Origin of the sequence: Lederbergia citrisecunda, from assembly GCF_018343695.1 — a bacterium.
Taxonomy (GTDB): domain Bacteria; phylum Bacillota; class Bacilli; order Bacillales; family Bacillaceae_C; genus Lederbergia; species Lederbergia citrisecunda.
On the sequence record NZ_JAGYPJ010000001.1, the window covers coordinates 115,344 to 173,014 of the forward strand.

General features: G+C 36.2%; 55 protein-coding genes and 1 pseudogene (2 of these 56 cut by a window edge). 44 read left to right on the forward strand and 12 right to left on the reverse strand.

All coding sequences use genetic code 11. The features are described from left to right. Positions 1 to 2,062, forward strand: partial view of a phosphoenolpyruvate synthase gene (ppsA, locus tag KHA93_RS00540; protein WP_213108933.1) — the 3' portion only. Its footprint begins 599 nt before the window's first position; only the last 2,062 of its 2,661 coding nucleotides appear in the window; the start codon falls outside the window, past its left edge; the stop codon is at positions 2,060 to 2,062. Positions 2,063 to 2,243: 181 nt separating this feature from the next. Here ppsA and KHA93_RS00545 read toward each other — a convergent pair. After that, positions 2,244 to 2,371 (reverse strand): annotated as a pseudogene (locus tag KHA93_RS00545) (QacE family quaternary ammonium compound efflux SMR transporter); the annotation flags it as partial. Between the two features lie 341 nt (positions 2,372 to 2,712). Between KHA93_RS00545 and KHA93_RS00550 the strand changes: the two are divergent. The 22 genes from KHA93_RS00550 (at position 2,713) to KHA93_RS00655 (ending at position 23,652) form a co-directional block, all read left to right on the forward strand. Continuing rightward, entirely contained in the window at positions 2,713 to 3,486 is a 774-nt protein-coding gene (locus tag KHA93_RS00550; RefSeq protein ID WP_213108934.1) for a class I SAM-dependent methyltransferase, read from the forward strand. Positions 3,487 to 3,570: 84 nt separating this feature from the next. Further along, on the forward strand, positions 3,571 to 4,461 hold the full coding sequence (locus KHA93_RS00555) for a GNAT family N-acetyltransferase (RefSeq protein WP_213108935.1): 891 nt from the start codon (positions 3,571 to 3,573) through the stop codon (positions 4,459 to 4,461). Between the two features lie 127 nt (positions 4,462 to 4,588). Continuing rightward, on the forward strand, positions 4,589 to 5,071 hold the full coding sequence (locus KHA93_RS00560) for a GNAT family N-acetyltransferase (RefSeq protein ID WP_213108936.1): 483 nt from the start codon (positions 4,589 to 4,591) through the stop codon (positions 5,069 to 5,071). Between the two features lie 157 nt (positions 5,072 to 5,228). Beyond that, complete coding sequence (locus KHA93_RS00565) at positions 5,229 to 6,002, forward strand: Cof-type HAD-IIB family hydrolase (RefSeq protein ID WP_213108937.1); 774 nt, start codon at positions 5,229 to 5,231, stop codon at positions 6,000 to 6,002. Positions 6,003 to 6,200: 198 nt separating this feature from the next. Beyond that, positions 6,201 to 6,950 (forward strand): GNAT family N-acetyltransferase, encoded by a 750-nt coding sequence (locus KHA93_RS00570; protein ID WP_233711001.1) that lies wholly within the window; start codon positions 6,201 to 6,203, stop codon positions 6,948 to 6,950. A 617-nt stretch (positions 6,951 to 7,567) separates the two neighbouring features. Continuing rightward, on the forward strand, positions 7,568 to 8,596 hold the full coding sequence (gene iolG / locus KHA93_RS00575; protein WP_213108938.1) for an inositol 2-dehydrogenase: 1,029 nt from the start codon (positions 7,568 to 7,570) through the stop codon (positions 8,594 to 8,596). Then, entirely contained in the window at positions 8,589 to 9,392 is an 804-nt protein-coding gene (gene iolB, locus KHA93_RS00580; protein ID WP_213108939.1) for a 5-deoxy-glucuronate isomerase, read from the forward strand. The genes iolG and iolB overlap by 8 nt, the downstream gene beginning before the upstream one ends. Positions 9,393 to 9,410: 18 nt before the next feature. Further along, entirely contained in the window at positions 9,411 to 10,409 is a 999-nt protein-coding gene (gene iolC / locus KHA93_RS00585) for a 5-dehydro-2-deoxygluconokinase (protein WP_213108940.1), read from the forward strand. A 20-nt stretch (positions 10,410 to 10,429) separates the two neighbouring features. After that, positions 10,430 to 11,887 carry a CoA-acylating methylmalonate-semialdehyde dehydrogenase gene (locus KHA93_RS00590; protein ID WP_213108941.1) on the forward strand — a complete coding sequence of 486 codons (1,458 nt, stop codon included), beginning with the start codon at positions 10,430 to 10,432 and terminating at the stop codon, positions 11,885 to 11,887. Positions 11,888 to 12,399: 512 nt separating this feature from the next. After that, entirely contained in the window at positions 12,400 to 14,334 is a 1,935-nt protein-coding gene (gene iolD, locus KHA93_RS00595) for a 3D-(3,5/4)-trihydroxycyclohexane-1,2-dione acylhydrolase (decyclizing) (protein ID WP_213108942.1), read from the forward strand. A 15-nt stretch (positions 14,335 to 14,349) separates the two neighbouring features. Next, a complete protein-coding gene (iolE, locus tag KHA93_RS00600) occupies positions 14,350 to 15,246 on the forward strand; it encodes a myo-inosose-2 dehydratase (RefSeq protein WP_213108943.1) in 897 nt (298 codons plus the stop codon). A 6-nt stretch (positions 15,247 to 15,252) separates the two neighbouring features. Next, complete coding sequence (locus tag KHA93_RS00605; RefSeq protein WP_213108944.1) at positions 15,253 to 16,293, forward strand: Gfo/Idh/MocA family protein; 1,041 nt, start codon at positions 15,253 to 15,255, stop codon at positions 16,291 to 16,293. A gap of 75 nt (positions 16,294 to 16,368) precedes the next feature. After that, positions 16,369 to 17,370 (forward strand): LacI family DNA-binding transcriptional regulator, encoded by a 1,002-nt coding sequence (locus KHA93_RS00610; protein ID WP_213108945.1) that lies wholly within the window; start codon positions 16,369 to 16,371, stop codon positions 17,368 to 17,370. Between the two features lie 7 nt (positions 17,371 to 17,377). Then, positions 17,378 to 17,971 (forward strand): metallophosphoesterase family protein, encoded by a 594-nt coding sequence (locus tag KHA93_RS00615; protein WP_213108946.1) that lies wholly within the window; start codon positions 17,378 to 17,380, stop codon positions 17,969 to 17,971. Then, the gene (locus KHA93_RS00620) at positions 17,952 to 18,143 is read left to right on the forward strand and encodes a hypothetical protein (RefSeq protein ID WP_213108947.1); all 192 of its coding nucleotides are present in this window, start codon (positions 17,952 to 17,954) and stop codon (positions 18,141 to 18,143) included. Before KHA93_RS00615 ends, KHA93_RS00620 begins: the two co-directional genes overlap by 20 nt. Positions 18,144 to 18,332: 189 nt before the next feature. After that, positions 18,333 to 18,992, forward strand: a complete 660-nt coding sequence (locus tag KHA93_RS00625) for a hypothetical protein (RefSeq protein ID WP_213108948.1) — start codon at positions 18,333 to 18,335, stop codon at positions 18,990 to 18,992. A gap of 192 nt (positions 18,993 to 19,184) precedes the next feature. Then, complete coding sequence (locus KHA93_RS00630) at positions 19,185 to 19,388, forward strand: ADP-ribosylglycohydrolase family protein (protein ID WP_490710550.1); 204 nt, start codon at positions 19,185 to 19,187, stop codon at positions 19,386 to 19,388. An 87-nt stretch (positions 19,389 to 19,475) separates the two neighbouring features. Beyond that, positions 19,476 to 20,846 carry an aldehyde dehydrogenase gene (locus KHA93_RS00635; protein ID WP_213108950.1) on the forward strand — a complete coding sequence of 457 codons (1,371 nt, stop codon included), beginning with the start codon at positions 19,476 to 19,478 and terminating at the stop codon, positions 20,844 to 20,846. Between the two features lie 123 nt (positions 20,847 to 20,969). After that, positions 20,970 to 21,317 (forward strand): PadR family transcriptional regulator, encoded by a 348-nt coding sequence (locus KHA93_RS00640; RefSeq protein ID WP_213108951.1) that lies wholly within the window; start codon positions 20,970 to 20,972, stop codon positions 21,315 to 21,317. Beyond that, a complete protein-coding gene (locus KHA93_RS00645) occupies positions 21,298 to 21,936 on the forward strand; it encodes a DUF1700 domain-containing protein (RefSeq protein ID WP_213108952.1) in 639 nt (212 codons plus the stop codon). The genes KHA93_RS00640 and KHA93_RS00645 overlap by 20 nt, the downstream gene beginning before the upstream one ends. A gap of 57 nt (positions 21,937 to 21,993) precedes the next feature. After that, positions 21,994 to 23,448, forward strand: a complete 1,455-nt coding sequence (locus tag KHA93_RS00650; RefSeq protein ID WP_213108953.1) for a DUF4153 domain-containing protein — start codon at positions 21,994 to 21,996, stop codon at positions 23,446 to 23,448. Between the two features lie 15 nt (positions 23,449 to 23,463). After that, complete coding sequence (locus tag KHA93_RS00655) at positions 23,464 to 23,652, forward strand: hypothetical protein (RefSeq protein WP_213108954.1); 189 nt, start codon at positions 23,464 to 23,466, stop codon at positions 23,650 to 23,652. A gap of 305 nt (positions 23,653 to 23,957) precedes the next feature. On the opposite strand, the gene KHA93_RS00660 is transcribed toward KHA93_RS00655, so the two are convergent. The 3 genes from KHA93_RS00660 to KHA93_RS00670 are packed head-to-tail and all read right to left on the reverse strand — an operon-like array spanning position 23,958 to position 27,445. Beyond that, entirely contained in the window at positions 23,958 to 25,691 is a 1,734-nt protein-coding gene (locus KHA93_RS00660; RefSeq protein ID WP_213108955.1) for an ABC transporter ATP-binding protein, read from the reverse strand. 12 nt (positions 25,692 to 25,703) lie between these two features. Further along, positions 25,704 to 26,774: a sensor histidine kinase gene (locus KHA93_RS00665; protein ID WP_213108956.1), complete on the reverse strand. Its 1,071-nt coding sequence runs from the start codon at positions 26,772 to 26,774 to the stop codon at positions 25,704 to 25,706. Further along, entirely contained in the window at positions 26,771 to 27,445 is a 675-nt protein-coding gene (locus KHA93_RS00670) for a response regulator transcription factor (protein WP_213108957.1), read from the reverse strand. The genes KHA93_RS00665 and KHA93_RS00670 overlap by 4 nt, the downstream gene beginning before the upstream one ends. 208 nt (positions 27,446 to 27,653) lie before the next feature. Here KHA93_RS00670 and KHA93_RS00675 point away from each other — a divergent pair, with 208 nt between their 5' ends. The 5 genes from KHA93_RS00675 to glsA all read left to right on the forward strand — a co-directional run bounded on the left by KHA93_RS00675 (position 27,654) and on the right by glsA (position 35,181). Then, positions 27,654 to 28,391: a polysaccharide deacetylase family protein gene (locus KHA93_RS00675; RefSeq protein WP_213108958.1), complete on the forward strand. Its 738-nt coding sequence runs from the start codon at positions 27,654 to 27,656 to the stop codon at positions 28,389 to 28,391. 145 nt (positions 28,392 to 28,536) lie between these two features. Continuing rightward, positions 28,537 to 29,508: a phosphotransferase enzyme family protein gene (locus KHA93_RS00680; RefSeq protein ID WP_213108959.1), complete on the forward strand. Its 972-nt coding sequence runs from the start codon at positions 28,537 to 28,539 to the stop codon at positions 29,506 to 29,508. A gap of 326 nt (positions 29,509 to 29,834) precedes the next feature. Continuing rightward, the gene (locus tag KHA93_RS00685) at positions 29,835 to 32,438 is read left to right on the forward strand and encodes a putative bifunctional diguanylate cyclase/phosphodiesterase (RefSeq protein WP_213108960.1); all 2,604 of its coding nucleotides are present in this window, start codon (positions 29,835 to 29,837) and stop codon (positions 32,436 to 32,438) included. Between the two features lie 266 nt (positions 32,439 to 32,704). Beyond that, entirely contained in the window at positions 32,705 to 34,078 is a 1,374-nt protein-coding gene (locus tag KHA93_RS00690) for an MDR family MFS transporter (protein ID WP_213108961.1), read from the forward strand. 173 nt (positions 34,079 to 34,251) lie between these two features. Then, a complete protein-coding gene (gene glsA, locus KHA93_RS00695) occupies positions 34,252 to 35,181 on the forward strand; it encodes a glutaminase A (protein WP_213112709.1) in 930 nt (309 codons plus the stop codon). A 69-nt stretch (positions 35,182 to 35,250) separates the two neighbouring features. Here glsA and KHA93_RS00700 read toward each other — a convergent pair whose 3' ends face one another. Continuing rightward, on the reverse strand, positions 35,251 to 35,430 hold the full coding sequence (locus tag KHA93_RS00700) for a PspC domain-containing protein (protein ID WP_213108962.1): 180 nt from the start codon (positions 35,428 to 35,430) through the stop codon (positions 35,251 to 35,253). 567 nt (positions 35,431 to 35,997) lie between these two features. On the opposite strand from KHA93_RS00700, the gene speD reads away from it, so the two are divergent. Further along, entirely contained in the window at positions 35,998 to 36,810 is an 813-nt protein-coding gene (gene speD / locus KHA93_RS00705; RefSeq protein ID WP_213108963.1) for an adenosylmethionine decarboxylase, read from the forward strand. 127 nt (positions 36,811 to 36,937) lie between these two features. Further along, positions 36,938 to 37,120 (forward strand): hypothetical protein, encoded by a 183-nt coding sequence (locus KHA93_RS00710; protein WP_213108964.1) that lies wholly within the window; start codon positions 36,938 to 36,940, stop codon positions 37,118 to 37,120. A gap of 296 nt (positions 37,121 to 37,416) precedes the next feature. On the opposite strand, the gene KHA93_RS00715 is transcribed toward KHA93_RS00710, so the two are convergent. Beyond that, on the reverse strand, positions 37,417 to 37,839 hold the full coding sequence (locus KHA93_RS00715; protein ID WP_233711003.1) for a cupin domain-containing protein: 423 nt from the start codon (positions 37,837 to 37,839) through the stop codon (positions 37,417 to 37,419). 329 nt (positions 37,840 to 38,168) lie between these two features. Between KHA93_RS00715 and KHA93_RS00720 the strand changes: the two genes are divergently transcribed. Next, complete coding sequence (locus tag KHA93_RS00720; RefSeq protein WP_213108965.1) at positions 38,169 to 38,864, forward strand: RluA family pseudouridine synthase; 696 nt, start codon at positions 38,169 to 38,171, stop codon at positions 38,862 to 38,864. 56 nt (positions 38,865 to 38,920) lie between these two features. Here KHA93_RS00720 and KHA93_RS00725 read toward each other — a convergent pair whose 3' ends face one another. After that, positions 38,921 to 39,325, reverse strand: coding sequence for a hypothetical protein (locus KHA93_RS00725; RefSeq protein ID WP_233711004.1), 405 nt, complete (start codon positions 39,323 to 39,325; stop codon positions 38,921 to 38,923). Positions 39,326 to 39,623: 298 nt separating this feature from the next. Between KHA93_RS00725 and KHA93_RS00730 the strand changes: the two genes are divergently transcribed. Further along, positions 39,624 to 40,103 carry a hypothetical protein gene (locus KHA93_RS00730; RefSeq protein WP_213108966.1) on the forward strand — a complete coding sequence of 160 codons (480 nt, stop codon included), beginning with the start codon at positions 39,624 to 39,626 and terminating at the stop codon, positions 40,101 to 40,103. 148 nt (positions 40,104 to 40,251) lie between these two features. On the opposite strand, the gene KHA93_RS00735 is transcribed toward KHA93_RS00730, so the two are convergent. Then, entirely contained in the window at positions 40,252 to 41,277 is a 1,026-nt protein-coding gene (locus tag KHA93_RS00735; RefSeq protein ID WP_213108967.1) for a mechanosensitive ion channel family protein, read from the reverse strand. A gap of 69 nt (positions 41,278 to 41,346) precedes the next feature. Here KHA93_RS00735 and KHA93_RS00740 point away from each other — a divergent pair, with 69 nt between their 5' ends. After that, positions 41,347 to 41,964 carry an SAM-dependent methyltransferase gene (locus KHA93_RS00740; RefSeq protein ID WP_213108968.1) on the forward strand — a complete coding sequence of 206 codons (618 nt, stop codon included), beginning with the start codon at positions 41,347 to 41,349 and terminating at the stop codon, positions 41,962 to 41,964. Between the two features lie 33 nt (positions 41,965 to 41,997). Further along, positions 41,998 to 42,309 carry a DUF3892 domain-containing protein gene (locus KHA93_RS00745; RefSeq protein WP_213108969.1) on the forward strand — a complete coding sequence of 104 codons (312 nt, stop codon included), beginning with the start codon at positions 41,998 to 42,000 and terminating at the stop codon, positions 42,307 to 42,309. A 185-nt stretch (positions 42,310 to 42,494) separates the two neighbouring features. Here the strand turns inward: KHA93_RS00745 and KHA93_RS23030 are convergent, their stop codons facing one another. Next, positions 42,495 to 42,884, reverse strand: coding sequence for a YuzC family spore coat inner layer protein (locus KHA93_RS23030; RefSeq protein WP_233711005.1), 390 nt, complete (start codon positions 42,882 to 42,884; stop codon positions 42,495 to 42,497). Between the two features lie 299 nt (positions 42,885 to 43,183). Between KHA93_RS23030 and KHA93_RS00755 the strand changes: the two genes are divergently transcribed. Continuing rightward, complete coding sequence (locus KHA93_RS00755; RefSeq protein ID WP_213108970.1) at positions 43,184 to 44,368, forward strand: MFS transporter; 1,185 nt, start codon at positions 43,184 to 43,186, stop codon at positions 44,366 to 44,368. Positions 44,369 to 44,408: 40 nt separating this feature from the next. On the opposite strand, the gene KHA93_RS00760 is transcribed toward KHA93_RS00755, so the two are convergent. Further along, positions 44,409 to 45,881, reverse strand: a complete 1,473-nt coding sequence (locus KHA93_RS00760; protein ID WP_213108971.1) for a cellulase family glycosylhydrolase — start codon at positions 45,879 to 45,881, stop codon at positions 44,409 to 44,411. A 131-nt stretch (positions 45,882 to 46,012) separates the two neighbouring features. Here KHA93_RS00760 and KHA93_RS00765 point away from each other — a divergent pair, with 131 nt between their 5' ends. Then, positions 46,013 to 46,834: an ABC transporter ATP-binding protein gene (locus KHA93_RS00765; protein WP_213112713.1), complete on the forward strand. Its 822-nt coding sequence runs from the start codon at positions 46,013 to 46,015 to the stop codon at positions 46,832 to 46,834. Between the two features lie 262 nt (positions 46,835 to 47,096). Here the strand turns inward: KHA93_RS00765 and KHA93_RS00770 are convergent, their stop codons facing one another. Then, on the reverse strand, positions 47,097 to 47,714 hold the full coding sequence (locus tag KHA93_RS00770; protein ID WP_213108972.1) for a YktB family protein: 618 nt from the start codon (positions 47,712 to 47,714) through the stop codon (positions 47,097 to 47,099). Positions 47,715 to 47,807: 93 nt separating this feature from the next. Continuing rightward, entirely contained in the window at positions 47,808 to 47,972 is a 165-nt protein-coding gene (locus tag KHA93_RS00775; RefSeq protein ID WP_213108973.1) for a hypothetical protein, read from the reverse strand. 115 nt (positions 47,973 to 48,087) lie between these two features. On the opposite strand from KHA93_RS00775, the gene KHA93_RS00780 reads away from it, so the two are divergent. From KHA93_RS00780 to KHA93_RS00815, 8 genes are all read left to right on the forward strand, one after another. Then, complete coding sequence (locus KHA93_RS00780; protein WP_432806334.1) at positions 48,088 to 49,068, forward strand: 2-hydroxyacid dehydrogenase; 981 nt, start codon at positions 48,088 to 48,090, stop codon at positions 49,066 to 49,068. Between the two features lie 553 nt (positions 49,069 to 49,621). Continuing rightward, positions 49,622 to 50,353, forward strand: a complete 732-nt coding sequence (locus KHA93_RS00785) for a GntR family transcriptional regulator (RefSeq protein ID WP_213108975.1) — start codon at positions 49,622 to 49,624, stop codon at positions 50,351 to 50,353. 83 nt (positions 50,354 to 50,436) lie between these two features. After that, positions 50,437 to 51,714 carry an ABC transporter substrate-binding protein gene (locus KHA93_RS00790; protein ID WP_213108976.1) on the forward strand — a complete coding sequence of 426 codons (1,278 nt, stop codon included), beginning with the start codon at positions 50,437 to 50,439 and terminating at the stop codon, positions 51,712 to 51,714. 79 nt (positions 51,715 to 51,793) lie between these two features. Then, the gene (locus KHA93_RS00795) at positions 51,794 to 52,738 is read left to right on the forward strand and encodes a carbohydrate ABC transporter permease (protein WP_213108977.1); all 945 of its coding nucleotides are present in this window, start codon (positions 51,794 to 51,796) and stop codon (positions 52,736 to 52,738) included. Between the two features lie 13 nt (positions 52,739 to 52,751). Then, the gene (locus KHA93_RS00800; protein ID WP_213108978.1) at positions 52,752 to 53,591 is read left to right on the forward strand and encodes a carbohydrate ABC transporter permease; all 840 of its coding nucleotides are present in this window, start codon (positions 52,752 to 52,754) and stop codon (positions 53,589 to 53,591) included. Between the two features lie 45 nt (positions 53,592 to 53,636). Then, positions 53,637 to 54,800 (forward strand): N-acetylglucosamine-6-phosphate deacetylase, encoded by a 1,164-nt coding sequence (nagA, locus tag KHA93_RS00805; RefSeq protein ID WP_213108979.1) that lies wholly within the window; start codon positions 53,637 to 53,639, stop codon positions 54,798 to 54,800. A gap of 35 nt (positions 54,801 to 54,835) precedes the next feature. Continuing rightward, positions 54,836 to 56,098 carry a Gfo/Idh/MocA family protein gene (locus KHA93_RS00810; RefSeq protein WP_213108980.1) on the forward strand — a complete coding sequence of 421 codons (1,263 nt, stop codon included), beginning with the start codon at positions 54,836 to 54,838 and terminating at the stop codon, positions 56,096 to 56,098. A gap of 115 nt (positions 56,099 to 56,213) precedes the next feature. Further along, positions 56,214 to 57,671 carry the beginning of a DUF4832 domain-containing protein gene (locus tag KHA93_RS00815; protein WP_213108981.1) on the forward strand. The gene runs 1,905 nt beyond the window's last position, so the window shows 1,458 of its 3,363 coding nt (coding positions 1-1,458); its start codon is at positions 56,214 to 56,216; its stop codon lies off the right edge, out of view.

Consider the following 57,671-nt stretch of genomic DNA (forward strand, 5'->3'; position numbering starts at 1 on the left):
TTCCAATCGAAAGCTATTATCTATCGATGCTAGCTTTGGACTAGGAGAGGCCCTTGTCTCGGGCTTGGTATCTGCCGATTGCTATAAAGTACAGGCAGAGGAAATCGTCGATAAGATGATAGCAGCTAAAAAATTGGCTATATATGGACTAAAAGAAGGTGGAACAGAGACCCAGCAGATCGATCCCGATCAGCAAAAGACACAAACACTAACTGATCAACAAATTTTACAACTAGCACGCATCGGAAGACAGATCGAAGCTTATTTTGGTTCCCCGCAAGATATTGAATGGTGTTTAGTTGATGATACATTTTATATCGTCCAGAGTCGTCCAATCACTACTTTATACCCCATCCCTGAAGCAGGTGAGACCCACGAAAATCGCGTCTATGTATCTGTTGGTCATCAACAAATGATGACCGACCCCATGAAACCATTGGGATTGTCTTTTTTCCTTTTAACGACTCCTGCACCTATGCGTAAAGCTGGTGGAAGGTTGTTTGTTGATGTTACCCCTATGCTGACTTCAGCTGTTAGCAGAGAAACTTTATTGAAAAACATGGGACAACACGATCCGCTCATCAAAGACGCACTTACGACTATCATAGAACGAGGAGACTTTACCCAATCGTTACCAAATGATAAAAAAGAACAGAATCCCGGTAAAAGCAAGAAAGGTATGTCATCTGCAGGTTTTCAAGCACAAATCGCAAACGATTCGACAATTGTTTCTGATTTGATTAAGAGTAGTCAAACATCGATAGAAGAGTTAAAACAAAACATCCAGACGAAATCAGGATTAGATTTATTTGATTTTATTCTAGAAGATATCCAGCAATTAAAGAAGATTTTATTTGACCCACAAAGTTTGGGTTTGATTATGGCTGCTATGGATGCTTCAACATGGATCAATGAAAAAATGAACAAGTGGTTAGGTGAAAAAAACGTAGCAGATACGCTTTCTCAATCTGTACCAAACAATATTACTTCGGAAATGGGGCTGGCGCTATTGGATGTAGCAGATGTGATTCGCCCTTATCCAGAAGTAATTGATTATTTACAGCATGTAAAAGATGATAACTTTTTGGAGAAAATAGGTAAGTTTGAGGGTGGACTGGAAAGCCAAGATGCTATCAATGCTTATCTCAGCAAATATGGAATGCGATGTACCGGAGAAATCGATATTACTAAAACTCGTTGGAGCGAAAAACCTACTACACTTGTCCCCCTGATTCTTAGTAATATCAAAAACTTTGAGCCTAATGCTAGCAAGCGAAAATTTGAGCAAGGGCGACAGGAAGCTTTGAAAAAAGAACAAGAGTTATTAGGGCGATTGAAGCAATTACCGGAGGGTGAACAAAAAGCCAAAGAAACAAAACGAATGATCGACCTAATCCGGAATTTCAGCGGCTTTAGGGAATATCCAAAATACGGCATGGTTAATCGCTACTTCGTTTATAAGCAAGCTTTACTGAAAGAAGCCGAACAACTCGTACAAGCGGGCGTTATTCATGAAAAAGAAGATATATACTATCTCACTTTTGAAGAACTTCACGAAGTCGTATGCACAAATAAATTAGATTACCCAGGTTGCTTGGTCGAGCAGCAAGCAGAGCTTGCGACCAGACAGATCATCAGCAAACGAAAAGACGAGTACAAATTATATGAAAAACTAACTCCTCCACGTGTTATTACGTCTGATGGTGAAATCATTGTAGGTGAGTACAAACGAGAAAATCTCCCAGCCGAAGCTATTGTAGGTCTACCTGTTTCTTCCGGAGTAATAGAGGGACGCGCTCGTGTCATCTTAACCATGGATGATGCTGATTTAGAAGATGGAGATATATTAGTCACTGCCTTTACTGACCCTAGCTGGACACCATTGTTTGTATCTATAAAAGGACTCGTCACCGAAGTTGGTGGATTGATGACACATGGAGCGGTTATTGCACGTGAATATGGCTTGCCAGCAGTTGTAGGTGTGGAGAATGCTACCAAACTGATAAAAGACGGGCAACGAATTCGCGTGCATGGAACAGAAGGGTATATCGAAATATTATAATTGCTGAATACCTTACAGTATGAAAGATGTTATATTGAAATGTTTATCTTTTGTTATTGAATAATTATTTTTATGTTTTAAGGTTTTTTGTTCAACTAAAGGGGGCGTTAATCGAAGGATTAACGCTTTTTTTGTTGAAGTTATTAAGAGAAACGTGGCAGTTAAGTGGAATAGTAGCGAATAAATAGAAACTTATGATGATGGAAATAACTGTTCCAGCCCAAGTCCAAAAATCATCAGCGTGTTTCAATCCTATTACCCAAAATACTTCAAAAAAAGCAGCCACAATTTAATCCAGTTTTTGTTCATCTATATGACACCTCCGGTTTTATTTTTCTCCAAAAAGTCAAAAAAGCCTGAGAGAAAACTGTAAAACCATTTCTCCCATGCTTTTATCCTTCCGTGACACAGTAAAGCTGGGAGTTTTCACTCGGACCAGACCAACTTTAAGTTCGGAACTTTAGAAAACAATAATAGTATTCCATAGTAGGGACTAATTTTGTGAAAAACGCAGGAAATATGTAACTGGTACCGAATTAATCATTATACTCGGAACAATAGGTGCAGAAGGTTTATTTTGATATTTGTTAGTACTAATTGCACTTGCTTAGTTTTTGAATAGTTCCTTACAGACAAACCGGAGGTGCATAGTGAAAGAATCGGTGATGAAGTTTTATGATGACCTTTCAGAAGATTACCACCTTATTTATTCCGATTGGGACTGTGCCATAGTACGTCAAAGTAAGATTTTGGATCAGTTGATAAAAGATAATCTACCTCATTTAAAAAACAGTTCAATCTCACTCCTAGACTGCTCCTGTGGTATAGGTACACAAGCAATAGGATTAGCAAAAATGGGGTATAGAGTTACAGCAACGGACTTAAGCCCTGCTTCAATTAAGAGGGCCGAAAGAGAGTCTGAGTCACGCGGGGTCGAAATTACCTTTGGTGTTGCGGATTTTCGTTCCTTGACGGAGGATGTTTCCGGAGAATTTGATGTAGTTATATCAGTTGATAACGCGATTCCCCATCTTCAATCAGATGATGATCTACAATTAGCTGGCCATAATATGTATTCAAAATTACGTCAAGACGGCTTATTGCTTATTTCAATAAGGGACTATGATGCACTCTTACACGATAAACCAAGAGCCACTCAGCCAAATGTCTTTGATAACGGGAAACTGATTACTTTTCAAGTGTGGGATTGGCATGATGATTCAAAAACGTATACTGTAAATCAATTTATGATTCAAGACAATAATGATCGGTGGGAGACAAAACATTTTTCAACAAATTATCGTGCTCTTAAACGCCAAGAGCTTAGCACAATTCTAATATCCTGTGGATTTACTGATGTCAGGTGGCACATGCCTGAGGAATCAGGTTTTTATCAGCCGATGGTTACTGCGCGTAAACAGTGAATATCAAAAGGTGACTTATATTCGTTGTAGTACAACAATAACGGAATAACAGACGTATATAATGATCAACTTAAGGGGGTTATTATGTTATTAAAATTGGACAATGAATTTAGCCTAACACAAGCTAATTCAAATGATTTTGCAATACATTACACAACTTATAGAGAAAATGTATTTTTTAGACAAAGTTGGGAAAGACGTGTAGCTATTTTTGGAGATGATATCCCTTGTTATTGGTTGTTACATAATGGGGGGCGTATTGGTGGTGTATGCTTACAACCTAATATGCTATGGTCTTTTTTCTTAGAACCACCATTTACAGATATTTATAGTGTATTAGTATGGTTGAAAAAGTACTTGATAAAGATATCAGACTCAGCCATGCCTATTGAAGTAATAGGAATATTGCCTTATCAGGCTGAACATTTTTTGCGATTAGGGTTTAAACCGATTGAAACAAGACGCATTATGATTAGACCTACTGAGAAATTTGGAATGGTTGACTTTGGAAATGAATTTTTAATAAAGACTCCAACTTTAGAAAATTTAGAAGTAATAGCACAGCTTTCATACAAAAGTTTTTTAGGGGCCGACAGTATTGGCTACCCAACAAAAAATACAATCGAACAACAAAGATCAGACTTAAAGTACTATTTCAAGCATACCACTGAAGATTTGTTACGAAAGTCTTCTTGCCTTGTTTTCGATAAAGAAAATAATCAATTAGTTGGAGCTTGTTTAATATCTATGTGGGAAGATCTACCGTTAATATCAAACATTGTCGTTGACAAAAAATACCGAGGGAGAGGTATAGCTTCAAATTTATTAAGACATTCTTTATCTAATTTGAAAGAAAAACATGATGTTATTCGTCTCTTTGTAACTGTAGGAAATTCAGCCGAGTCATTGTACTATAATTTAGGATTTTTACCAGGAATGGAACAAATTACATACATTTTACCTTGTAAAGAATAATTCGCGTTATTTATCAATTGGATGCTTTACTCCAGAAGGACTAAAGCATTTTTTTGTGAACTTCTTATTGGGTTAATGGGGCAGTTAATAAAATTATTACTTAGTATTGAAAGAGAGTGCATTGCTTATGAATATCACAATTGAACAAGTAAATTATGATAAAAAAACTGTTTTGAGACATCTTATTGAATTGTACAATTATGACTTTAGTGAATTTACGAATGATGATGTTAATGAGATTGGTTTATATGACTATAAGTACCTAGATAACTATTGGAATGAAGCAAGCAGATTTCCATTTTTTATTAAAGTTGATGGTAAATACGCTGGATTTGCTTTAATAAGAAAGATTAAAACTGATACGGGTATTAATAATTCAATGGCTGAGTTTTTTGTAATGAAAAAGTATAGAAAAATGGGAGTAGGTAGAGTAGCTTCTTTAAATCTATTTGACAAATATAAAGAAAACTGGCAAGTGTCCATTATAAAGGAAAATAACATAGCTAAAGAGTTTTGGAAAAAAATCATTTGTAATTATACAAATGGTAATTATAGAGAAAACATAAACGGAGAGGGCGACACTGTATTTTCTTTCAAAGGATTTAATTAGTATCTTTAACGAACAGGTTCCGGTTGTCCAATAAGGGCAATCGTTTCTTGCGCTAAGCAAGCAGATTAGCTTAAGAAGGGATTTAAGACTTCTTAGGAGAAATCAATTAGAAATAAGGAGATCCTTTCCTGCAAATATAATCACCAAGGGGATTTTTATGGATTATAAAATTGTGTTTTTCGATATTGATGGAACCATTACACATCATAGGGATGGCAGTATTTCAAGTAAAACCAAAGATGCAATAAAATCCTTAAAAAGCAAAGGGATAAAGGTTGTGGCTGCAACTGGAAGACCGTTGTCTATGTGCAAGGAAATCGAGGAAATGGGAATAGATACGTTTATTACAGCAAACGGAGGCTATGTTAAGCATAAGCAAATGGTCATACATAAAATAACTATGGATAAAACAATTGTCCAAGAAGTGGTTGAATTTTCAAAAGTAGAGAATCACGCTCTTTCATACTATAACGAACAATTTAGTATGAATGGTGTAAAACAAGAGGAAGTATTACTAGCCTTGAAGGAAACTTTATCATTAGATGTTTACCCTACAATAAATCCACACATTTATCATGAAGAGGTATATTTAATGTGCCTATTTGTGACTGACGATGCTCTTGAAAAATACATTCATAAGTTTCCACATTTAACATTTAAAAGATGGCACCCTTACGTATTAAATGTTTTACAAGAAGAAGTGTCTAAATCCTTAGCTATATTAAAGGTTCTACAGTATTTTGGCATTGATAAATCTGAAGCTATTGCCTTTGGCGACGGTGAAAATGACATAGATATGTTGGAATTAGTTGGGCTTGGAATAGCTATGGGGAACGGGAATGAAAAATTAAAAAAAGTTGCAGACTTCGTAACAAAAAAATCTGGAGAAGATGGTATTGAATTCGCGTTAAAAAAATATAGAATCATTTAAATAAGAAAATGTTAAACGAGTAAAGTTCAATCCCAACTACCATTGGAGGCAGCTTATATTCTTATTATGCTAACTAAGCAGATTAGTTTATTTTTTAAAATATCCCGTAGCTATGACTATATAATCTAGTCCCGGACGTACGGATTTCATTTCGTATTGTGCCGTAAGGGCAGCGAAAGGTATGAGAAACGAATGATTATGACACAAAAAGAAATGTTGCACATTGTGCAATCGCAACTTGCAATTGACCTGAATTGCACGATCGATGACTTGAATGGCGAAAATGACAGTATTATTTTTGTGGAAGCTAAAGAAAATCCCGGATGCCGGCCATTTCGGAGGAATGAGCGTTATTTTGAAATTGTGTCTATGGGGAAATCGATTGTTGTATCGGCTACGCCAGAACGGTTGTTAATTGCCAAAGCGCAGATGCAAGGTAAAGACAGGGATACCGTATTTTCCTTGCCATTTATCAGAGGTCTTTACTTGCACTATCTGCCTGACCTGAAAAGAATAAAGCCCGTCTTGCCACCGGAAAATTTTTCATTTGTACTGATTGAGCAAGATGAAGCCATCAATTTACTTGATGTTACAGGATTCAATAATGCAATTATCTATGATACGGATCACCCCTGGCAGACTAATTTGGCTGTGCTTGCAAAGAAAGGTGGGAAAATTGTTGGTGTGGCGGGTGCAAGCAAAACTTGCGCAAAACTGTGGCAAATTGGCATAGACGTATTACCTGAATATCGTAATTTTGGATTAGCGAGTTATCTAGTAAACACGTTGACTTTTAAAATATTGGAACTTGGAGATGTACCGAGTTATGACGTAATTGCCAGTAACCTTGCTTCACAAAAAGTGGCTCAACGATCAGGGTACTTTCCCGGGTGGGTGTCAGATTGGAAATGCGATTTTAAAGGATTAGAAACTTTACCGTCTAATTAACTGTCTTGTGCTGCTATCTCAAGAATACAAAAAATCGAAGCTGGCCAACGGTCAATCGCTTGAACTGCATTTTCAAATCAATTATGCTTAATCATTAAATTTGGATCATCTCCATTAAATCGAAAAGTGGAATAAGGAATATTCTATTATAAAAAAACATAACTCATAGTATATGGCTTTTTTACTCAATATTATGGCTATTTGTTGAATCAACATATTGATGTTCTTTACCTAAGGAGGAAATTATATGGATTGGTATATATGGTTTGCAGTAATTACCGCTATTGTTATTATTATTGGGAAAAAACCATTGAAAAAGAAATAATCCTGGTTGAACTAACTTGGAGTTTTCCTTAAATGATCTGGCTGCTAAAAAATGCAGCCTTTTTTTTTCAACTAAGTGAATCAGTTATAAAGAAGAAAAGTTTTTAAAATTCTTACAATCTATTGATAAAGGATGAATCGTATTATATATTTATATAAAATGGATAAGCGCTTACTTCATTATTAGGACATTCTTATGGAATGTCGATTATTAGCTATATATAGAAAGCGTTTTCTATTATTTTTTTGTAGAATTAAGGTAAGCGCTTAACCAAAAACACGAGGTGAATGATATGAAAAAAGTAAACGTAGGGATTATTGGGGCAGGGAGGATTGGTCAGTTGCATGCTGACAATATGTTGCGATCGAATGTTATTAACCTAAAAGCGATTGCTGATATCCATATCGATCATTTGAAAGGCACGCATTTTGAGCAACAAATCTCGCTTATTTCAACAGATCCTAAAGAAATACTTGAGGATCCATCTATCGATGCAGTTTTTATTTGTTCCTCCACAGATACGCATGTGCACTTTATAAAAGCTGCTGCAAAAGCTGGAAAACATATTTTCTGTGAAAAACCAATTAGTTTTAACATTGAAGAGACAAGAGAAGCGCTAAAAGCAGTTCAGGAAGCTGGAGTAAAGCTTCAAGTTGGTTTTAATCGTCGTTTTGACCAACACTTTCGAAAAGTGTATGAAACGGTTAGAGAAGGAACAGTTGGAAATCCCCATATTATTAAAATTACTTCACGAGATCCACAACCACCACATGAAGAATACATTAAACGTTCGGGCGGCATGTTTATGGACATGACGATTCACGATTTTGATATGATACGCTACCTTTCCGGTAAAGAAGTAGTAGAAGTATCTGTAAAAGCTGCAAATTTAGTTGACCCTATATTTGAAAAATACAATGATGTTGACACTGCCATCACGACACTTACGTTTGAAGATGGTTCACTCGGTGTTATAGATAATAGTCGACAAGCGATGTATGGTTACGACCAACGCATTGAAGTATTTGGCGACTTAGGGGTTGCCTTTGCTGAAAATGAAAGATATACGAATGTTCAAATTGCAACTAAAGATTCCATCCTCTTAGATCATCCAAAATTTTTCTTCCTTGACCGTTATAAAGCAGCATTTATGTCTGAAATTCAAGAGTTTGCAAATGCAATCATAGAAAATAAAGCGGTTTCTTGCAGTGGTGAAGATGGCTATAAGGCCGAGTTAATAGCTCTCGCTGCGAAAGTTTCAGTGAAAGAAAAACGTTCGGTATCTCTATCCGAATTGGAAAAGGAGGATGTACGTGTCTAAATTACTCATTAAACCTCAGAACCGTGATCATGAAGGGAAAATTTTGCACATCTCACCGGAATCTGCGAATTGGCAGTATGTTGGTTTTGAAGTTTACTCTTTAAAGGAAGGGGAGGAATTAACGAAACCAACCGAAAAAAATGAAGTGTGCCTTGTGTTATTAAGCGGAAAAGCTGACGTACATACAGATAAAGAAACGTTCAGCGACATTGGTGAGAGAATGAGTGTTTTTGAAAAGATCCCTCCGTATTCTGTATATATACCAAATGATGATTCTTATACGGTGAAAGCCTTGACCGATTTAGAGATGGCTGTCTGTCTAGCACCTGGAAAAGGAAATTATCCAGCTAGACTAATTATGCCTGAAGATGTAGGACAAGAAGATCGTGGATCAGGAAAAATGAGTCGGAAAATCCATAATATTTTACCAGAACAAAAAGAGGCTGATAGTTTGCTAGTCGTTGAGGTTTTTACACCAGATGGGAATACATCTAGTTATCCGCCACATAAACATGATGAGGATCGCTTGCCACATGAATCATACTTGGAAGAAACATACTACCACAAGATTAACCCGACTCAAGGGTTTGTTTTTCAACGTGTTTATAACGATGACCGAAGCTTGGATGAAACAATGAGTGTTGAACATCGAAATGTTGTGTTGGTCCCAGAAGGATATCATCCGGTGTCAGCCGTTGCTGGTTATGAATCCTATTATTTAAATGTGATGGCTGGTCCGAAACGAACTTGGAAGTTTTATAATGATCCAGATCATGAGTGGCTATTTCAAAAATAAAAGAAAGGATGATAAACAATGTACAATTTGAATTTTAAACAAGAGCGTTCTCTTGATTTAGTTGGAATTGGAAGACTTTGTATTGATCTAAATGCAGATCAATTTAACCGCCCAATGGAAGAAACGTCGTCTTTTTCAAAATATGTTGGAGGTTCTCCGGCGAATATTACGATTGGCGCCTCAAGGTTAGGTTTGAAAACAGGGTTTATTGGTAAGGTAGCTAACGATCAAATGGGTCGGTTCATCGTTCAATATTTAAAAAATAATGATATCGATACTTCCGTAGTTTCCGTTGATCAAACTGGGGCTGTGACGGGACTAGCTTTTACAGAAATTAAGAGTCCAGAAGATTGCAGTATTTTAATGTATCGGGATAATGTTGCGGATCTAAAACTGGATACGACGAATGTTTCTGAAGACTATATTAAGCAATCAAAAGCTTTGCTCGTATCCGGTACTGCGCTCGCGGCAAGCCCTTCAAGAGAAGCGGTATTTTTGGCGCTAGATTATGCTCGTAAGCATGATGTTGTCGTCATAATGGATTTGGATTATCGTCCGTATACATGGAAATCTCCGCAAGAAACAGCGGTGTATTACAATTTGGCTGCTGAAAAATGTGATGTCATCATTGGCACACGTGAAGAGTTCGATATGATGGAGCAATTTGAAATAGACTTCTATCAAGATGATCAAAAAACAGCACAAAAATGGTTTGATTATCATGCGGAAATCGTGGTCATCAAGCATGGTTCGGAAGGATCAATCGCTTATTCGAAAAACGGTGATTCCCATAAAGGCGGCACATTCAAAACGAAAGTATTAAAAACGTTCGGAGCAGGAGACGCATATGCGTCGGCATTTATTTTCGGTTTGATGAATGGTTGGGATATCCCGAAAGCAATGGAATTTGGAAGTGCTTCAGCAGCAATTGTCATTTCCAAACATAGCTGTTCAGATGCGATGCCAACGAAGAATGAAATTGATGAATTTATGTCTGAAGCTGTTGCGATTGATTAATAAACTTGGAGGTTTTAAACATGACTCAAACGAAAGTGCAGATTTTACAAAACTATATAGATGGGGAATGGGTAGGCGCCAATACGACGAAAACGGAAATTGTCTATAACCCGGCAACAGGGGAAGAGCTTGCTCATGTTCCTATTTCTACGAAGGAAGATGTAGACGCTGCGGTACAAGCGGCGGCAGAAGCGTTCGAGACTTGGAAAGAAGTTGCGGTACCAAGGAGAGCACGTATTCTTTTTAAATATCAGCAACTCCTAGTAGAGCATTGGGATGAGCTAGCAACACTTATTACGAAAGAAAATGGGAAAAATTTTACCGAAGCTCACGGGGAAGTGTTGCGTGGTATTGAATGTGTGGAATTTGCAGCTGGTGCACCAACTTTGATGATGGGAAAACAATTACCATCCATTGCTACTGACCTTGAATCCGGAGTTTACCGATATCCTATTGGTGTGGTCGGAGGAATTACACCTTTTAACTTTCCGATGATGGTGCCGTGCTGGATGTTTCCAATGGCCATCGTAACAGGGAATACCTTTGTTCTTAAGCCTTCAGAAAGAACACCATTACTTGCAAATCGACTAGCACAATTATTCGAAGAAGCAGGATTGCCAAAAGGAGTGCTCAATATCGTTCATGGCGCTCATGATGTCGTCAATGGTTTATTAGATCATAAAGATGTAAAAGCAATATCGTTTGTAGGCTCTCAACCTGTAGCTGAATATGTTTACAAACGTGGAACACAAAATTTAAAACGAGTTCAAGCGCTTGCTGGAGCAAAAAATCATTCCATTGTGTTAAAAGATGCAAACTTGGAAAATGCAGCAACGCAAATTATGAATGCAGCATTTGGGTCTGCTGGTGAACGTTGCATGGCGGCTTCCGTAGTGGCTGTTGAAGAGACAATCGCTGATGAGTTTATTGAAACTCTCTTACAGAAAACGAATGAAATTAAAATGGGTAATGGATTGGATGAAGGTGTTTTCTTAGGTCCAGTCATTCGTGAACAGCATAAAGAAAGAACTTTGCAATATATTGAAAAAGGCGTAGAAGAAGGTGCACGCATTGTTCGTGACGGTCGCAAAGACGTAGTGAACGGAGAAGGCTATTTCGTAGGTCCGACTATTTTTGACACTGTGACAAGCGAAATGAAAATTTGGCAAGATGAAATTTTTGCTCCTGTATTGTCAATCGCCAGGGTAAAAAATCTTGAAGAAGCTATTGAACTTTCTAATCAATCACGTTTTGCCAATGGCGCCTGTATTTTTACAAAAGACGGTGGAAATGTTCGCAAGTTCCGTGAAACGATCGATGCAGGCATGCTTGGAGTAAATATCGGAGTACCTGCCCCAATGGCATTCTTCCCGTTCTCGGGATATAAAGATTCCTTCTATGGAGATTTACATGCGAACGGAACAGACGGTGTGGAATTTTATACGAGAAAGAAAGTTGTCACTGCGAGGTGGGTGTAAGAATGTAAGTACGAAAGCTTGTATTCCGAATCTACGAGGAATCACAGTGAGATTAAGAGAGAAGTAGTATTTGAAAATCTTTGAGTTATTGAGGCCATAGGTGTAACTGAATTCATTGGCCAAGGCCCTCAATAAGTTTTTAGAGGTCTTGGGCCGCTCTGATTTTACAGATGAAAGTCCTCAATCCGGCTATTGAGGCCTTTATCGTAATTAAAATCATCGGCCAAAGCCCTCAATAAGGTTATAGAGGTCTTGGGTCCCTCTGATTTTACAGATGAAGGTCTTCAATCCGACTATTGAGGTCTTAATCGTAATTGAATTCGTTGGCCAAAGCCCTCAATAAGGTTATAGAGGTCTTAAGCCATTCTGATTTTGCAGATAAACGACCCCAATCCAGTTTTTAGAGGAAAAAGTGTCGCATTTTCTAGGGAGTTAAGAGTGTCAGTATAGTTACTAAGAAAATTAAGTGAATTTTTTTTGGAGCCTTATTAATAAAAAAACAAAAGACTGAGGTGAGTTTTTTGAAACTGACAACTGCTCAAGCGTTGATTAAGTTTTTGAATCAGCAGTATATGGAAAGAGATGGCAAGGAGCAAAAACTTTTTAAAGGTATTTTTACGATTTTTGGCCATGGAAATGTTCTCGGGATGGGTCAGGCATTGGAAGAAGATAGTGGCGATCTTGAAGTATATCAGGGACGAAATGAACAAGGAATGGCCCATGTGGCGACGGCCTTTGCAAAACAAAAGCACCACGGGCAGTTAATCGCTTGTACGACATCGGTCGGCCCTGGTTCGGCAAATATGGTTACAGCGGCTGCCACGGCAACGGCTAATAATATTCCATTGCTTCTGCTTACAGGAGATACGTTTGCGACCCGGCAACCAGATCCGGTTCTCCAACAAATCGAACAATCTTATAATCTAGGAATCTCCACGAATGATGCATTCAAGGCTGTGAGTAAATATTGGGATCGAATTAATCGTCCTGAGCAATTAATGTCTGCCATGATCAATGCGATACGTGTGCTGACGAATCAGGGAGATGCTGGTGCTGTCACGATTGCTCTTCCTCAAGATGTTCAAGGTGAAGCATTTGATTTTCCAGAGTCATTTTTTAAAAAGCGTGTTTATACGATTAATAGAATAAAGCCAACGGATCGTGCTCTGCATGAAGCAATTGAATTAATTAAAGGTAAGAAAAAGCCACTCATTGTCTGCGGTGGCGGTGTCCGTTATTCAGAAGCGGCAAGCACTCTGCGTGAATTTGCTGAAACCTTCCATATTCCTTTTGCCGAAACTCAGGCAGGGAAAAGTGCTATTGAAAGCACGCATCCACTTAATTTAGGCGGAATCGGTGTAACAGGAAATGCAACAGCAAATACGATCGCAAAATCCGCGGATTTAGTCATCGGAATGGGTACAAGATTTACTGATTTTACGACTGCATCGAAACATCTTTTTCAATCAGATGATGTTGATTTTATTACGATCAATATATCTGAATTCCATGCAGGAAAATTAGATGCCACTCAAGTTGTGGCTGATGCGAAAACTGCATTGGAAACATTTACAGAGAAGTTGAATGAAATTCAATATAGAAGCTCCTATGAAAATGAAATAACAGTTGCGAAAGAAGCTTGGCAAGCTGAGTTAAAAAGACTATACGAAACCAATTTTAAATCAGAAGATTTCAAACCAGAAGTGGCGGGACATTTGGACGACACACTTACTGAATATGAAGAAGTTTTCGGTTCATCCCTCACACAAACAGCGGTGATCGGTGCCATCAATGAAACAATCGATGGTGATGCCATCGTTGTCGGTTCTTCCGGTAGTTTACCAGGAGACTTACAAAGAATGTGGGTTAGTAAAGCGCCAAATACGTACCATATGGAATACGGCTATTCATGTATGGGTTACGAAATTTCCGGTGCGCTTGGAGCAAAAATGGCTGCTCCTGACCAAGAAGTGTATGCATTTGTTGGGGATGGCAGCTATTTAATGCTTCATTCCGAGTTGATTACGAGTATACAAGAAAATAAGAAAATCAATGTGCTTCTATTTGATAATGCGGGCTTCGGCTGTATCAATAATCTGCAAATGGGAAATGGAATGGGCAGCTTCGGTACAGAATTCCGCATGCGTGATCAAGAAACGAACCAATTGACCGGACCGATTATGCATATTGATTATGCGCAAAGTGCTGCGGGATACGGCGTGAAAACTTATACAGCCAGAACTCTTGAACAATTGCGTGATGCACTGGAAGATGCAAAAAAACAAACCGTTTCCACTTTAATTGATATTAAGGTTCTACCTAAAACAATGACAGATGGATACGGAGCATGGTGGCATGTTGGGGTTGCAGAAGTATCCAAAAAAGAATCGATTCAAGCAGCTTTTGAAGAAAAAGAAAAACAACTGAAAAAAGCGAGACAATATTAATAGGGGGGAAAAGTTATGTTTGATGTCACCGCGGTTAAGCTTGGGATTGCACCTATCGGTTGGACGAACGATGATCTGCCCGAACTAGGTGGGGAAAATACATTTGAACAATGCATCAGTGAAATGTCTCTCGCTGGGTTTTCTGGTACCGAAGTCGGCAACAAATATCCTCGAGATATTCCAACACTAAAAAAGGCATTACATTTAAGAAATTTAGAAATTGCGAGCGCATGGTTTAGTGCATTTTTAACGACAAAGCCTTTTGAGGAAACAGAAAAAGCGTATATTGCCCATCGTGATTTTTTATATAAGATGGGTGCAAAAGTAATCGTTGTTTCGGAACAAGGGCGAAGTATTCAAGGAAACATAAGCACTCCTTTATTTGCGGAAAAACCTATTTTTACAGATGGGGAATGGGCGAAGCTTGCGGACGGATTAAACCGATTAGGTGAACTCGCAAAAGAGAAAGATATGAAACTCGTTTACCATCATCATATGGGGACTGGCGTGCAAACAACGGAAGAAATTGATTGCCTAATGGAGATGACAGATCCGAATCTCGTTTATCTATTATATGATACTGGCCATCTTTATTTTTCCGGAGAGGATCCACTCGAGGTTTTAGAAAAACATTTCCCAAGAATTAAACATGTTCATTTAAAAGATGTTCGTTCTGAGATTGCTAGAGAAGTCATACAAGATCGTCTTAGCTTTTTAACAGGGGTGAAAAAAGGAGTATTCACCGTACCTGGTGATGGAGCAATCAACTTTGAACCAGTCTTTCAAGTACTGGAAAAGTCAGGATATAAAGGCTGGATGATCGTCGAAGCTGAGCAAGACCCAGCGCAAGCAAATCCTTTCGAATATGCTTTAAAGGCACGCAATTTTATAAAAGAAGCAGCTGGGGTGTGATTGCGGATGAAAAAAGTGAAAGTCGGAATCGTTGGCCTTGGACGGCTTGGACGGAAGCATGCTGAAAATCTAGCATTTAGAATCCCTCATTGTGAATTAACTGCAGTGTGCAGTGTTGTAGAAGAGGAAGTTCAGGAAGTGATGGATGAGTGGAATATTCCTTATGGTTATACAAAATATGAGGATATGCTTGCGAATCAAGATTTGGATGCCATCTTCATTGCTTCTCCTTCCAATTTTCATTGTGAACAAATTAAGCAAGCTCTTAGTCTAGGATTCCATGTTTTTAGTGAAAAACCGTTAGGATTATATGTGGAAGAAGCACTTGATGTAGAGCGAGCGGTAAAAGCACATCCAAATCAAGTCTTTATGCTAGGGTTTATGCGGAGATACGACCGTTCATATATGGCTGCAAAGGAAAAAATTGAAGCGGGAGTGATCGGAGAACCATTCTTAATTCGTTGCTATGGTTTGGACCCGGCAAGTAAAATGGACAGCTTTTTAAAATTTGCGCGTGCGAATTATAGTGGAGGACTGTTCTTAGATATGTCCATCCATGATTTTGACTTAGCTCGTTGGTATCTTGGAGCAGAAGCAAAAGAAGTTTGGGCAATCGGAGGGAGTTATGCTCGTCCAGAATTCGATGAGATAGAGGATGCTGAAACTGGAGCAGCCATGGTTCGTTTCGAAAAAAACGCCATTGGGATTTTTGTTGCCGGTCGCAATTGTGCCCACGGATACCATATCGAAACAGAGATTATCGGAACAAAAGGGACGCTTCGAATCGGGACTGTACCTGAACGGAATCAAGTTGTCATTATGAAAGATGAGGGTGTTATCCAAGAATGTGTGGATGGATTTTTGGAACGCTTCGAACAGGCTTATTTAAGCGAAGCGGAGGAATTTATCAATTGTATATTGGAGAACCGCAAGCCTGCAATTACAGTTGAAGATGGAGTACAGTCAACCATTCTAGGATATTCATGTAAAAAATCATATGAAACTGGTCAATTAATCAAAGTGAATGCAGAAAATCTTGTTACATGAATAATGCCAATTCTTTTGACCTATTCATTTTGGTAATATGAAATAGGATGAATGAAGAAATGAGGCATTTAAGAAATGAAACCAACTATATATGACGTGGCGAAAGCAGCTGGCGTATCTATTGCCACAGTGTCGAAAGTGATTAATAATACTGGAAAAATGCGTGATACAACGAGGGAAAAAGTAAAAGACACAATGAAAAAGCTTAATTATCAACCGAGTTTGATGGCTTCGGCATTGACTGGAAAGGGGACAGAAACACTAGGTCTTTTAGTCCCCGATATTTCCAATCCTTTTTTCTCGCAAATAGCGAAGACGATTGAGGATCGTGCGCATGAAAATGGAATGAGTGTCATCATTTGCAGCACAGACGAAAACACAGATAAAGAAAAGAAATACGTTGAGTTACTGCAAAGAAAACATGTAGATGGAATGATTGTCGCTTCAAGCTACCATAATATAGAGATTTTAAAAGAGGTAGTAAACAGAAATACACCACTTGTCATGCTAACCCAAGATGATGCGGGTCTTGGAGTAACATCTATTTCTGTTGACGATTTTAAGGGAGGATATGAAGCGACATCGCATCTAATTTCCGAGGGACATCGAGATATTGCAATTATTGCTGAGTACGCTAAAAGCAGTAAGCAGAGAATCTACGGATATTTAGAAGCTCACGAGGAGCAAGGTTTAGAAACCAGCGAAGATCATATTTTTAGGACAATAGCTTCAATCGAAAATGGGAGAGAAAGCTTAAGGAAAATCGTTCAAAAAGGAAAAGTTCCGACAGGTATTTTTGCATGTAATGATCTTATTGCAGTAGGAGTCATTCAAGAAGCAAAAGAAATGGGATTAAAAATTCCAGAGGATTTGTCTATAGTAGGTTTCGACAATACCATTTTAGCTACCACAACTGTCCCAGGTTTAACGACAATCGCGCAGCCCATAACAGAAATGGGAAATAGGGTTGTAGATGTTATCATTAGCGAGATCAAAAATAAGAATCAAACGAAGGAACGAATATTATTTAAACCGCAACTCATTATTCGAGGAACAACAGCAGTGGTAAAAATATGAGGTGAGAATGATGCGCATAGCATTACTAGGGGATTTGCATTATCCTGATGTTGGCTCAAACAATGAAGAATTATCAGTTGCTGTTGACCATTTTTTTGGACAATATTTACGTGAATTTTTTAGTGTTGAAGCTGATTTTCACGTTTCAATTGGGGATTTGACACATCTTGGTTTAGAAAGTGAATTCGTAAACGTCTATAACTATATTAAACAATACAACATCAATTTTCGTGCTGTGCTTGGGAATCATGATGTACTATCACTACCTAAAGAAAAAATCAGCTCACTCATCCAACAATCTACATATGATTTGATTGAAACTCAAGGATCCTTATTATTATTTTTAGATACGACGAAAGAATTTGAACTTCATGGCTGGGGATTAGATCAAAAGCAATGGCAGTGGCTTGAGAAGCAAATTGATCGTTCGAAGGAGAAGCCATTATTCATATGCCCATCATCCTGTTCCAGAAACAACCGCTTTTTCTATAGCTGGTGCAGATTTAGTATCGTTCCAAGACATTCGCCCATTGTTGAAAAAAAGAAATGGACTAGTATTATATTTCAATGGACATACCCATGTGCCATCTTACATTCATAGGAAAAATCACCATTTTATCCAAGCAGGAGCCCCGATTTGCGATCCTGAAGTTCTATTAATCGAATTGAACGGAAATGAAGTGCAAATTAGAAAAATAGGTGTAGGAAATAAAGAACTTGAGAATAGTAGAAAAATACTTTACGAGACATTGCCAGACTTTCATCGTCCGTAGTTAGGATACATTAGGCAGTCTCCCATATAATAATCTTACAATGAAAAATTACCGAGCCACTCGAAGGATGGAGTGGCTTTTAAATATTAAAAGGTAAAGTTAATATACTTTTTTGGAATTTAAAGGTAATTCTCTTATGGAATTCGTATTAATATATAGGAAACGAAAAGTAAATGGGGGGTGCTTTGTATGATAAGAAGTAAAACAATGCTTTTATTAGCTCTCGTTCTATTCATTGCATCGATTGTATTAAATTTCCCTTTTCCACACAGCGATCCTTATGGTGAGACTATTGCTTCGGAGTTGAACATACCTACTAAATCAGCAAATGGATGGTATTATGTAGGATTTGCTTCTCTATTGTTATTTATTTCCAGTTTGTTTTTCCTTTCTAATTCGTTAAATAAATATCATGGGCGTATTATCTTACTAGCAATCGTTGTCGTTATGTTTGCTCCACCAATGATTGCTAGTACATTTCAAAAAGCATTTGCTACAGGCATTTATGCAGTTTCCTATGAAAGTAATTTGAGTAATTGTCATTTTGAAATGCTTGATGAAACAACATTGCGCGGTGAATGTGTACTTCCTTTTGAAAATTATAGTAAAAATGAAGTCCAGTTCTCTGTTGAATTTTATGAAAAATATTTTATTGAAGATGATGTATTAATGGTAACTCTCTTAAACAATCATGCTCCTTATGAGGTAATGTTAAAAGGGTACGAGCGGAGGAATGTGAAAATCGAGTCTAATATAGATGTTTCTAATTTAGAAAACTACGTTGAAAACGGTGATACTAGTGGTATGAATATTATTATTAAGTCTGGAGAAAAAATGAGGAAATTGTAGGATTTATGAAATTTTGCACATGAGTAGCACTGTAAGCCTCTCAACCCAGAGTTTAGTGTCTTAATAGATAAAAATCCTGCTAAAATGATAAGGTGATGATACTATGAAACAAAATCAAGATTCCTTTAGAGGTTGTCTTATAGGTAGAGCAGTTGAGCTTTACAAGGTTAGATCAGGGAAGAAGCGTTAGCCATTTCAGTTTATCATGCATTGAAGTATACAGTAGATTTTAAAATAGCATTGATTGTTGAGGTAAATCATGATGGCGATAGTGATAAAACCGTAACATTTTCTGGAGATATTCATGGAGCTTATTCAGGAATAGGAAATATTCCGGAAGATAGTAGTATAAATGATGAATTAATGATGTTCTTATCCAAGTTGCTGATGATTTAATCATTGAATATAAAGAGGAAAAGTAAACTGAGATCATTATCCAAGTTATTAGAAATAATATGGTTTACCAGGATGGAGTGAAAAAACGTGGAAAATTATAAATCGCTCGTTGACAAACAAAATATGTTTTTTCATTCAGGGGCCACAAAATCAATTTCTTATAGATTGAGTGCACTGCAAAAGCTAAGTGATGCAATTAAGTTATACGAAAAGCGGTTGATGGATGCGTTAAAAGCAGATTTGCATAAATCTGAATTTGAATCGTATACAACCGAAATCGGAATTGTACTAGAAGAAATTCGCTTCATCCAAAAACATTTGCGTTCGTGGAGCAAACCTAAAAGGGTAAAAACCCCTATTACACATGTGGGCTCTAAAAGTTATATATATGCTGAGCCCTATGGGGTCGTACTCATTATCGCCCCCTGGAATTATCCTTTTCAATTGGCAGTCGCACCCCTAATTGGAGCGATTGCCGCGGGAAATTGCGCAATCATTAAACCTTCTGAATTAACCCCAAATACATCTGCTGTTTTTGGAAAACTGATAAATGAAATTTTTCCGGAAGAATTTGTAGCAGTTGTCCAAGGAGGCGTCGAAACGAGTAAAGCATTGCTTTTAGAAAGATTTGATTATATTTTTTTTACTGGCAGTGTTTCAGTCGGAAAAATAATCATGGAGGCAGCAGCTAGATATGTCACACCGGTCACTTTGGAGCTTGGTGGCAAGAGTCCGTGTATTGTTCACGAAGACGCCAGTATCAAGTTAGCTGCAAAACGAATTGCATGGGGAAAATTCATGAATGCAGGACAAACTTGTGTTGCCCCTGACTATTTGTACGTTCATGAAAACGTTCGTGATGAATTTCTTCACCAACTTGCTTTAGCAATCAAAGAGCTTTATGGGAATGAACCATTAAAGAACCCGAATTATACACATATCGTAAGTAAGAGGCACTTCCAACGATTAGAATCCTTTCTTAAAGAGGGAGAAATCATAATTGGAGGAGAAAAGGACGAGGAACGCTTAGCGATTGAACCAACGGTCGTTACCAATGTTACTTGGACGGATTTAATTATGGAGGATGAGATATTCGGACCCATTCTTCCTATCCTTGAATACAGACAGCTCCCCGATGTGATAGAAGGGATTCAGCAACATCCAAATCCGCTCGCACTCTATCTTTTTTCTGAAAATGAACAGGTCCAAGATAAAGTGATTACGAGCATACCTTTCGGAGGTGGTTGTATCAACGATACTGTCTACCATCTAGCTACTCCATATTTACCCTTCGGAGGAGTAGGAAGAAGTGGAGTGGGGGCATATCATGGAAAAGGGAGCTTCGATACATTTTCTCATCATAAAAGCATTCTAAAACAAACGACCCGATTCGATCTGCCTTTTCGATACCCAAATTTGAAAAATGGACTCAAAATGATTAAGTACATCCTAAAATAAGAAATAGGGTATTTGGGATTGATGCAAAAATATTATTGTTGAGAAAAAATAAATGATTCTTTACAATTTATTAAAAGTAATTTAGAATTTCTATATACCTAAAAAATCTAGGTAGGTGAGAATATGTTTAATCGAGAATTGGTGAAAGGTAGTACCTCCCTTTTGCTGCTTCAACTATTGGATGAGCGGGACATGTATGGATATGAGCTTGTAAAAGAGTTGGAAAAGCGCAGCAGTAATGGGATTTCCTTTAAGGAAGGTACGCTATATCCAGCACTGCATAAGCTTGAAAAGCAAGGGTACATCGAATGCTATTGGCAGGAGCAAGAGAAGGGGCCGGCAAGGAAGTATTACCATATTACGAACGAAGGAAAAGAAATGCTTCTTGAAAAAACCGATGAATGGCACGACTTTGTTTCAGTCATGAACAAGGTAGTAGGGAGAAAAAATCATGGAACGGCTGAAGAATGAGTTTTTAGCAGAACTTGAGGAAAATCTTGCAGAGCATCAAGAAAAAGAGTCTATCTTAGAGGAATATGCAGCCCATCTTGATGAATTCCTTGGTTGTCTCCCTAATCTGGTTGATGAAAATGAAATACGGGATCAAATCTATTCAAAATTAGGGTCACCTAAAGAAATTTCGGCCATGTGGAAAGAAGAGCTTTCCGTTACACCTAGTAATATGAAATGGCTGTTTGTTGCTGTAAATATTTTGTTTTTTGGTGGAGGGGCAGCTCTCACCTTGGCGCATAATTTGTTCGACTGGAACTGGTTAACTTATTTTTGGGATCGGTTGACAAGCTTTCCTATCATTATTGCGTTTATATACATGTTTTTTTGGGCACTTTTAGGTTACGAAATTGGAAGAGGATTTGGACATAATGGTAGAAAATTGTTAAAAAGGACATTCATTTTGGCGTTAGTTCCTAATATTGTTCTTATGGTTTTGACCGTCTTTCAAATTATTCCTCATAAATGGTTTTATCCATTATTGACGGAAACATTTATTGGACTTTGCATTTTCTTCACGCTTCTTTTATATCCGGTTTGCTTAATCAGTTATAAATGGGGCAAAAAAGCTTCAGTATGAGCTTTTTTTAACTATGTACATAGAATATCTATATATAAAGAATAAGGAGGTAGTGTAATGGAGTTAAAAATAGAAAAGATAGACTGGTTGTTTTTCATAATGTGTTTTTTAGTCGGAATTGTAGCGGAAGAAGCGTTTTTTAGAGGGCAGATTGGTATTTCATATATCGTTTTTATCGTATTGTTTTACACAATATTTTTCTATCGCTTTCGATCATATTCTTTCTCACATCAACGATTTGGATATTTAGTTCTTATTTCAATCTGGTTGTTGGCCATCAGTTATTATTTGTATGATACAACACTTTTTTATACACTGAACATCCTCATCATCCCAGCACTTGTCATTTTTCATTTAGTATTAATTACTTCACGAGAAAAAACAGAGTGGAGTAACATACGATTTATTTTCTATATGTTACGTCGCTTTTTTGAAGGGATAAGATATAGCGCTATTTTTACAAAATATTTTTCTGGGTTGTTTAGGAAAAGTGTCAACAAAAAGCATTATGATGTCTGGGTTAAGATTTTAATAGGACTGATAATATCTGTACCGTTACTATTTATCATACTTAACCTATTAATTTCAGCAGATACTCAGTTTGAAAAACTTATGACTAGCATTCCGAGTTTATTTAGTTTTCGGGCAGAGTATGCTTTTCGCTTTATCATTATTTTAGTCTACACATTCACGTTCTTTGGCTTTATGCAAGTTCTTTTACAAAAGAATACCATTACGGAGCAAAAGGAAATAAAGCCGATTTCTATGGATGGAATTATTACTATAACGATTTTAAGCCTTCTTGATTTAGTTTATATACTATTCGTAGCTATTCAATTTAAATATTTCTTCAGTGGCACACTTGGTGAAGGGTACACATACGCGGAATATGCACGACGTGGATTTTTTGAATTGCTATTTGTTACTCTCATAAACCTAAGCGTAACTACAGGTGTTATAAGTTTAACGAAAAATGTTCAAGGGTTTTTGAAAAATGCGATTCGGGGTGCTCTAACCTTACTAGTTTTATCCAGCGGTGTCCTTCTAATATCTGCCTTTATGCGCTTAACGATGTATGAGGAAGCGTATGGTTTTACATTTACACGCGTGCTTGCACACTCGTTCATGATTTTTCTTATGGTGATTTTAGCCTACACGTTAATAAAAATCTGGCTCGAAAAGCTTTCTTTGTTCCACTTCTATTTCATCGCAACACTTATTTATTATGTTGGCATCAATATCGTTAACATCGACAGATTTGTTGTCGAACGAAATATTGAACGCTTCGAGCAAACAGGAAAAATTGACACATTATATATGAGTAGTTTTTCATCAGCTGGACGCTTGGGATTAATCGAACTATATGAAAAAGACCCTAATGATCAAGAGTTGAATGATTTATTAAAACAGCTAAAAGCAGAATTAAGACCAACTAATATGTGGCAGTCCAATAATTATACTCGAAACAAAATGTATGAAAAGTTAGAGGAATTGGATATTAATTCAAACTAAAAGGGAGGAAGGAACGTGTCTAAACTAGGATCGAATGCAAGACCAGCAGTTTTACGTGTCCATTCAGAGGAGAAGGCAACAGATCTTTATCAAGTGTGTGAAGAAATGGGATGGAAAGTGATTATTAACATTGATTCCGATAAACCCGAAGATCTTTCAGATTATCATAGATTGATAGGTAAAAGTCGAAGTTTGTTTTCGTAAAGTTTGTTGTTTATGTAAAAGCCCAAAATCCGGCTTTTATACCTAATCAATGAAGTTTAGATGTTCTAATCAAGTTGGCAGCTCTTTTCTCAGCAGTATGATTCATTTTTGAGGTTCAAATCCATTTCTTATTTTAAGAATTTTATATGAATAACAACATTGTTTGAGAAAAGAGCCAAGTCGAAAATAATTAATGAAAATAAATGAATGGTATCCAAAAGGAATAAGGGATAGGCTAGAACGAGAAAAAGAAGAAGTCCTAAATCTAGAATTCTAGGACTTCTTCTTTTTCATATAATATTACATTAAGTCAATTGCTGTTCTGCAAACTCCCGATACAACGTATGAGTTTCAATCAATTCTTTATGCGTTCCACTTCCAGTTACTTGCCCTTTTTCAATAAAAATAATTTTATCTGCATCAACGATTGTAGATAGCCGGTGAGCAATGACAAATGTGGTTCGACCTTCCATTAAGCGGCTCAATGCTTGCTGAACGATACCTTCTGATTGGCTATCTAAGCTTGCAGTTGCTTCATCCATCATTAATATTTTAGGATCTCGCAAGAATGCTCGTGCAATCGCAATCCGCTGTCTTTGACCGCCAGATAATTTCACTCCTCGTTCTCCAACTTCTGTATCCAATCCGTGGGAGAAGGATTGAATAAACTCATCTGCATAAGCCATCTTAGCTACTTCCCATAGACGTTCATCAGATATTTCCTTCCAGTTTTCTAAACCATAACATAGGTTTTCACGGATTGTCCCGGCCATCATGGCACTTTCTTGTGATACATACCCTATTTGACTTCGCCAAGATTCAATAGACAAATCTTTAATAGAAATATCACCTATCCGAATATCTCCTGAAGAAGGCTCGTAAAACCGTTCCAACAAGCCGAACATCGTTGTCTTACCACCTCCGCTTGGTCCTGCAAATGCGATCATTTGACCAGATTTTGCTTCGAATGAAACATTTTCTAAGACTTGCTCATCTTCACTATAAGCGAATGAAACGTTATCTACATGGACGGATTTATTTGTTATATCAACGTCTAAACCGTCCTGACCATCTTCCAATGGCATTTCCAAAATGTTAATAATACGTTCAGTTGCACCTTTTGCTTTTTGTAATTGGGTAAAAAACATTGCGAAAGTCGTAACAGGCATTATGATTTGGAAAAGGTAGAGCAGAAAAGCAACAAGTGAACCAGTTGACATCGATCCACTTGCAACGCGCATCCCACCATACCCAATGATCATCACAATAACGAGCATAATAACAAACTGCATGATGGGTGCGATTAAAGCAAAGACTCTTGCCTCTTTTAAGCCAAAACTTAATAATTTTTGAATACCAGAAAGTCCTTTTTTCTCTTCATAATTTTCAGCAGTCGATGCCTTCATCAACCGGATTTCACCAAGAGTTTGTTGAATATGCCCTGTAAACACTGCAGTTTCGTCTTGTAATCCACGTGATATCTTTGCCATTTGTTTACCGAGTGGGAACATAATGATGAGTGTAACTGGAACTGCAATCAACATCATAAGTGTCATTTTCCAATCCATAATCAATAAGATGATAACTGCACCAATGATCGATATAATACCTGAAATGAATTGCGGAAAGTGTTGAGAGATTAATTCTCTGACAATACTTGTATCATTTACCACTCGACTGACTGTTTCACCACTTGATGTTTTATCAAAATAGCTGACAGGTAAACGTACGAGCTTTAGCCACATGCGATCACGTAGTCTGGCGACTATTTTTTGACCGACAGAGGTTAATAAGTAAAGAGCTAACCCACTAATGATTGCCTGAGCAATGAATGCTATGCCGATAGCAATGATAAGTGGAACACTAAGCATGGAGACTGAAAATCCATCGACTAAATTTTTGGTAAGTAATGGAACGACTAGTCCCGCTATTGTCGTAATCAGACTTGCGATCAATCCAAACGTTAATGCTAGCTTTGGAATGTTCGTTGATAAAATTAGTGAGATAAAAGGCTTAAGGCTATTTTGTTTATTTTTCATATATGTTAACTCCTATTCTAATTCGTGACGAGTGGGGAAAGTAACGATGAAAGTTGTTCCTTCGTTCGGTCTACTTGTCACATTTACAGTCCCACCATGCATATCTATAATTTTTTTCACAATGGAGAGGCCAAGTCCGCTTCCACTTGTATTTCGATTTCTTGATTTATCGGCTTTATAAAAACGTTCGAACAGATGGAGCTGATCCTTTTCAGAAATACCTGTTCCTGTATCAGTAATAATAACGGAAATCTTTCCATCTAGGTGAGAGATTTTTATGCTAATGTTTCCCCCATCTGGTGTAAATTTAATAGCATTATTAAGCAAGTTCATCCAAACCTGATCTAGTAAATCTTTGTCGGCAATAATATTCGTTTTATCAAAGGAAAGATCCATTTCAATTTGCTTTGCTGACCATTGTGGTTCACATGATAGGACAATATGCTGCAGCTGTTTGTCTAAACGATATTCCCTTAATTCGAAAGGATGGTGGGATGTTTCTAAAGATGTCAGTTTAAGCAAATTATCGCTTAGTTTGGATAACCGCTGACTTTCAGTTTCTATAATAGAGAGATAGTGTAATCTTTCACTATGTGTAAGTTGTTCATTTTGTAATGCTCGTGCAAAACCGCTAATAGAGGTGAGCGGGGACTGAATTTCATGTGAAACGTTCGATACAAACTCTTGGCGCATTTGTTCCAATTGCCCTAATTCTCGGGACATATAATTAATATTGTCAACGATTTGAGAAAATGGATCATCCCGAAATTCATGTCCTGAAATTTTGCTTAATCTTACATTATAATCCCCTCTAGCAATCTGCCTCATCGCATTAATAATGGACTGAATAAATTCCATATGTCTTTCCCTTTGGCGAGAAAAAATATGAGAGAGAAGATACATGCAACAGCCGAAAATAAAAAAGCCTAATAATGAATTAATGAGTTGAATGAGAAAATTGCTTAAGGCTATATTAAAATATTGATAAAGATAATCGGACAAAAAATAGGCGGCAGACCAGCAGAGTGACAACAAAAGGATGATGGATAAAAAACCGAGAACCATTTTGATGCGAAATTTCATGATTTTATCTCCAATCGATAGCCTAATCCGCGAATCGTCTTAATTTGAAAATCAAATTGGCCGTCTGGAAATCGTCCACGAATTCGTTTTATATGAACGTCTACCGTACGGTCATCCCCTTCATAATCATAGCCCCATATTTTTTCGATTAATTGTTCGCGTGTAAAAGTTTTTCCAGGATAACTCGCTAATAAAAAGAGCAGTTCAAACTCTTTTCGAGGCAAATCATATAGGTTGCCATCGTATATCACTTCATATGTTTTTTGATTTAAATGCAGATTACCAATTTGCACACTTTGAGAAATCGAAATTTGATAACGTTTCAAGAGTGCTTTTACACGAGCTACAAGTTCAAGAGGTTCAAAAGGTTTTACTAAATAATCATCTGTCCCCATTTCGAACCCCTTTAACTTCTGTGAGGTTTCTCTTTTTGCGGTGAGCATAAGCAGAGGGAAATCATAAAATGTTCTAAGCTCACGACATAGCTCCCAACCATCCATGTTCGGCATCATAATATCTAAAATCACCATATCTACCTGTTCTGAATCAATAATTGACATGGCCTCTACGCCATCGGAGGCTTCAAAGATTATAAATCCCTCATTGCGCAAGAGAAGACTTACTAATTCACGAATATATGAATCATCATCAACAACTAAGATTTTCGGCATCGTCTCTTCAATCCTTTTCGTAAACGTGATAAGCAGCTTACATAAAGGAGAATAATCTCCCTTCTAACATAAATAATCCTACATTAAATTTATGAACTCAATATGAACTTTTCAGTTACTTGCTAACATCAGGCCTTTTCATGAATAACTCCTTTGAACGGACGGTAAAATAAAATGATTCTTACCGTAGTTTGAAGGAGGATTTTTTATGTTATTCATTAGGAAAGTTACATTAATAGTACTAATACTGACGTTGATTTCAAATGTACCTATTCATGCTGCAGAAAATGAATATGATGTGCCGATCTTAATGTATCATTCCATAGATGAATATAAAGGATATGGATATAAGGAACATTTCGTGCATCCGAAAAATTTCAAAGCGCAAATGGAATACTTAAAATCTGAAAGATTTACTCCAATTACGTTTGATGATATTCCTAATCTCGAAAATATAAAGAAACCAATAATAATTACACTAGATGATGGATATAAAAATAGTCTGAATGCCTACAACATTTTAAAGGCGTTAAACGATTCTTCTTTTCAAGCGAAGGCGACGATCTTTATGTTAGGAAGGAAGATCGATACGAAAGGCGGACTTTCAAGAGGTCAATTAAAGGAAATGAGTGATTCGGGAATAATTTCTGTACAATCTCACACGGAAACACATCCTGATCTAACAGAAACTCCATATTACATAACTGAATTGAGTGATATAAAAACAAAGCTTGAAGAGATTACGGGGAAAAATATCACAGCACTCGCTTATCCTTCTGGTATATATAACGACAAAGTAATTGAAGAAGCAAGAAAATATTATCAATATGCCGTCACAACTAAACCAGGAATCGCAAATACCTCGGATTCCTTATATGAAATGAAAAGAGTGCGAATCAATAATAGTACGACGTTGTCTGCCTTCATAAAGTTAGTTAATCCATAAGATAACTTTTGTGGTAAACTTTTACATAGAACAGAGGGAAGGGGTGAATTTTGAAAATGACGTGTTTGCAAATTTTCAAAATGATGAGAGGGTTGGCAAAGTAGCTCTGTTGATCCTCACAGGAGAGAGTGGGAGATCTTATTTAATGTTAAACTTAAGAACGATGCTTAAAGGTTTATCCGATGATGTTATTGCCAAAAATCTTATTCAAAACTGGGATCATGATAAAGGGTCTTTACAGTTTTGGCGCGCGAGTTCAAATTTCGTATATGCCTTTACGCAAAAACAAGAGAGATTTTTTTTACGATTTACTTTAGAAAAGGAAAAACCATTTGATGAAATAATGGCAGAGCTTGATTTTATTCAATATCTGAAATCACATGATTTTCCTTCTGTCCATCCGATTCCTTCTTTAAATGGCAGACTGATTGAAACAAAAGAGTACCCAGAAGGTAGATATTTTGCTGTTGTATTTAGTTCAGCTAGTGGGATTTTATTAGATGATGATATTAACGAGGAACAATGCGAAGAATGGGGAAGGTCACTCGCTAAGTTGCATTCACTATCAAGATTATATAATCCTATTGGAGTGAAAAGAAAAAGTTGGCGTGATATGCTTAACATGATAGAGGATGTAATCCAAACATATCCTGATGAGCATGAGGCTAAGGTAGAGTTGGAAAATTTGACTCTTTGGCTAGAAAATCTGCCTACTTCACCTGAAACGTTTGGATTGATCCATTATGATTTTCAATTAGATAATATTTTTTACAAGAAGAGCCGTCATTCATTTGAAGTAATAGACTTTGATGATTCGATGTATCATTGGTTCGCGATGGATATCGTGATGGCGCTGGCTGATTTATATGAAAACGATAATTTTCCTCTAATAAACTCCTTTATAAAGGGATACACTTCGGTTATCCATTTGGAAGATGAAGTTTTTAGTCACTTTTTGAACTTCCAAAGACTTGGAAAATTGTATCGTTTTGCACGAATAAAAAGATCATTGAAAAATAGTGAAATGGCTGATGCACCTTCTTGGTATGAACCTCTCAGAGCCAAACTTATTAGCATACTAGATAACGCGAGATCGGAATTTCATAAGGAAGGCTAATAGAATAGTCTTCTAGTAATTAGCTCAGACGGCTGACAAACAATTGCTTTCTTCGTTGATCATTGTCGCGTAAGGCAACTCCACTTTACAGAAGGTTTTGCCCCCCGAAAGAAAAGGTTGTCAATAAGTCTAAATCTACTTGAAAATTAATATGTAACACTCTGAGCTGATTGTCTTCTGGCAATCAGCTTTTTTCAAAAAGTGAATATTAGTCTAGCTAATGGAGCCAGCACTTCCTTAATAATGCACAGTTTACAACCATTACTCTTTCTGTTTATTATGAATAATAAAGAAAGAATGTATTTCTTATAGATAGGATTGTTTATATGTTTATACATAAATTATGGAATAGTGAAGTTTTGCTATTTATTCTTTTATTAGGACTTATTCTTTTATCGTCGAGCTTGAACTTAACATTTATTTACGGAATTTCCTTTGCTTTTACGAGTATTTTTTTATTTTTAATGCTTCGTCTCTTTGGTATGCGACATGCAATAATTACAGGCTTGCTCGCTTTTCTTTTTATCCCACATCACTATTCATATGTAGCATTGCATGCTTTGTTAGTAGTGGAAATCATTTTTGTAGGTGCTTTTTTTCATAATGGTAGAAGAGCAAAAATGTTTTTTGTTGATACTTTATTTTGGCTGACTATTGGTTTGATAGGTCTTTTGTTAATCAACCTTTCCTATTTGACAGGAAGTGCTCTTTATTTTCAAATATGTAAAACGGTTGTTAATGGATTATTTAATGTTTTAATAGCGGATATGCTATTAGCTTATGTTCCTTTTTATAAGTTTTTTAAAAATAATAAAGTGAATCGTAACAATGTTTCAATTCATCAATTTATAACGCATATTACGTTCATTTCCATCATTATTCCTTTCTTTTTTAGTGTTATGACGAATGTGTGGAATACAAAGGATTCCTTAGATCAAGATAATATTTTTGCTGTGAAAAACAACGTGACACTATTAAAAAGGGATATGTCTAATTGGAAAAAGGACGATTTGCAGACTAGTAAGTTAGCTGATATGATTTCACATTATCAATCCCATGATTTCGACATCATCATCAGTGATTCAAATAATCTTGTGTATGCTTCAACTTCAACAAATGTTCCTTCTCAAACTGTATTTGAACTGAAAAATAACGATATTATCCCTAGCAATGATAAGGATTTTATGGTCATTTTACCAAAGGGGGATAATAGCTACCCTATTCACAAATGGAGTAAGGGATATTATTTATACATAGAAGAATTTGAACCGCTATCATTAAAAATTATTGTTCAGCTTCCTATCTCTCAATATCAAAATAAGATATATAGTATCTTTTTAGAGCAACTCGGATATTCATTTATTTTTGCGATTTTTATTATAATCTTTGTTCAGACGGTTAGTCGCATTTTTATGAATAACATTAGACAACTGACTATGGCAACGACACATTTACCGCAAAAGCTTGTACAAAATGAAATAATTGAATGGCCCCAAGGTCATGTTTCTGAACTTCGTTTGCTCTCAAAAAATTTAAAGGAAATGGCAGAAAAACTTAAACAGTCTTTTCGAGAAAGTAACGAAATAAATAGTAAATTGAAGGAGCAGACAGAACAGTTAATCGAATCGGAGTTTAGATTAAATCATTTAGCTTTTTATGATGTATTGACGGGGCTACCGAATCGTCGACATTTTCAAGATTATGTAAAAAGCTTAATTTACACTCATCCTTCCTCTACTATTGCTGTTATTTTTATTGATATTAATCAATTTAAACAAGTTAATGATACTCTAGGACATGTGACAGGAGATCTTTTACTTCAATTAGTTGCAGAAAAACTTCGCACATTAAATGAAGAAAATCGTAAAATTTTTAGATTAGGCGGAGATGAATTTGTTATCGTTCTAAGGATGAAAGATAGAGAAGAAGTACAGGGAACTTTAGAGCAGATGGATCAAGCGTTTTCGTCTCCTTTTACAATTCAAGGTCACTTGCTTTATGTGACAGCAAGCGTTGGTATTAGTATGTATCCTGAAGACGGGGAAGATGTTGATAGTCTTGTTAAATGTGCGGATATTGCCATGTACCATTCCAAAGAAAAGGGAGGAACCGTTGCTCACTTTTTCAATGAATCGATGCGAAATAAATACGATGATCGACTCCTTATTGAAAATTCATTGAGACTAGTTGTCGATAAAGGTGATTTTGAACTTTACTATCAACCAAAATATCGATTCGACAAAATCACAAGTATGGAAGCGTTGATTCGCTGGATTGATCCAGAACTCGGCTTTGTTTCACCGGCTTCATTCATTCCTATTGCTGAGGAAATTGGGTTAATATTACAAATTGATCGCTGGTCCTTAATCCAAGCATGCAAACAAAATAAAGAGTGGCAGGATCGGGGGTATCCAAAAATTCCTGTTTCTGTAAACATTTCAGCAAAACAATTTCAACAAGATTCTTTGGTTTCCATGGTGAAGGAAGCATTGACAGTATCCGGATTAGCCCCTGAATATATTAAACTAGAAATAACGGAAAGTGTTTTTATCAAAAATTTAGACTATGTAGCAAGTATTATTAAACAATTAAAAGATATTGGTGTCTTAATATCAATCGATGACTTCGGAAAGGGATATTCCTCTTTATATCCATTATTACAGTTACCAATCGATGAAATAAAAATTGATAGGCAATTTATATCGGATATCCATCAAAATATGAAAAAGTCCCGATTAGTTCAGTCCATTCTAAGTATGGCAAAAGGACTTCAACTAAATGTTGTGGCAGAAGGAATTGAAACAAAAGATGAAAGAAATACATTAATGTCAATGGGGTGTGACGAGCTTCAAGGTTATTTATTTAGCCGACCAATCACCGCTGAAGAGATAGAATCCTTGCTTTTAAACGATCATGCGAAAATGAAATAGGAATAAGTTCAATTTTTCAATAAAAGGCTGTCTTATTTTAGGCAGCTTTTGCTATTTATAATGGGAGGATTTGGCTGAGTGTATATAGGAAATTAATTTGCTATACTTTATAAAGCTGAATCATTGAGAATGTTTGTTGTTAGTGTATAGTGCAATGCCATCGAAACAAACTTATGGTCGTTTTCCCTACGATATGTCAAAGGCCCTGAAGTTTGTAAGTCGATGAGCAAAGCGCTTATGCTTTTTTAATAAAGGAGAGAGAAAAATTGAATAGAGAGACAAAACAAAAATCCGTTGTCATCGCGTTATTAATATCAACATTTCTTACAGCCATTGAAGGAACAATCGTAAGTACTGCGATGCCAAAGATTGTAGAAGATCTTGGTGGGAGCCATTTATATACATGGGTGATTTCGATCTATTTATTAGCGATAGTTATCAGCACACCGATTTTTGGGAAAATGGCTGACTTATATGGTCGAAAGTTAATGTTTACAATCGGGACGCTCATATTTTTAGTCGGTTCTATGCTTTCGGGTCTTTCACAAAATATGGAGCAGCTCGTTATTTTCCGCCTTATTCAGGGAATCGGGGCTGGGGCATTGTCGACGATTCCTTTTACCATCATTGGTGATGTGTTTGAATTTAACATGAGAGCAAAAATGCAAGGATGGATGAGTAGTGTATGGGGGATTGCCGGTATTTTTGGTCCTCTTGCGGGCGGTTTTATCGTCGATACGATTTCGTGGCACTGGATTTTCTTTATGAACCTTCCTTTTGGAATCATATCCTTGATTCTTTTATGGGTGGCCTTGCATGAGCATATTGAAAAGAAAAAACAAGTCATTGATTATGCTGGCATTTTAACATTTACTATTTGTATGAGCGCTTTTTTATATGCTTTAACGTTAGTGAAAGAATATAAACAAGTGACAAGCAATATATCGATTTTATTTATTGTGGCTTTCGTAGGACTTTGCGCATTTCTTTGGATTCAGGCAAAGGGAAGAGAGCCAATGCTGCCGCTTTCCTTATTCAAAAATAAATTTATTACGATTTCTAATGCGGTAGGTTTTTTATTAGGTTTTATTCTTGTGACCATTACGTTTTATATTCCTTTGTGGGTACAAGGTGTTACAAATTTAAATGCCACATTTTCCGGAATTGCCATGCTACCAATGTCCGTAACATGGCCGTTTGGTGCTCTCTTGGCGGGTAAGTGGATGAGTAGAAAGCCGCTTGCCCATATTACTTTAGGTGGAATTGCGATTATTATCATCGGATGTATTGGGTTAGTATTTTTCCGAACAGAAACAACCGTGACATGGATGATGGTTGTAACAGGAGTTTTAGGCGTAGGATTTGGATTGGCTTATACGGCCTTTACCGTAGCCGTTCAATCTTCGGTGGAATGGGAGATTCGCGGAGTGGCAATGGGCTCCCATAATTTATTAAAAAATCTTGGCCAAGCAATCGGGATTGCCGTTTCGGGATTATGGTTAAGCGATGAATTAAAAGGATTTGCTCTAGAATCAAGCTTGCACAATGTATTTATTTTGCTGCTCATACTCGGAATATGCTCTATGGTAGTGACAGGGGTACTTTTGAGTAAAAAAGGCAGGGAGCTTGCCTTACATTAAGTACAATTTTCTGATTTATAATAGGCTGATCTGAGATTCCATAGTATTGGATTTCAGACAGCCTATTTTTCATGGGACAGGTGGCTTAAAAATTGTGAGAAATGACCCCAAAGGAATTGAAAAAGTTGAGTGATATTCCAAACATTGGTTCATACTATGTTTGGGTGATAAAAATGCCATGTCAATCGGATGATGAATTAAATGTTCTAGTAAAAGAGGCAAAGAAATATACAAAAGACGGAAAAGTGGCAGATTACATCCCTGCGCTAGGAAGAGCTAATCCGCATGATTTATCCATTGCCATACAGTTCCCTAATGGGCAATGTATATCAGCTGGTGATATCGATAGGAAATTTACTCTTCAAAGTATATCAAAAGTAATTAGCCTGGCATTTGTATTAATGGATAGGGGGCAAAGCTACGTATTTGAACGCGTGGGCATGGAACCAACAGGGGATCCTTTTAATTCAATTGCTAAATTAGAAACATTGTCACCAGCCAAACCACTGAATCCAATGATTAATGCAGGAGCCCTTGTTGTAACCCATATGATAAAAGGAAATGGCATTAATGAAAGATTTCAACGCCTTCTATCTTTTATAAGAGAAATGGCGAGTGATTCATCGATTCAATATTGTGAAGAAGTAGCGCAGTCAGAATATAATACAGCATATTTAAACAGGGCTCTATGCTATTTTTTAAAACACCATCACATCATTGAAGAAGATGTTGAAGAGTTAATTGATTTATACACTAAACAATGCTCTATTGAAATGAATTGCTTGGAATTAGCAAGAATCGGGATGATTTTTGCGATGGATGGGATGGATCCAGAAAGTGGTAAGCAAATTATTCCTGTTCATATCGCTCGTATATGTAAAACATTCATGGTTACGTGTGGTATGTATAATGCTTCTGGTGAATTTGCGATAAAAATTGGTATCCCAGCAAAAAGTGGTGTTTCCGGCGGAATCATGGGTGCAGTTCCCGGAAAATTTGGTATTGGAATATTTGGTCCAGCTTTAGATGAAAAAGGAAATAGCATTGCTGGCATCAAACTATTGGAGCTACTCTCTAAAAATTATCAATTAAGTATGTTTTAAGATGGCAGAAAGGAAAAGTTTCAACAATGATAAAAGAAAATCTGTATCCATAGATAAAAAATACCATACTTACGATAATGAACGGTTTTCAGGCAATGTAAGAGCTAGAAGGATATAAATAAGAAGGGATCCTGGTGTAAAGATAAATATGAGTCTGACAATCAAAGGCGAAATCCCAAAAAACTCTGCGATTCCTGCACATACTCCTTGCAATACTATGTCTTTTGAAGATTTAGTTAATTTATTCAATATAATCACTTCCTTTTCAAAAATATGTTTTACTAACAGTGAGTAACTTTTCCTTCCAAAGGACTTTTACCATAGATTTTAACCCTAGTTTAATACATAGCGTTTAGCCAGTTTATTTTAAGGAATGATATCAATCCAAGCTAAGTTCTAGCACATCTTCTAAAATCATGCTCTTAATCAATATTGTAGCATATCCTGGTGTAGTCTCTCTAAGAGAAAATTTCGACAATAGATTAGATAAAATAGATATGTATTGAAAAGCAATACGATGGTAGAGATCAATTTTTTAGCTGATAATTTGAATCGTCATTAATCGAAAGACAAGAGAACTTCAACAATAATTTTAAGCCTCAGTAAATATGAAAATCCTCTATAATCTAGAAACCATTCTACATATAAAGACATGCAAATCGTATGTAGTAATATATTTGCTGTAGAAGAGGAGAAAATATACAAGCTTCTTTCACATATTGCATTGATAATGGATAGTTTTGTTTTTTATCTCACAGAAAGGGTAACATAACAATATCTTATTTAAAGAAACGATACATAGGGGAGGGAAGTAGTATGAAACTCACTCCTGAGCAGCGGATTGAACTGCATGGATTTAATAATTTGACTAAATCATTAAGCTTCAATATGTACGATATTTGTTATACTCAGACGAAAAAGGATCGGGAAGCTTATTTGGAATATATTGACGAACAATACAACGCCGATAGGTTGACAGAAATTTTACAACACGTAGCGGATATTATAGGTGCACATGTTTTAAATATTGCGAAGCAAGATTATGTGCCCCAAGGTTCAAGTGTAACTATGCTTGTCTCAGAAGGACCGGTCGTCGAGGTACCTGCAGAATCGTATGAAGAGTCACCTGGACCACTTCCTGACAATGTAGTTATCCAGCTTGATAAAAGTCATATTACTGTGCATACGTATCCAGAATTTCACCCAGATGAAGGGATTAGTACATTCAGAGCAGATATTGATGTATCTACTTGCGGAGAAATATCACCATTAAAAGCATTGAACTATTTGATTCGATCGTTTGAAACAGATGTTATGTCAATTGATTATCGGGTTCGTGGATTTACTAGAGCAAAGGATGGTCATAAATTATTTATCGACCACGAAATTAATTCTATTCAGAACTATATTCCTGATGATCTAAAGGAAGATTTTGATATGATTGATGTCAATGTCTATCAAGAGAATATTTTTCATACAAAATGTAAGCTAAAAGAATTTGATTTAAATAATTATTTATTTGGACTTTCCAAAGAAAATCTTTGTTCCGAAGACGCAGCGGAAATGACAGAACGAATTACTAAGGAAATGGATGAAATATTTTACGGGAAGAATATTTATGAAAAATAATCAGGAAGTCAAAGAAAAGTGACTCTGGCTTTTTTTATATGGAGTTCGTACTGTCATTACATAATAATGACAGGAGTATATTTCCGACTTCAATTCTAATACTAAAGAAACGAAGGAGGGATTACTCATGGCAAAGCGAACAAAGAAAAATGATCCTGAACAAAAAAATAAAAAAGGATTTGACTCAAGTAAAGTTGATTCGGAGTTCTCAAAAGAATTTGGCAGTGCGAACGCCAATCGTGCCCATAAAGAAAAAGCTAAAAAAGAGAAAAAATCTAAAAACCAAGGTGAATGGAGCGGTATGCACTGATTCACATGTAAAAGGGAGCTGATTATATAGTATTGGGCAGCTCCCTTGCTCTAGTATGGAAAAAACCACCGCTGAAGGTCACCAATCCGTCGATTGATGCCCTGAGCAAGGAAAAAACCATCGTTGAAGGTGGCCAATCCAGGGATTGACACCCTAAGCATTGAAAAATCAATTGTAAAGGTCATCAATTATTCGCGATGAAACAGATCAATAGTAAAAATGGTCGTGAATTGCATTCCATCTCTCTATACCTACATCACTTTTTCAGTAAATAATTTGCATGATAGACAATCATATTAAAGCAATTCAGCTCCATACTGTTCAAACAGTTTTTTCATAAACTCTGGATTACGGTCCTCAGTACTGTGAATGGCTTCGATCAATGTTTTAGTCTGCTTAGTCATGATTATAAGATATCGTGCAGTCTCTTGTTTTGGATTCCAAAATGTATGAGGTGTTCCTCGTGGTACGATTACGGCCTCATTACGATTAGCTTCGATTGTTTCGTCTCCAATCTGAAATCCAAGTGTACCTTCTAATATAAACCATGCTTCATCATCTTTATGATGCAAATGAAGTGGAGCAATGAACATCGGTGTTTCACCCTCAGGAGTACCTTCCGCTTTCCATTCGGCGATTGTAATATTTGAACCTTCAGGTGCTAGAGTTTGGCCATTTCTAGTATTTAAGATTAGTTCAGAAATTGTAACTTTAGACATATTCCATCCTCCGATTATTATTACATTTATATATATAAATAGTGCATCTTTCCATTCAAAATAGCAAGAAAACATTCAAAAGTTAAAATATTTACATCTAATCTTGGAGCGCTATAGACATTAGTAAAGTTGGGGTTATCATTAAAAGGTTTGAACTGTCTAGCTGTTGACTAAAACCGCCACGTCCTGTGTTACTCTTTATCATAGTCATGCCCTGGGGTTTTTGTTCTTCCAAAGTTAATTTGTTCCTTTGTATAGATTAACTTATAATTAAGTGATCTAAGGTTATATCTATATGTTTAACCATTTACGAAAGGTTAAGGAACTAAATGCGCATTCCTATTTTATTTGAAGACAATCATCTACTTGTAATTACAAAGCCTGTAAATATTCCTGTACAAAAAGATAATACTAGAGATGTAGATTTACAGTCTTTACTAAAGCAAGATATAAAAATTCGATATGATAAGCCAGGGGACGTTTATCTTGGTCTTGTCCACCGCCTTGATCGTCCTGTTGGAGGTATTATGGTATTTGCCAAAACATCTAAAGCAGCTTCCAGATTATCTGATGTGATTCGCAGGCAAACGATGGACAGAAAATATTTAGCTATTGTAAGAGGTACTCCTCCAAGAAAAAAAGGAGTATTGGAACATTATCTTTATAAAGATCAACGAAAAAACAAAGTTTATACAGTTCCGTCCACCCACAAAGAAGGAAAAAAAGCGATTCTTGAATATGAAGTAATTGAGCAGAATGGAGACCTCAGCTTGCTCGCAGTACGGATTCTAACCGGCCGATCTCATCAAATTCGAGTTCAGTTATCGGAAGTGGGTTGTCCTTTATTTGGTGACCAGAAATATGGTCAGTCCCTTAATAAGCCTGGACAGCAAATTGCATTATGGGCCAATTCATTGGCATTTACACATCCAACAAAAAAAGATATGGTAGAGTTTTTCTCATTTCCACCAAAAGAATATCCTTGGGATTTGTGGGGCTACTTAAAAAATCAAAGGACCCGATAGTTGGGCCCTTTGATTTTTTTATATTAAACCCCTTAAACAATGCTTCTGCTTTTATTTTATCTAGGCGTAATAGGTTTAACTGATATCGCTGGGGAGGCAGTCGTTATAATACAGCCTTCAAGATCTTTCTCTTGTAAAAAACCAAGATTAAGAGCAGATTTGATTTTTAGTGCGTCAGGTTTTTTAACAACTTGGATAAGGTCATTCATTTTTAAATCTTCCAATCTTTTAACCGTTTCTTCTTCGTTATATTTTTCTGCTTTTCTTATTTGCCTTTGAAGTTTGTATCCATTTAATATTATTTCGCCTTTATCAAGGGAGCCAATTTGACGGTCGAAAAAGTCATGAAAGATCGTTTTTAAATGATTCATTTCAACTTCGATTTCTTTTTTCTTCTTATTTAGCTCGTAATAATTAATGAGCATTTCTCCTGTAATTAAAGTATCCTGATTATTTTTCAAGATTCTCCCTCCAACAATAATAGATATATTATCTTATAGTGTTTTGGAAGAAAATATGACTTAAAGTGAAAGATACATAACTAGTTATGATGCATTCATTTAAATGATTGTTCATAGATTAAAAAAGGACCTTTTTGTGTGGAAATGAGGGATAAGTTTGATAGAGATAATATCCACATACAAATGGCACTTTTTAATTGGGCTAGAGGTATTATTTTGGATAGCCTTTATTACTTTTTTGGTGCTCAAATATTGGTTTGATACAAAAGCCAAATTTATTTTTTTGGCTTTTACAATTATGTTTGAATGTTTAGATGTACCAATTGCCGTTATGGATTATGTAAATACAGGACGGATATCATTTTTTCAAATTACCATATTAATCATTTATTTTTATGCTTTAACATTTGGAAATCAAAACATTCAAAAGCTGGATATGTATATTAAAAGAAAAATAATGATACTAAAGGGTAAATCCTTGTCCATAGAGGACAAGCGAATTCCTCCTAATAAGGATTACGCTAAGTCCATTAAGCAAGGTTTTTTAATGCATATTAGCGTTTTTCTTTTGATTCATATTTTGCTTGTAATCGAATTTACTTCGCCGTTACTATCAACTCATATTATTTCAGATTTATTCAACAGTGAAACGGGAGACATTTTTCATAATAAAGCAATTAATCGTACAAGTATTATGTGGTCATTGTTTCTAATGATTAATGGATTTGTAGCTTTGTTATATACGTACTCTCCTTTGGGATTTTATAAAAATAAATAAGTAGCCGCCCTGATTGTGTATGCAAGCCATCAGGACGGGTTCAGTTGTTTCTGGGTAAATTCTATGAGAGAGTTTCATTTGCCTTATGTGAATATTGACAAGGAAGCTTTCTCTTGAAATATTGCGATTTAAAATGTTAATAATCTTGTCATTGTTTCAATTCCAGGCAATCAGCCAGTTTAATGTTATGTTTAGATAAAATATTGGAGATGGAGTGACGTAAATTATTCTCAATTTGTTCTTTCTCGGTACTGTTTTGAACAGGAAGCTCCACTAAAAATTGTATGGCGGATTGCTTAAAAGCAATAAAACGAATAGTAGGAATAGAGGAGACTTGTAATCTTTCTACTGCTTTATGGAGCAACATTTCAACTTTTTTAGAATCTGTGCCAAACGAGACACTAACTCTAACTTCTGCGGTATATTGTTCTCCAGACCGACTATTGATGATTTGCTCGATAAAATATTGATTTGGAACGACTAATTTCCCTCCTTTATGTGTGATGACAGTAGATCTTAAGTTGATTTTTGAAATTTGTCCAACTTTCTCTTCAATTTCAATAGTTTCCCCTACCTCCATCGGCCGTTCAAATAAAATAATAATTCCCGAAACAAAATTGGCGGCGACATTTCGCAAGCCGAATCCGATTCCGATTCCTAGAGTGCTTAAGAAGACTACAAATGCACGCATATCTAATCCGACCGTTTGAAAACTTATGATCAACGCGATAATCATCACGACATAGTAAATAAGCCGATTAATCGTAAAGCTTAATCCAATGTCGATATCAAACTTCTCATAAATAAAAGGCATTATGTGGGTGTTAAATGTTTTTACAAGTCTGCTTGCAAATGTGATAATCATAATGGCGACAATAATGAGGAATAAGGAAACCTCGACCCCATCCATTTCGTAAATGGGTGAAAAGACCCATGATTCATTAGAAAAATAAAAAAGAAACAAAAGTATCGCGCCGTAAAAGGTAGCCCAGTTTAGGATTGCTATAATTGTAGGAAGAATGCGGTCTTTAGACCAATCGGATTTCATCCATCTTCTTAAGAAGTAAAGCAACCCCCATTTTACGATAAGAATGATCAATACATATACAAAGAATAAAAGAATTTCCTTTAGCGATAATGTTTTAAAAAAAGAGATGTCTTGAAATAGCTCCATTCAAAATCCCCCTCATTCGAGATGTACCCTTTTAACTTAGGAAAGAAACAAAATGGAGGATACCTAGCAGTGAATGAAAAATATTATGATGCAATATTGAATATTAAAACGGAAGGGGAACAGAAGGGCTTTAATCAGTCTTTTCATTACCATCGTTATGAGCCGACGCCATACAGTGGATTAGATATATTATTTAATCATTATGAATTAAAAAAGGATGATCACGTCGTTGATTTTGGATGTGGAAAAGGGCGCTTATTATTTTATATCCATCATTTGTATAAGTCGTTCGTTACTGGAATTGAAATGAATAAAGATTTGTATCACGATGCTTTGGAAAATAAAAAGCGTTATATTAAACAAAGATCCGGAAAAGACAATATTCATTTTCAATGTTGTCTAGCGGAAGAATATGAAATACACCCTCAAGATAATCGCTTTTATTTTTTTAATCCATTTACGATCCAGATTTTTATGAAAGTAGTTAATCATATTCTGCAATCTGTTGAACAGTTTCAAAGAGATGTAGAGCTAATTTTATATTATAGCTCTGATGACTATATTTTCTATTTGGAGAATCAAACTTCATTTGAATTGAAAAATGAAATTATCATTCCAGATCTTTATCAAAATAATCCACATGAGAAGTTTTTAATATATTCGTTGAACTACATAAAACAATCCTAAATGGCAGACCATAACCATTGGGAGGTGTTGAAATTGCAAGAAAAGGATTTTGAACAAATTTATAATGAATATCGTGAACAGAGTGAGCAACAAGTAGTGGACGAAAGTTACCAAGAAGAAAATGGAAAAGAGCAAATTGTAGCTGTCAGAAAAAATGATGATGGAGATATCATTGCGTTTAAAACAAAATCAGGACGGGAATTGGATTATGTGACAGCCCTAGACGAAGCGAAGGCTGGGAATATTGCTCATATTGATGTGTTCCATAAATATGGGAGAGATATCATTCGAAGCGAACCAGACGGGATTAAAGAAAACAACTTAGACAACTTACCTTCATTTTAAAATGAAAAAATAAGGAATCCTTAAATTGGATTCCTTATTTCGTGTCTAACTGGAATATCTATCAATCCAGCGAACTCATGACTCCTCCCATCGTAAGTAAGCATTAATCTCATCAAGTTTCTTTTGCCATAGTCGGAGTCTCAATAACTCGTGAGTCGAAGAACAAGGCGTTTCTTTTTTGCTTTTTACCAATTTAATCCCAATCTTAATGTACAGCAATCACCTTGATATTTAGCATTTGTTAACTCAATGACGATGCCATCAGGAGTATAATGACTTTTTGCCTTAACTGTAATACCGGTGGATTGTATTAATTGATCTACTTTACTTTGATTGTCCTTTTGAGCTGCGTCCATAAGGTCATGAGCAAATCTTGGGGAAGTAGTTATTTTTGTTATTATCTTATTTGCTTCGTTCACTAAGATTCGAAATTTTTTAGTAGATTGAATAAATTGCTTAGTATTAATTGGTGGAAACATCTGCCGGTCGTAATAATACACAGGATATTGATGTAAGACAGGCAATCCTCTGTATGAGTAACCATATGGATTGTAGCAAAAATTAGGAGTGTACAATACGGATCCTCCTCTCCTCATACGCTATATATCATATGTGCAATAAAAACGAGTGTTCACCATAATAGTGGCACTGCCTCTTGTTTTTGTTAATGAACAGCAATTCTGTTAATATTGAAGCTCTGATCAATTAAATAATGGTTTCTTTTACGAACATTCCATCTTTTGTGGATAGGAGGAGGTTTTTCAATATATGATTTAATATTTTTACAATTTTGATAGAGTGATTTATTCCCACTGTGCTATTATATAATTGTTAATATACAAAAAATTTTATCCATGGAAATGGGAGAAGAATCATGAATGTTTTCAAGGACTTTAAAGACTTTTTAAGAATTAAAGGGGCTTGGTATTTACTTGTTGGATTGTTTTTGTATGGAATTGGGACAGGGATATTAGCCCCAATGAATGCGGTTTATATGAGTGAAGGAATCGGGTTGTCTAAAGTCCAAATCGCTTCCATTTTCTCGATTTCCGTTTTAATGAATATGGCTATTACGATCATGGTCGGTTTTATTAGTGATAAAATGAAACGCAAAAAACCGTTGCCACTATTTGCATTAATACTATGTATGATTGGGCTTATCCTTTATATGAGAGCGGATACATTTGTTGAAGCACTGATAGGCATGATTATAGCAGTAGCTCCTTCCGGCTTGATTATGGGGCAGTTTTTTGCAATGGCACGTAACCATTTCATGAGGCTTGCTCCAAATATTTTTGAAATCGCGCAAATTTGGTTGCGGGCTATGATGAGTGTTGGTTTTTTTGTAGGACTTCTTTTAGGTGCGAACTTATTTTTAATCGCTAGTTTCAAAGGGATTCTCATTGGAAATTTAGCAGGGTACTTTTTGCTGTTTGTTCTCCTTTTATTGTACAAGGAATATGATCCAGTTGATGTTGAATCGAATGTCTCCAAAGGAGAAGCTTTTTCATTCATTATGCTCTTTGCACTGTTATTGTTAGGGTGTGCGGATTCCTTAAGAGGGCTTTATTTACAGCTTGTTGTCGTTAATTTATTTGAAAAACCACAAATCATGTCGTACTTATGGAGTGTTCAAGCGGTCTTTGAATTGCTATTCATGACATTCGCAGGGTATTGGGCAATGAAATTCGGAAGCAAAAGGGTTATATTATTGAGCAGCTTTTGTGCGCTTATTACATATACAATTTATAGTACAAGTCCACCGCTTTTCGTCTTTTTCCTTGTCCAGCCGCTTTATTCTTTTTACGTATCTGTGTTGTATGGTGTAGCTATGGGGTATGTACAAAGAATGTTCCATACGAAAATAGGCTTCGGCTCAAGTATTTATGTGTTTTTATTTCAAATGGCATCCCTCATAGGCTATATTTTGCCGTTTTTAATCAAAGGGTACAGCCCGCAAATTTTCATTATTCCGAGTATCCTCGTTGGAGTAGGAATTTTATTAATGGGTGGTTTAGCTTTAAAAAATCGCCAAAAACCAATGACATTATCAGCATAAAAAATGGCCGGATTCCCTTACAGGAGATCCGGCTTTACCTTTATTGATTTCGAGTAATTGTAATGCTGCGAATTCCATTGGTGGTAGGAGGAATTTCTACATAACCAGTATGGGAATCGTCTATCGTCCTGATTTTATATGTGCTCCCTTCAGGACTTAACGTAATACTCATTTTTCGAATATCTGGAAGATAAATGATGCTCGGTTCCTCTAAATCTATCGTTTCATTCCATTTCATTTGAAAAGTTTTTAAGCTATGCTCATAGCGATATTGTAATAAACATCCAGCAACAGCTAAAGGAAAACCTCGCGAGACACCTAAAAAGGATAGACTTTTATCCATATCCGGTGTGTAACTCCAGTACGTGTCGCTACAAAGATGCTTTTCAAAAAGTCTTTGGTTATGAAGAGATACATGTCCAGTATCGTCTGTTTCATAAAAGGCTCCCCATTCCCCAATAAGCATAGGCATATCCAACCTTTTCCGCGTACTTTCATGTCGTTCGAAAATGAACTCTAATCTACGATCGTTCGCCGTATGAGCTAGTTCTGTATCTACAACTAAATCGTAGGCGTGAGGGGCGTAAGCTTGGGCTTGTTCGTCTTTAATCGGAAGAATCATACTTGAAACACCTAGGTTGGAAAAATAATTAGTTTCCAAAAATAATATTCCATCTTTGTCGTATGCCCTTATTGCCTTGGAAAGTTTATGATATAGCTGCGATAAGTGATTTTTCTCAAAAGATTGTATAATATGAGTTGGTGAGTCTACAACTCTCTGAAATACCTCAACATCTTCAAGTAAACTCAAATAATCATCCTTATTATTCGGATCACTCCACGCAGAAAATAAATGTTCGATATCAACTTCACCGTATCGTTCTCCGTAGATTTCGGCAAATGTGGTAAACATAAGTTCATTAACCTTTTGAACAGGGCTTCCTATAAAAGGTTCATTTATTAAATCATAGCCAATAATATTTGGTTCTATATGAAGTTTTTTGACCAGATATGCCCAAGCATTAATAAAATGATCTTGAATGCCAACCCCATCAGGACCCAGAGAGTTATTCCAAAAATGATCGAATGCTTTTTGCACTGCAGCATTAAATAAATACGCATCGCTCCATACTTGGCCAGGTTCGTACATTTCACCGTCAGTTATCGTTGCCCAAGCAGGTGCACCATCTCCGAACTCTGAGCTAAATAAATCTTGGTGCATGTCTAAAAACACGAGAAGATCGTATTGATTAGCCTTATGAATCAATTGTCGCAATTCCTCAATATAATGTTCATCATAAACACCTGGTTCAGGTTCTAGCTCGTCCCAGATGACTCCGAGTCTAATAACATTCATGCCCCACATTTGTAACTTTTGAAAATCTTCTTCAGTCCAAGAACCGATATAATGTTGCTTCTTTTCTTTACAGACCATATTGACGCCATGAAGCAACACTTGTCTACCAAATTCATCTACAAAATGTTTTCCATCCACTTTTATACGCCTGGCCATCTTCCCATCTCCTATAAAAATGTTTATGTTATAATTTTAACATTAAAAGGCTTGAATATTTCTAAAAATTAAATATTTTAATGATATAATAGAGAAATTCGAACAGATTAGAAAAAGTGAGGGTTATGATGGTGGAAAAAGTTGTCTCTATGAAGGACGTTTCTTTTAGAAGAAATAAGCAGGAAATATTAAGTGGAGTCAATTGGGAAATAAATAAAGATGAACATTGGGCGATTCTTGGTTTAAACGGATCGGGAAAAACGTCCCTACTCAATATTGTAACGGGATACCAGATGCCCACAACTGGTGATGTCACAGTACTTGGACGTCAATTCGGTAAATCATATATACCTGATTTACGAAAAGAAATTGGATTTGTCAGCAGTGCATTAGAACGATTTTCTGAAGTATTAGACTATGAAACGGTAGAAGAAATTGTCGTGAGTGGGAAATTTGCTTCCATCGGATTGTACGAGGAAGTTACAGAAGAAGATTGGGAAAAGGCAAATACGTTAATCAAAAGCTTTCGATTAGACTATTTAATAGGAAAGAGATATCATCTATTATCCCAGGGTGAAAAGAGAAGAGTATTAATCGCAAGATCTTTAATGAGTGAACCAAAAATTCTTATATTAGATGAGCCGTGTTCGGGGTTGGATATTCTTTCAAGGGAAGATGTTTTACTTTTAACCAAAGAGATTGCCAATTACAATTGTCATTTAATTTATGTAACACATCATATTGAGGAGTTAGTGGAAGAGATAAGTCATGTATTGCTTCTTCGCGATGGAAAAATAGTTGCTGCCGGACCAAAGTCTGAAGTGGTTACAGATGAACTATTAACAGAAACATTTGGTATTTCCGTAGGAGTTCACTGGGAAGATAACCGTCCATGGCTTTCTGTGAGAAAGGATATAGGGTGGACGAAATTTGGACCTGTAGAAACTAAATGAGTTGGACTAATGTTTATTTGGACCTTTGTAGGCAAGTATAAGCATTTAATAAATGGAAGGTCACATTAAATCGTCAATGTGACCTTCCTTGATAAAAATGCGTTCGATGAGCGCATCATTATGCCTTCAATCATGAAAAAACCTTTATCAGGGTCATGATGAGCGGTTCAATGTGCCCTCAAATGTGTAAGACCTTTACCAAGGCCACGATGAACCCTTCAATATTTCCTTCAATCCGAAAGTAGATCAGTAAAAAGTAAAATCAACTAAAAGCAAGTCTATAAATGGGAACCAACGTTTCGAAAGTATCTTTTACGAATTCAGTTAATTGAGCTCCATCCTGAAGAATTGGATCATTCGAATCAATATGTCTGCCTATCAAAAATTCTGCTTTTTTCACATCTCGAAAACGAATAAGAGCTTGTTTTAATTTTGTATCTGCCACTGAAGCAGATTCTTTTTTCATATGATCTAAAGATACAACAAATTCAGATGGAATAGATTTTTCAATAGTTTTTATGTTTTTTAGCAAGTTTTTCGCGATCGATGTTTTATTTGGTAATTCATAAATGAATGCAAGCCAAATAAATAAGTGATCATCAAAAAGACCTACTTGAAAATGTGGATGCTGTTTATATCCTCGTTTGTTTCCTGCAATTGCTAGCCAAGTATCTTTTGGTGGATTGACTGTACGCCTTGCATGTTTTGCAATATGTAAAAACATCTCAGACCCGACCATGGCAGATAAATCGTGAGTCAACACTTCGCCAAGTGCTTTGAATTTCGGTTGAATCCTCTGTTGGATTGCTTCCATCCTTTCCTCAAGACCTTCTACATGAAAAGTGTCAAAATCATGTTGTGTGAAACCTGTAAATTCCATAAACATAGTTCCCTTCCATTCAGTGTTCAACAATCATATTAATAAAAAAAGAAGATAATCAAAAGTGATATATCTTCTAAGCAAAGAGAAATCTTATTTTTCACTTGGATCATATTCATCATACACTAGTCTAGTAACGGTTGTATAATCTCCTTTATCAATATTAGCTTGTGTTGCATCCTCGCCGTAAGAATCTTCGGTATCAATACCAGGCGCAATCTTTGGATCGTCGCTTTTTTGTCTCCTGTCTTTTTCCACTAATCATCCCTCCAATCATATATATTTTTTACTTAAATGATAAAATTATTAAAGAATGGAACGTTGTCAGCATTGTCAGTCAATATGGTAAGATGTATGTATAGTTGTCTTCAGAATAGGAGGAAAAAAAGCAGTGAAGCCTAAGATTTATGCAACTCTACCAATACCGACAGATGTGGAAAAATATCTTTCTGAATACTGCGAAGTTCGCAAGTGGACGGGAGAAGACCGTATTTCGCGAGATCTTCTTTTAGAAGAAATAAAAGGTGTCGATGGACTTTTAACGTCTGGAATTAGAATTGATGAAGACCTATTAAAAAGCGCGCCTAATTTAAAAGTAGTCAGCAATGTATCAGTAGGATTCAATAATTTTAATGTAGAAGCAATGAAAAAATATAATGTAATAGGGACAAATACTCCTTATGTTTTAGATGAAACAGTGGCTGATTTGACATTTGCTCTTATTTTATCCTCTGCAAGAAGAATTGCTGAGTTGGATAGGCTTGTAAAAGATGGAAATTGGAATCCTACAAAAGATGATCAAGTATTTTATGGCTTGGATGTACATAGCACAACTCTTGGAATCATTGGGATGGGTAGAATCGGAGAAGCTGTCGCTAGAAGGGCGAAGTTTGGATTTAATATGGATGTCCTGTATTACAACCGGAACAGAAAGCTAGAAGCTGAAGAAAAATATGGCGCTGAGCATTGTGATTTAGATTCCTTATTACAAAAATCCGACTTTATTGTGTTGTTAACTCCACTTACACCTGAGACAGAGCACCTAATCGGCGAAAGAGAGTTTAAAATCATGAAGAAGTCTGCCTTTTTTATTAACGTTTCCCGTGGAAAAACAGTCGATGAAGCTGCCATGATACGTGCTCTGGAAAACAAAGAAATATACGGAGCTGGACTTGATGTTTATCAAAAGGAACCTGTTGAAAAGGATAACCCATTACTAAAAATGCCGAATGTCGTAACCATCCCACATATTGGATCAGCAACAGAAAAAACAAGAGATTCAATGATGCAGCGTGCTGCACAAAATATCGTTTCTGTTTTAACAGGAACTGGTTCAGCTGATTCGGTATATTAATATTTAGAGTAATACTAGTTTTATGATAAAAAATGCCCATAACTCTTTGGGTGTTTTTTTCATTTTTTATGAAATTTTTAACAAAAAAATAATAATCGTGGGGTTGACCCAACAACCCGACCGTGTTATGATTTCAATAATTTCAAATGTTTACTATATTTAGTATTTTTATGAAAAGTTATGATTACCCACAATATTAGTTGTTACATCAACAAACTCTCACTTATTACCTCATGATTAGAAGTCCAACTTTCACTTCTAAGGAAACTAAAACTCATCCCAAGATATCCTAAAATGTTAGTGGTTTTTTTAAAAGAAAATCACATCCACTTTTCAATGTTTACTTCTCGATTAGCTAGCAAACAAACATCACTCCAAATTAATACAACAAATCCACCTTAAGAATCCTTACTATTTTATCGATGTACCTTCATACAATAATATAAGTACCTTAATCTTCCAAAAAATACTTGTAAATTAATTGGGTTTAGTAGATCTATAATAGATCTTTTATTTTCTAATAGATAATTAAGTAATTTTTCAGGAGGAGAAAATGGAGAAAGTATTAAATAGCAGTAGCATTCTTCCGCTTTATCATCAATTACAAGAAATTTTGAGAGAAAATATTGAGTCTGGTGTATGGAAGCCAGGCGACATGATCCCATCGGAATATCAATTAATGCAAGAATACTTTATTAGTAGAAATACTGTTAAGAAAGCTATAGAGAATCTTGTTCAAGATGGAATATTAAATCGTGTACAAGGGAAAGGAACTTTCGTTTCCCGGCCTAAATTTGAACAATCACTAATTGGTTTTTATAGTTTCAGTAAAGTAATGAAGGAAAGAGGAATATCGCCTAAAGATGTAATTGAAAGCATTGAAAGAATTAAAGTAAAACCAAGAATTGCGAAGCAGCTAAAACTTAAAGAAGAGGACTATGTGTTTGAATTAAAACGGATTCGCTATGCCCAGGAAGAACCAATGATCTTTGAAACTTCATATATACCTGAAAAATATTGCCTAGGATTATCACGTGAAAAGTTGGAGAAAAACTCACTTTATGACCTAATGCAAAAAGAATATGGGATATTTGTTACAAAAGCGAAGGAAACGTTTGAACCTATTTTAATCAGATCATATGAAAGTCAGTTTTTAGAAATAGAAGAGGGGTACCCGGCATTGGCGCTTGATCGTATCGCCTTTGATGCATACGAAGTACCAGTTGAATTTTGTCATTCAATCGTTAGAGGGGATCGTTGCCGGTTTTATACAGAGTTATTATAAAAATCTGTTTGCATACAAATGGTAACGCCTTTCTGTGTATTCACAGAAAGTATAAATAAACTTAATTCTTAGGGGGATTGTGAATGAAGAAGTATTTGGCCATTATTGTTGTATTGTTATTTATGTTCTTGTCAGGATGTTCAGGGGATGGCAAAACTACGGGTGGTGGCGGTAAATCAAAGTCTGGGGATGTTACATTAACGTATGCAATCTGGGATGTAAACCAAGCACCAGCACTTCAACAAATAGCTGACAAATTTACTGAAGAAAATCCAAACATTAAGATAAAAGTTGAAGTTACGCCTTGGGATCAATATTGGACGAAGCTTGAAACGGCAGCAACTGGTGGAAGTTTGCCTGATCTCTTTTGGCTAAATGCATCAAATATACAAAAATATGCTAAAGGTAAAGTGTTACTACCGATTACTGAGCAGGCTGATTTAGATGGTGTCGACTTAACTAAATATCCAGAAGCTCTCGTTAAAACTTATACAGTCGATAATGAGCTTTATGCTCTACCAAAGGATTTTGATACAATCGGTCTTTGGTATAACAAAGTTCTATTTGATGATGCAGGTTTAGAATATCCAAATGAGAATTGGACTTGGGATGATCTAGTAGAAAATGCAAAAAAATTAACGGATTCAGGAAAAGGAATTTGGGGATTTTCGGCACCTCTTGAGACGCAAACTGGATTTTATAATACTGTTTATCAAGCTGGTGGTTATATTCTCAATGACGATATGACGAAGGCTGGTCATGCAGACGAAAAAACATTTAAAGGTATTAAATTTATGTACGACATGATCCATACACATAAGGTTTCACCAACGGTTGCTCAAATGACAGATACTCCTGCTATATCACTTTTTGAATCTGGTAAGGTTGCCATGATGTTTGCTGGCTCATGGTCTCAAATTGAATTTGAGAAGAATGATTATACAAGAGATAAAGTAGATGTCACAGTTTTACCTACTGGGGAAAAGAAAGCGGTCATTATACATGGACTTGGAAATGTGATTGCTGCTAACTCAAAGTACCCTGAAGAAGCTTGGAAGTTTTCAAAGTTTTTAGGATCTGAAGAAGCTCATAAGATTCAAGCAGAAACTGGTACTGTAATTCCAGCATACCAAGGAACACAAGATGCTTGGGTCCAATCAAATCCAAATTTCAATCTTCAAGTATTTATTGATATGACTGAGTATTCAGTACCTTATCCAGTATCAATTGAGACAAGAAAGTGGCAACAAATTGAAACAGAAATTTTAACTCAAGCTTGGGCAGGCAATATGAGTCTTGAGGATGCTGTTAAAGAAGTTGCCGAAAAAGTAGATGCAGTTCTAGCCGAGGAAAAGAAATAAATATATTTTTGTAGAGAAGTGTTGGATATTGTTTATCTAACACTTCTTCAAAAATGATTATTTTACTAGGGGTGAGACAATGCAACAAATTCAGGCTCACAAAGATGGGGTACCTTTATACAAGAAACCAAGAAGAAAGCTGAATAGGATGAAAAGATCTGATTATTTTTGGGCGTATGCAATGATTTTCCCAACAATGGCAGGTACATTCATTTTCAATATTTGGCCAGTTTTTCAATCATTTTATTTAAGTCTTACAGAATGGGGAGGCTTTGGCCAATATTCATTTGCTGGGTTAGTCAATTATAAACGTCTTTTTCAAGATCCTAATCTTATTTCAGCTTTAAAAAATACAGCGATATATACAGTGTTATCTGTTCCGTTAGGGATTTCATTATCTATTTTGGTAGCAGTTCTTTTAAACCAGAAAATAAGGGGAGTAACTTTTTATCGGACTCTTTACTTTCTTCCAGTTGTTACAATGCCGGCAGCGGTCGCAATCGTTTGGAAATGGCTATATAATGCTGACTTCGGTTTGATTAATCATGTATTAAGTTTAATTGGGATTAAAGGCCCTGGCTGGTTAACTGACCCGGCAATAGCTCTCTATTCGTTAGTGTTAGTTTCTGTATGGGGAGCAATCGGATATAACATGGTTATCATATTGTCTGGTTTACAAGGTATTTCAAAAACATATTACGAAGCGGCTGAAATTGATGGAGCAAGCCCATTTGCACAGTTTTTTAAAATTACTCTTCCATTATTAACGCCAACACTTTTTTTTGTTTCCGTAATGTCATTGATTAATACATTTCAAGTATTTGAATTGGTATTTATGATGATTGGACCTAATAGTCCAGTTATTCGAGATACACATACTCTAGTTTACTTATTTTACGAGGAGGCCTTCATTAATAATGATAAAGGCTATGCGGCCGCCATATCTCTCTTTATTTTTGTGATCATCTTAATTTTCACGATATTACAATTTAGGATGCAAGAGAAATGGGTTCATTATGATTGAGGAGGAATATTAAATGTCCGTACATAGTATTTCAAGTGGGAAACCGAAGAAAATGACCATCCATATTATTTTGATAGTAGGGGCCATTATTATGACCACTCCATTTTTTTGGATGGTGTTAACGTCCTTAAAAACATTTGGAGAATCGACACAGGTGCCTCCTGTTATTTTTCCGAGTCATCTTGAGTGGAAAAATTTTACGGAAATATTTATTACATTGCCGTTTTTTAATTTTTATTTGAATACCGTTTTTACTACCTTTTTTAAAACTTTTGGGCAATTAGTATTTTGTTCGCTAGCTGCATATGCTTTTGCGAGAATTGATTTTCCTGCAAAAAACTTTTTGTTCATACTTCTTTTATCCATCTTAATGGTACCAAATCAAGCGTATATTATTCCGCAATATTTAATTATGGTGAAATTAGAATGGCTAAATTCCTTGAAAGCTTTAATTGTCCCAGGAATTACTAGTGCATTTGGAACATTTTTATTAAGGCAATTCTTTTTAACTATTCCTAGTGAACTTGAGGATGCAGCAAAATTGGATGGTTGTAACCATTTTCAAATTTATTGGAGAATTATGCTTCCATTAGCAAAGCCTGGATTGATTGCGCATGCTATCTTTACAATTCTTTGGTCCTGGAATGACTTAATGTGGCCACTTATTGTCAATAATTCACCGAGCAAAATGCCTCTATCCGCAGGATTAGCATCTCTACAAGGACAATATATGACAGATTTTCCTGTCTTAATGGCAGGATCACTATTGGCAACTTGGCCTATGATTCTAATGTTTATCATATTGCAAAAGCAGTTTGTTCAAGGAATTGCTTTGACAGGGACGAAAGGATAAAGTAAGTTTTTCTTAGTAGAAAACGTTTTAAGGAAGGATGTTTTGATGAAAAATCAAGAAATTTTGTTTGAAAATGCAAGAATATTTTTACTAGATAGAGTCATAGACCAAGGTTGGATACTAGTTAATGAGAATGGAACAATTGAAGAAATCGGTGAAGGGAGTCCTGAGAATTTAAACTGTGATGTAATTGTAGACGTGAAGGGGAATTGTATTATCCCAGGTTTTATCGACGTTCATATGCATGGTGGAAATGGCTATAGTTTCATGGATGGAAGTTATGAATCACTGGCAGAAATAAGTTCTTTTCATGCCAAGCACGGAACTACTTCATTTTTAGCGACAACCTCTACTGCATCAAAAGAAAATATTATCAAAGCTTTGAATTGTGCTTCTGAGTCGTATAAAAAGGGAATGCCGGGTGCTGATTTAGTTGGAGTCCATTTAGAAGGACCTTTTATTAATGAAAAAAGAAGCGGGGCTCAAGAAAAGTCTGATATTCGGCTGCCTTCTATTGAAGAAATTGACCAATTTCTTCAAGCTTCTAACAACTTAATAAAGCTTGTGACACTTGCTCCGGAAGTTGAAAATGGATTCGAAGCAGTAAAATATTTCAATGACCAAGGTGTAACAGTATCAATTGGTCACTCTGACGCAAATTTTCAAGAAGTTTTAGAATCGATTAAGTGTGGTGCAACACATACAACTCATCATTTTAACGGAATGAGCCCTTTACATCATCGTGAGCCAGGGGTTGCTGGAGCTGGAATGGCTTTAAAAGAACTTACAACAGAAATTATTGCGGATGGCATTCATGTTCACCCGGAAATGGTAAAGCTTCTTTTCGACGTAAAAGGTGTATGGAATACTTGCGCTATTACAGATGCTGTATTTTGTGCTGGGCTACCGGATGGAGAGTATGAGCGAGTATTTGTGACAAAAGGTCAAGTGTACTTGTCTGACGGATCGACCTTGGCTGGGAGTACGCTGACAATGATCCAATCACTTAAAAATGTTATTTCTTTCACAGGATATTCACTGTTTGATGTTCTACCTTCCTATACGCTGGTACCAGCGAGACAAGCGAAGATAGATCACTTGAAGGGATCAATTGAAAAAGGGAAGGATGCAGACTTTTTAATCGTTGATGATGAAATATCCATTTTATCTACTTACGTAAAAGGGATTGAGGTTTATCGGCAATCATAGAAAACATCATTTTATGAATGGAAAGGATGATTTAGATGATACAAGCTGCCCTCATAGGTGCTGGAGCTAGAGGAATGCATGCATATGCAAGTTATGCATTGAAAAATCCCCAAGAAATTAAATTTATCGCTGTGGCAGAAGAAAATCGTGAGAGAAGAGAGAAGTTCGCAAAAGACCACAGTATTCCAATTGAAATGCAATTTTCAAGTTGGGAACAACTTCTAGATAACCCGAGATTATGTGAAGCTTTATTGATCTGCACTCAAGATCGTATGCATTATGAGCCAACTATGAAAGCAATCAGACAAGGGTATAAAATTTTACTAGAAAAGCCAATGTCTCCCATACCAAAAGAGTCACTAGAAATGGCTGAAGAAGCTGAAAAATATGGAAGTCTCTTATCTGTTTGTCACGGAATGAGATATTCTACCTATTATCGAGCGCTAAAGCGTATTCTTGAAGAAGAAACGATTGGAAAAGTGACAGCTATACAATGGAATGAAAATGTTGGTGTCTTGCATCATTCCCATAGTTTTGTTCGTGGAAACTGGCGCAACTCAAAGGAATCAAGTCCAATGATTTTACAAAAAAGCTGTCATGATATGGATATGTTACAGTGGCTAGTAAACGCTGATTGTGTGAAGGTGTCTTCTTTTGGAAGCCTTTCCTATTTCAAAGAAGAAAATGCTCCTAAAGGTTCCACTGCTCGATGTACAGACGGTTGTCAAGTGGAAAGAGATTGCCCGTTCTCGGCTATCAAAATGTATTTGAATGAAAAAGATGAATGGCCAGCAAATGTCGTTACTCTTGAACCGAAATATGAAAAAAGATTAAAGGCTTTGCAAGAAGGACCATATGGAAGATGTGTATATCGCTGCGATAATGATGTAGTGGATCATCAAGTTGTTAATCTATTATTTGATAACGAAGTGACTGTTGCCTTTACCATGTCGGCATTTACAAATGAGATAAGTAGAACATTTAAAATTATGGGTACGAAGGGCGAAATCCGCGGTAATCATTATATTAATGAAATAGAAATTAAATATTTTTCTGGAAGAGTAGAAAAAGTCTACCCAGAAAAAGTGGAAGGTGGTCATGATGGAGCGGATACGCTAATCATGGAAGACTTCATCAAACAAGTTAGGAGTAATGAAAATAAGAGCCATAGTTCTGGAATCGTTTCAGCTAAAAGCCACTTAATTGCATTTGCAGCTGAGGAATCAAGGGTTACAGGAAAAACGATTGATATGAACGAATACGTTACTCAATTAAGAAAAAGCAGCACGGTAGTTTGAGATAAAATAGCGATGTCATCTCGCTAATATAGCAGGAAGTTTGATAGATAATTTGCATCCAGAATCTTTATTGCTATCCAACCAATTAAATAATAATGGTAGGAGGAAATTTAGTATGCGAAATTATCTTAACCGAAAAGTAAGGGGTGTCCTACTACTAATGCTAGCTTTGTCTCTTACTTTTTCTGGAGGATGGTCAAATATTCAACAAGAAGGATCCGATCATTTTTTTGAAGGAAAGCCAGATCAGTGGGATACAGTTCCTCATGCTCAAACTTCGGCTACGCAGCAGTTAGAAATTATGAAAGCCGTTCAGCAGGATGGAAAATTATACGCAATGGTAAAAGGTCCCGGTCTTGAATCAGGTGGAACGTGGTATATAGATATAGATGGCAATGATAAATCGGGATTAGCTATCCCTTACTGGACCAATAGTAAAGGTATTGATGTGAAAGTTGAAGAAGGCACTATTTGGGCTGTAAAGGACGGACGATGGGAAACGATTGGAGAATCGAGGGAAGTCTATAACAGCTCAGTCAGGGAATTAGAATTGGATTTATCTAAAGTTGAAAATTATAAAAATGTAAATCTACGGATCGCGTTTGCTCAGCTAGGTAGTCAATATTTACCATCCCCTGGTCGTCAGATGTTAGTAGTCCCGCCACAGACTGATAATGCCTTTGGACCTGACGTGAATATTACTGTGGATGCAGAAATGGATGACTGGGAAGGAATAGAGCCGGTTGCTATATCAGCCGATGGAAAAACAATGCTATATGCTGCAATGGATCATGAAAATCTTTTTCTAATTGCAAAAGGTAGAATGGCAGAATTTAATGATATTTTTATTGATACCGATCGAAGCTCAGATACAGGATATACAGGTGCAGGGTGGCTTGAATTTGGCGGAGATTGGTTAGTAGAGAATGGTGGACTCTATAAAAGCACCGGTGCTGGTTGGAATTGGGGGCCCATTGACGGTGTGGATATAAAATATGCAGAAAAAGCTGAAGGGGAAGTAAAAACAATAGAATACAGTATCCCGCTTGAAGCTTTAGAAATTCCACGTCCAAGGCCGATTTCACTTGGCTTAACATCCAATGACATAAGAGTCCCAGATTCCAGTCAAAAGGCACCTACCATTAACCCACCTTTACCAAAAATGAACGTTGACGGTGATGCCGAAAAGTGGGAAAGCTTTCCTTTAACAGCAAATGGTGAAGGCGACGTTATTTCAATGAAGGCGTTTGCCAGGAATAAAAAAGTCTCAATATTAGCTCTTGCTTCTAACTTCAATAAGGAAACAAATATATTTATCGATAGTGATAATAATTTTGAAACTGGTTATCAAGGCTGGGAATTTAAGCGGACTGGCGCTGATTATTTAATTCAAAATGGAAGATTATACGAAAGTACTGGATCAGGATGGGCATGGAAAGAAATTGGACCTGTTCCATGGATTGTCGCTGATTCTAATACAAAAGGTGTAAAAATATTAGAAACTGAGGCTGATCTTTCATCTTTTTCAAATGCTAACGACACAATGAGAGTAGCTATAGGTGTCGGGGGTGAT

Bases quoted from the DNA above. Each gene is read 5' to 3' on its own strand.
- KHA93_RS00555 (WP_213108935.1), top strand. From the start codon at position 3,571: ATGTTATTAAAATTGGACAATGAATTTAGCCTAACACAAGCTAATTCA.
- KHA93_RS00560 (WP_213108936.1), top strand. From the start codon at position 4,589: ATGAATATCACAATTGAACAAGTAAATTATGATAAAAAAACTGTTTTG.
- KHA93_RS00565 (WP_213108937.1), top strand. From the start codon at position 5,229: ATGGATTATAAAATTGTGTTTTTCGATATTGATGGAACCATTACACAT.
- KHA93_RS00570 (WP_233711001.1), top strand. From the start codon at position 6,201: ATGACACAAAAAGAAATGTTGCACATTGTGCAATCGCAACTTGCAATT.
- iolG (WP_213108938.1), top strand. From the start codon at position 7,568: ATGAAAAAAGTAAACGTAGGGATTATTGGGGCAGGGAGGATTGGTCAG.
- iolC (WP_213108940.1), top strand. From the start codon at position 9,411: ATGTACAATTTGAATTTTAAACAAGAGCGTTCTCTTGATTTAGTTGGA.
- KHA93_RS00590 (WP_213108941.1), top strand. From the start codon at position 10,430: ATGACTCAAACGAAAGTGCAGATTTTACAAAACTATATAGATGGGGAA.
- iolE (WP_213108943.1), top strand. From the start codon at position 14,350: ATGTTTGATGTCACCGCGGTTAAGCTTGGGATTGCACCTATCGGTTGG.
- KHA93_RS00605 (WP_213108944.1), top strand. From the start codon at position 15,253: ATGAAAAAAGTGAAAGTCGGAATCGTTGGCCTTGGACGGCTTGGACGG.
- KHA93_RS00610 (WP_213108945.1), top strand. From the start codon at position 16,369: ATGAAACCAACTATATATGACGTGGCGAAAGCAGCTGGCGTATCTATT.
- KHA93_RS00615 (WP_213108946.1), top strand. From the start codon at position 17,378: ATGATGCGCATAGCATTACTAGGGGATTTGCATTATCCTGATGTTGGC.
- KHA93_RS00625 (WP_213108948.1), top strand. From the start codon at position 18,333: ATGATAAGAAGTAAAACAATGCTTTTATTAGCTCTCGTTCTATTCATT.
- KHA93_RS00640 (WP_213108951.1), top strand. From the start codon at position 20,970: ATGTTTAATCGAGAATTGGTGAAAGGTAGTACCTCCCTTTTGCTGCTT.
- KHA93_RS00645 (WP_213108952.1), top strand. From the start codon at position 21,298: ATGGAACGGCTGAAGAATGAGTTTTTAGCAGAACTTGAGGAAAATCTT.
- KHA93_RS00650 (WP_213108953.1), top strand. From the start codon at position 21,994: ATGGAGTTAAAAATAGAAAAGATAGACTGGTTGTTTTTCATAATGTGT.
- KHA93_RS00660 (WP_213108955.1), bottom strand. From the start codon at position 25,691: ATGAAAAATAAACAAAATAGCCTTAAGCCTTTTATCTCACTAATTTTA.
- KHA93_RS00665 (WP_213108956.1), bottom strand. From the start codon at position 26,774: ATGAAATTTCGCATCAAAATGGTTCTCGGTTTTTTATCCATCATCCTT.
- KHA93_RS00670 (WP_213108957.1), bottom strand. From the start codon at position 27,445: ATGCCGAAAATCTTAGTTGTTGATGATGATTCATATATTCGTGAATTA.
- KHA93_RS00675 (WP_213108958.1), top strand. From the start codon at position 27,654: ATGTTATTCATTAGGAAAGTTACATTAATAGTACTAATACTGACGTTG.
- KHA93_RS00680 (WP_213108959.1), top strand. From the start codon at position 28,537: ATGTTAAACTTAAGAACGATGCTTAAAGGTTTATCCGATGATGTTATT.
- KHA93_RS00685 (WP_213108960.1), top strand. From the start codon at position 29,835: ATGTTTATACATAAATTATGGAATAGTGAAGTTTTGCTATTTATTCTT.
- glsA (WP_213112709.1), top strand. From the start codon at position 34,252: ATGCCATGTCAATCGGATGATGAATTAAATGTTCTAGTAAAAGAGGCA.
- speD (WP_213108963.1), top strand. From the start codon at position 35,998: ATGAAACTCACTCCTGAGCAGCGGATTGAACTGCATGGATTTAATAAT.
- KHA93_RS00710 (WP_213108964.1), top strand. From the start codon at position 36,938: ATGGCAAAGCGAACAAAGAAAAATGATCCTGAACAAAAAAATAAAAAA.
- KHA93_RS00715 (WP_233711003.1), bottom strand. From the start codon at position 37,839: ATGTCTAAAGTTACAATTTCTGAACTAATCTTAAATACTAGAAATGGC.
- KHA93_RS00720 (WP_213108965.1), top strand. From the start codon at position 38,169: ATGCGCATTCCTATTTTATTTGAAGACAATCATCTACTTGTAATTACA.
- KHA93_RS00730 (WP_213108966.1), top strand. From the start codon at position 39,624: ATGTTTGAATGTTTAGATGTACCAATTGCCGTTATGGATTATGTAAAT.
- KHA93_RS00735 (WP_213108967.1), bottom strand. From the start codon at position 41,277: ATGGAGCTATTTCAAGACATCTCTTTTTTTAAAACATTATCGCTAAAG.
- KHA93_RS00755 (WP_213108970.1), top strand. From the start codon at position 43,184: ATGAATGTTTTCAAGGACTTTAAAGACTTTTTAAGAATTAAAGGGGCT.
- KHA93_RS00760 (WP_213108971.1), bottom strand. From the start codon at position 45,881: ATGGCCAGGCGTATAAAAGTGGATGGAAAACATTTTGTAGATGAATTT.
- KHA93_RS00770 (WP_213108972.1), bottom strand. From the start codon at position 47,714: ATGGAATTTACAGGTTTCACACAACATGATTTTGACACTTTTCATGTA.
- KHA93_RS00785 (WP_213108975.1), top strand. From the start codon at position 49,622: ATGGAGAAAGTATTAAATAGCAGTAGCATTCTTCCGCTTTATCATCAA.
- KHA93_RS00790 (WP_213108976.1), top strand. From the start codon at position 50,437: ATGAAGAAGTATTTGGCCATTATTGTTGTATTGTTATTTATGTTCTTG.
- KHA93_RS00795 (WP_213108977.1), top strand. From the start codon at position 51,794: ATGCAACAAATTCAGGCTCACAAAGATGGGGTACCTTTATACAAGAAA.
- KHA93_RS00800 (WP_213108978.1), top strand. From the start codon at position 52,752: ATGTCCGTACATAGTATTTCAAGTGGGAAACCGAAGAAAATGACCATC.
- nagA (WP_213108979.1), top strand. From the start codon at position 53,637: ATGAAAAATCAAGAAATTTTGTTTGAAAATGCAAGAATATTTTTACTA.
- KHA93_RS00810 (WP_213108980.1), top strand. From the start codon at position 54,836: ATGATACAAGCTGCCCTCATAGGTGCTGGAGCTAGAGGAATGCATGCA.